Raw genomic sequence first — 47,236 nt, 5'->3', positions numbered from 1 at the left:
GCCGTGTCGAGCGCGTCATCATCAAGGTCGGCGAGGAAGTCGAGATCGTCGGCATCCGCGACACGCAGAAGTCGACGTGCACGGGCGTCGAGATGTTCCGCAAGCTGCTCGACCAGGGCGAGGCGGGCGACAACATCGGCGCGCTGCTGCGCGGTATCGGTCGCGACGACGTCGAGCGTGGCCAGGTGCTGTGCAAGCCGGGTTCGGTCAAGCCGCACAAGAAGTTCAAGGCCGAGGCCTACATCCTGACCAAGGAAGAGGGTGGCCGGCACACGCCGTTCTTCACGAATTACCGTCCGCAGTTCTACTTCCGCACGACCGACGTGACGGGTGTCGTGAACCTGCCAGAAGGCACGGAAATGGTGATGCCGGGCGACAACATCTCGGTCGATGTCGAGCTGATCGTGCCGATCGCCATGGAAGAAGGTCTGCGCTTTGCCATCCGCGAGGGCGGTCGTACCGTCGGCGCGGGCGTGGTGGCCAAGATCATCGAGTAGTGCAAGTCGAGGTCGGGGAGCGTCCTGAAGTGGGCGCTCCCGGCTTTTTGCCGGGACAGGTTGAGAAATGCAGAGCCAGAACATCCGGATCCGCCTCAAGGCGTTCGACCATCGTGTGCTCGATGCCTCGACGAAGGAGATCGTGAACACCGCAAAGCGGACCGGGGCAGAGGTGCGCGGGCCGATCCCGCTGCCGACGCGGATCGAGCGCTACACGGTCAACCGGTCGCCGCACGTGGATAAAAAGAGCCGCGAACAGTTCGAGATGCGCACGCACAAGCGTCTTCTCGACATCGTGGATCCGACGCCGCAGACGGTCGATGCGCTGATGAAGCTCGATCTGGCCGCCGGCGTCGACGTGGAGATCAAGCTCTAGGCCATACGGGCGCGCCTCGGCGTGCGATCGGTGGACCTTCGAGAGGGAATTGGGTGAACGCGATGCGATCGGGCGTGATTGCACAGAAGCTGGGCATGACCCGCGTCTTCACGAAGGAGGGCGAGCAGGTTCCCGTGACCGTCCTCAAGTTGGACGGCTGTCAGGTCATCGCGCAGCGAACGGCCGACAAGCACGGCTACACGGGCCTCCAGCTCGGTGCCGGGCTCGCCAAGGTGAAGAACACCACGAAGGCCGAGCGCGGTCATTTCGCGGTCGCTTCGGTCGAGCCCAAGCGCAAGGTGGTCGAGTTCCGCGTCAGCCCGGAGAACCTCATCGAGGTCGGGGCCGAGCTGACCGCAGACCACTATGTGAAGGGGCAGAAGGTGGACGTCACCGGGACCTCGGTGGGTAAGGGGTTCGCCGGCTCCATGAAGCGCCACAACTTCGGCGGCCTTCGGGCGACGCACGGCGTCTCCATCAGCCACCGCAGCCACGGCGCGACTGGCAACCGCCAGGACCCCGGCAAGGTCTTCAAAGGCAAGAAGATGGCCGGCCACATGGGCTCGGTGCGCGTGACGACGCAGAACCTCGAGATCGTCGCCACCGATGTCGAGCGTGGCCTCATCATGATCCGCGGCGCGGTGCCGGGCTCGAAGGGTGGCTGGGTGCTGGTGCGTGACGCCATCAAGCGTCCGGGCGATCTCGAGCGGGCCAAGCAGGCGCTGATCGATGCCGCGGCCGCGGAAGAGAAGGCCGCCGCCGATCGCGCCGCGGGCGTGACGGCCAAGGGCGCGGGCAAGCCGCCGGCGAAGGGGAAGAAGTGAGATGAAGGCGGATGTCAAAACGCTCGAGGCCGCGAGTGCGGGCACGCTCGAGCTCTCCGACGAGATCTTCGGGCTCGACCCGCGCGCGGACATCCTGCACCGCATGGTGCGCTACCAGCTGGCCAAGCGCCAGGCCGGTACGCACTCGGCAAAGGATCGCAGCCTCGTTGCCGGCTCGCGCAAGAAGATCGTGCGCCAGAAGGGTTCGGGCGGCGCTCGGCACGGCAACCGCCTCGCTCCGCAGTTCCGCAAGGGCGGCAAGGCGTTCGGTCCGGTGCCGCGCAGCCATGCGATCGACCTTCCGAAGAAGGTGCGGGCGCTCGCGCTCAAGCACGCGCTTTCGGCCAAAGCCAAGGCCGGTGAGCTGATCGTGCTGGAGAACGCCAGCATGGCGGAACCCAAGACGGCGGGCCTGCGCAAGCATTTCGAGGGGCTCGGGCTCCAGTCGGCGCTGATCGTGGATGGCGCGGTCGTCGATACGAACTTCGGGCTCGCGGCGCGGAACATCCCGCAGATCGACGTGCTTCCGGTGCAGGGCATCAACGTCTACGACATCCTGCGGCGCGACAAGCTGGTGCTGACGAAGGCGGCGGTCGCGGCGATCGAGACCCGTCTGAGGGGCGAGGTCTGAAGGGATTTGCGACGCGACCCCGCCGGGGCCGCGGTGAACGGGACAAGGCTCCGAGCGGTGCGCCGCGAGGGCGGATAAAGAGATCGAGCGATGGACGAGATCAAGGCCTACGACGTGATCCTCGCGCCGGTGATCACCGAGAAGTCGACGGGTGCGTCGGAGTTCAACCAGGTGGTCTTCAAGGTCGCCGAGGGAGCCAGCAAGCCGGAGATCAAGGCGGCGGTCGAAAAGTTGTTCGGCGTGCGCGTCAAGGCGGTCAACACCATGATCCGCAAGGGCAAACTGAAGCGCTTTCGGGGACGCCTCGGGCGCCAGTCGGACTACAAGAAGGCGATCGTGACGCTCGAGCCCGGGCAGTCGATCGATGTGACGACGGGTCTTTGACCGGCTCGGGCGGGCGCTCAGGCCCGTCGAGCGATGCGAGAGATGGTGACAGGACGGGATTTTCCGTCCGGTCGCGGGAATGGACGAAGCGACGGACAGATAAGCGGGCGCCGGGCGCCCCGGGAAGCGAGTAGCGATGGCTCTCAAGACATTCAATCCGACGACGCCGGGCCAGCGGGCGCTGATCCTCGTCGATCGCTCGCATCTCTCCAAGGAGAAGCCGGTCAAGCAACTCACGGAAGGGCTGCGCAAGTCCGGCGGGCGCAACAATTACGGCCGTGTCACCGCGCGCCGGCGGGGCGGTGGGCACAAGCGCGCCTACCGCATCATCGACTTCAAGCGGCGCAAGTTCGACGTGCCCGCCGTGGTCGAGCGGCTGGAATACGATCCGAACCGGACCGCTTTCATCGCGCTGATCCGCTATGAGGACGGGGAACTCAGCTACATCCTCGCGCCGCAGCGCCTTTCTGTCGGAGACACGGTGGTCTCGGGCCGGCGCGTCGACGTCAAGCCGGGCAACGCCATGCCGATGGCGGCGATGCCGATCGGAACCATCATCCACAACGTGGAGATGAAAGAGGGCAAGGGCGGCCAGATCGCACGCTCGGCGGGCACCTACGCGCTGCTGGCGGGGCGTGACCAGGGCTATGCGATCCTGCGCCTTTCCTCGGGCGAGACGCGCATGGTGCGCGCCGAGTGCATGGCGACGATCGGCGCGGTGTCGAACCCCGACAACGCCAACACGAACCTCGGCAAGGCGGGGCGTAGCCGCTGGATGGGCCGGCGCCCGTCGGTGCGCGGTGTCGCCATGAACCCGATCGACCACCCGCATGGTGGTGGCGAGGGGCGCACCTCCGGCGGCCGGCATCCCGTGACCCCCTGGGGCAAGCCCACCAAGGGTAAGCGGACGAGATCAAACGTGGCGAGCGACAGGTACATCCTGCGCAGCCGCCACCTGAAGAAGAAGTAGAGGCGGAAAGCAAATGGCTCGCTCTGTCTGGAAAGGCCCGTTCGTGGACGGGTATCTGCTGAAAAAGGCGGATGCCGCGCGGGAAGCCGGGCGCAAGGACGTGATCAAGATCTGGTCGCGGCGCTCGACGATCCTACCGCAGTTCGTCGGCCTCACGTTCGGCGTCCACAACGGAAAGAAGCACGTTCCCGTGCTCGTCTCCGAGGACATGATCGGCCACAAGTTCGGCGAGTTCGCTCCGACCCGCACCTACTACGGCCACGCCGCCGACAAGAAGGCGAAGAGGAAGTAACGATGGGCCAGACGAAGAACGAGCGCAGGACACGCGAGAACGAGGCCCAGGCCGTCGCTCGCAACATCCGCGTCAGCCCGCAGAAGCTCAACCTTCTGGCGGCCATGATCCGCGGCGCCAAGGTGGAAAAGGCCATCGCCGACCTCACCTTCTCGCGCAAGCGCATCGCCAAGGACGTCAAGAAGACGCTCGAGAGCGCGATCGCGAATGCCGAGAACAATCACATGCTCGACGTCGACACGCTGGTCGTCGCCGAGGCGCACGTTGGCAAGAACCTGGTCATGAAGCGCTTCAGCCCGCGGGCACGCGGACGGGCCGGGCGGATTTCGAAGCCCTTTTCACAGCTCACGATCGTGCTGCGCGCGGTCGAGGATGCTCAGGCCTGACGCCGGGACGAGGACAGGACATGGGACAGAAAATCAACCCGATCAGCCTCAGGCTCGGCATCAACCGGACCTGGGATTCCCGTTGGTTCGCCAACAAGGGCGAATACGGCAAGCTGCTCCAGGAAGACATGCAGATGCGCGCCTACATCATGAAGATGCAGCGCGCGGCGAGCATTTCCAAGGTGGTGATCGAGCGTCCCCACAAGAAATGCCGCGTCACCGTGCACACCGCGCGGCCGGGCATCCTGATCGGCAAGAAGGGCGCGGACATCGAGAAGCTGCGCAAGGAACTCGCCCGCTTCACCGCGAGCGAGGTGAACCTCAACATCCTCGAGGTCCGCAAGCCGGAGATGGACGCCACGCTGGTTGCCGAGAACATCGCCCAGCAGCTCGAGCGTCGCATCGCCTTCCGGCGGGCCATGAAGCGTGCCGTGCAGTCGGCCATGCGCATGGGGGCCCTCGGCATCCGCATCAACTGCGCCGGCCGGCTCGGCGGCGCCGAGATCGCGCGCACGGAATGGTACCGTGAGGGACGCGTGCCGCTGCATACTCTGCGCGCGGACATCGACTACGGGCAGGCACGTGCTGAAACCGCTTACGGGACGATCGGGCTGAAGGTCTGGATCTTCAAGGGCGAGATCCTCGAGCACGATCCCATGGCGCACGAGAGACGGGCTGTCGAGGGACCGGAAACGCAGCGTCGGCGCGAACCGCGTCCGAGCGCGGCCTGAGGCCTTACGGGGAGTAGATACTCATGCTGCAGCCAAAGCGCACGAAATTCCGCAAGGCCCACAAGGGGCGCATGCGTGGCGTGGCCAAGGGGGGCACGGAGCTCAACTTCGGCTCGTTCGGGCTCAAGGCTCAGGAGCCGGCGCGCGTCACCGCTCGCCAGATCGAGGCCGCGCGCCGCGCGATGACCCGTCACATGAAGCGTGCCGGGCGCGTCTGGATCCGGATCTTCCCGGATCTGCCGGTGTCCAAGAAGCCGACCGAGGTGCGCATGGGCAAAGGCAAGGGCGCGCCGGAGTTCTGGGCCGCGCGGGTCCATCCGGGGCGCATCATGTTCGAGATCGACGGTGTGCCGCTGGCGCTCGCCAACGAGGCACTGACGCTCGCGGCGGCCAAGCTGCCGATCAAGACGCGGGTCGTGGTGCGGCCGGGCGTCGTGAACTGAGCGGCGCGGGACTGGGAATGTCATCGGCCTGCGGGGTCGGGATGGCCTGCGCGAAGGGCGCGCAAGGCGTGAGGAACGAGAGATGAAGTACGAAGACCTCAAAGGCTTCTCGCAGGATCAGCTGCAGGACGAGTTGCGCAAGCTCAAGAAGGAGCAGTTCAACCTGCGCTTCCAGCAGGCGACGGGCCAGCTCGAGAACACCTCGCGGTTCCGCGAGATCCGCCGCGATATCGCGCGGATCAAGACGATGGCTCGCGAGCTGCGCGGTGCTGCGGGCGCTTCGACGAAGTAGCAATCCGGGGGCGGCACCGCCCCCCAGGGAATACATCCAGCCCGGGCGAGCCGGGCAAGGACCGAGGACGACAAGACAATGCCGAAACGCGTGCTCCAGGGCGTGGTGGTCTCCGACAAGAACGACAAGACGATCGTCGTGCGCGTCGAACGCCGCTTCACGCATCCGATGTTGAAGAAGACGGTGCGCAGCTCGAAGAAGTACCACGCCCACGACGAGGAAAACGTCGCGAAGGTGGGCGACCGGGTATCGATCGAGGAATGCCGTCCGATCTCCCGGAACAAGCGATGGACGCTGGTCAAGGACGGCGGCGTCGGCTCGGCCTGACGCCGGCAACGTAATGAGGGGCCGAAGATCGGCCAAGGCGGGAAAACAATCCCGCCGAGTGGACTGCGGAGACGAAGGCCATGATCCAGAACGAGACCAATCTCGACGTCGCCGACAACTCGGGCGCGCGCCGCGTGCGCTGCATCAAGGTGCTCGGAGGATCGAAGCGCAAGTATGCGAGCGTCGGTGACATCATCGTCGTCAGCGTCAAGGACGCCATTCCGCGCGGCCGCGTCAAGAAGGGCCAGGTGATGAAGGCGGTGGTCGTGCGCACCGCCGCGCCGATCCGCCGCAACGACGGCAGCGTCATCCGGTTCGACCGCAACGCGGCCGTTCTCATCAACAACAACAAGGAGCCGATCGGCACCCGTATCTTCGGGCCCGTGACGCGTGAGCTCCGCGCCATGAACATGAAAATCGTCTCGCTCGCTCCGGAGGTCCTCTAGATGGTGGCCAAACTCGACCGCTCGTCCGGGATCGAAGGACGGGCCAAACCGAAGATCCGCAAGGGTGACAAAGTCGTGGTGCTTGCCGGACGTGACAAGGGCAAGCACGGCGAGGTCCTCAAGGTCATCCCGAAGGAGAACCGCGCGGTGGTGCAGGGCGTCAACGTCGTGCGCAAGCACACGCGCCAGACCGCCAGCCAGCAGGGCGGTATCGTCTCCCAGGAGGCGCCGATCCACATGTCGAACCTCGCCATCGAGGATCCCAAGGACGGCATGCCAACGCGGATCGGATTCAAGATCCTCGACGATGGCCGCAAGGTCCGCGTCGCAAAGCGCTCGGGAGAGGTGATCGATGTCTAGTGCTCAGGGCGCGAACGGCTACGTGCCGCGGCTGCGCCGCCACTTCGACGAAGTGGTGCGGGGCAGTCTCAGCGAGAAATTCGGCTACCGCAATCCCATGCAGGTGCCGCGTCTCGAGAAGGTCGTGTTGAACATGGGCGTCGGCGATGCGGTCAACGACCGCAAGAAGGTCGATTCGGCTGCGTCCGATCTCGCGCTCATCGCCGGCCAGAGGCCGGTGGTGACGCGCGCGCGCAAGTCGATCGCGACCTTCAAGTTGCGCGACGGCATGGCGATCGGCGCCAAGGTCACGCTGCGCGGCAACCGGATGTATGAATTCGTCGACCGGCTGGTGACCATCGCGCTGCCGCGCGTCAAGGACTTCCGGGGCCTCAACCCCAAGAGCTTCGACGGGCGCGGCAACTTCGCGATGGGTATCAAGGAGCACATCGTGTTCCCGGAGATCGACTACGACAAGGTCGACCAGATCTGGGGCTTCGATGTGATCGTCTGCACGACGGCGCAGAGTGACGACGAAGCGCGCGAGCTGCTCAGAGGATTCAACTTTCCCTTCCGGACCTAGTACCGGCATTCGGACGACGACGCTTCGGCGGCGAGGAGACGGCGATGGCCAAGACGAGCACGATCAACAACAACGAGCGCCGCAGGGCGCTGGTGGCACGCTATGCCGCCAAGCGCGCCGCGCTCAAAGCGAAAATCAAGGACCCGAAAGCCACCCGCGAGGATCGCTTCCGGGCAACCCTGGCGCTCGCCGAGCTGCCGCGCAACTCCTCCAAGACCCGCGTGCGCAACCGCTGCGCCGCGACGGGCCGGCCGAGGGGATATTATCGCAAGCTCAAGCTGTCGCGCATCGCGATCCGCGACCTGGGCTCGCAAGGGCTCGTTCCGGGCCTCGTGAAGTCGAGCTGGTAAGGAGGAAAACTGAATGCCAGTTTCCGATCCATTGGGCGATATGCTCACCCGGATCCGCAACGCCCAGCTCCGGCGCAAGTCGAAGGTGGCGACGCCGGCCTCACGGATGCGCGAGCGCGTGCTCGAGGTCCTGAAAGAGGAAGGCTACATCCGGGACTTCACGCGGATCGACTATGCCGGCGGGCGCGCGGAACTCGAGATCGAGCTCAAATACCACAACGGAGAGCCGGTGATCCGCGAGATCCGCCGTGTCTCGAAGCCGGGCCGGCGCGTCTATTCGCCGGTGAGCGACCTGCAGCCCGTGGCGAACGGCCTCGGCGTGGCGATCCTCTCGACGCCGAAGGGCGTGATGTCGGATGCGCGCGCGCGCCAGGAGAACGTCGGCGGCGAGGTTCTCTGCAACATCTTCTGAGGCGGCTCCTGCGCCGAGGAACCTATGAAGCGAGGTGGGGATCATGTCCCGTATCGGTAAAAAGCCCGTCGTCATTCCTGCCAAGGCGCAGGTGACCATCGACGGCCAGAAGGTGTCGGCGAAGGGCCCCAAGGGCGAACTCGCCGTGACGCTCGCCGATGACGTGACGGTGGCGATGGCCGACGGCCGGATCAAGGTCGAGCCGCGCGACGACAGCAAGCGGGCGCGGGCCATGTACGGTCTCTCGCGCACGCTCGTGCAGAACATCGTGGTCGGCGTCACCGAGGGCTTCACGCGGACCCTCGAGATCAACGGCGTCGGCTATCGTGCGCAAATGAAGGGGCGGGACGTTCAGCTCTCGCTCGGCTTCAGCCACGAGGTGGTCTACAAGACCCCGGCGGGCATCGATATCGCGACGCCGAAGCTGACCGAGATCGTGGTGTCGGGCGCCGACAAGCAGAAGGTCGGCCAGGTGGCGGCCGAACTGCGCGCCTATCGTCCGCCGGAGCCCTACAAGGGCAAGGGCGTGCGGTACGCTGGAGAGTTCATCTTCCGCAAGGAAGGCAAGAAGAAGTAGCGTGCGCGAGCGCGGCTGGGGCACGGGCGGCCGGCCGCGACAGAGGCACGCATCGAACGAGAGACGACAGACATGGCGAGCGACAGGCAATCCATCGACCGGCGCAAGGTGCGCATCCGGCGCGTGCTCAGCGGGCGCAAGAACGACCGCCCGCGGCTTTCCGTGTTCCGGTCGTCGAAGCATATCTATGCGCAGGTCATCGACGACGTCAGCGGGCGGACACTGGCGGCCGCATCGACGCTCGAGAAGGGACTGCGCGCGAGCCTGAAGACCGGCGCCGACGTCGCGGCCGCCGGTGCGGTGGGCAAGTTGCTGGCCGAGCGGGCCAAGTCCGCCGGGGTGTCGAGCGTGGTCTTCGACCGCGGCTCATACAAGTATCACGGCCGCGTCAAGGCGCTGGCAGACGCCGCGCGCGAGGGCGGCCTCGAGTTCTGACAAGGAAGGATATTGGCTTTGGCACGCAACGAGGGCAGAGGCCGGGATCGTGATCGCGAGCGGGACCGCGAGGAGCGCGACAGCGAGTTCGTCGACAAGCTGGTGCACATCAACCGCGTCGCGAAGGTGGTGAAGGGCGGCCGTCGCTTCGGCTTTGCCGCGCTCGTCGTCGTCGGCGACCAGAAGGGCCGCGTCGGGTTCGGGCACGGCAAGGCGCGCGAGGTGCCGGAGGCGATCCGCAAGGCGACCGAGTCCGCCAAGCGCACCATGATCCGCGTGCCGCTGCGTGAAGGACGCACGCTGCATCACGATGTCGCAGGCCGCCATGGCGCGGGCAAGGTGGTGCTGCGGGCGGCGCCTCCCGGTACGGGCATCATCGCGGGCGGCCCGATGCGCGCGGTGTTCGAGACGCTCGGCGTGCAGGACATCGTGGCCAAGTCACTCGGGACCTCGAACCCGTACAACATGGTCCGTGCGACGTTCGATGCGCTCGTGCACGAGGACAGCCCGCGCAGCGTGGCGGCGCGGCGTGGCAAGAAGGTGAGCGAGATCGTCTCGCGGCGCCGCGATGGCGCCGAGGCGGTCGGCGAGGAGCAGGAAGCCGGCGTCTGACGGTTGGATTGCGGTTGCCGGCGAGTGGCGCGGGCCCTCGGTGGGTGCTTTGCGGCGGTGGACGTCGGGCGCGTTGGACGCGGACCACGCGCTTCGGACGCGTTGAGATCGAAGGAACGGAATGATGGCGAAGGGCAAGGGGACGATCATCGTCGAGCAGATCGGCAGCCCGATCCGCTGTCCCGAGCGGCAGCGGCGCACGCTGGTCGGTCTCGGTCTCGGCAAGATGCATCGCAAGCGCGAACTCGAGGATACGCCCTCGATCCGGGGCATGGTGGCCAAGGTGCCGCATCTCGTGCGGATCGTGGAGACGAAATCCTGAGCCGCGACTTCGGCGATCGCGGATGAACGGATCGGCCGTCGGGGCCAAACCGGGGGATGCCGAAGTGAATAGGACGATCGTGCCGTGCGAGGCACCGGCAACGGTGGCGTAAGGCAGCGAGGAAACGAGAACCGGCGCGGAGCGCGGGTGGAATGGCGAGAGGCGCAAAATGCGTTTGAACGAGCTCAGAGACAATCCGGGCGCCCTGCGCCAGCGCAAGCGCGTCGGACGCGGCATCGGCTCGGGTAAGGGCAAGACCGCCGGGCGCGGCGTCAAGGGCCAGACGTCGCGTTCGGGCGTGGCCATCAAGGGTTTCGAGGGTGGCCAGATGCCGTTGCATCGCCGGCTGCCCAAGCGCGGCTTCACGAATCCGTCGCGCAAGGCGTTCGTCGTCATCAACGTCGGCGACTTGCAGGCGGCAATCGATGCAGGGCGGCTCGCGGCCGGCGTGACGGTTACCGGCGAGGTGCTGGCCGAGGCAGGCATCATCCGGCGTCGGCGTGATGGCGTTCGGGTGCTGGCGCGTGGCGAGATCACGTCGCCGCTGACGCTCGAGGTCGCTGGCGCATCGAAGGCCGCGATTGCCGCGATCGAAAAGGCAGGCGGTTCCGTCAAGGTGCTCGAGCCCGTAACACCGGCGGCCGAGGCCTGAGGCCGGCCAGGCTGGCCGAGGTTCGCGACCGGGGCAGCCACTGCCCGAGTGTGCGCGAACCGGCTGGCAACTCGGGTGAGGGGGTGATGCGCCTTGCATCGCCAGGGGATCGTCGCCACTCTCCCCGCTGATCATTCGAGCCTGCCGCGGACTGGCCGGGGCAGGGCGGACGGACCGGCCGGAGCGCGCGGGCCGTCCGGTTGCGATACTGGGGCTCGCCAACGCGGGGGGCTCGAGAATACCGGGCTGGAGAAAGGACGCGCATGGTCTCCGCAGCCGAGCAACTCGCCGCCAACATCAATTTCGCCGCCTTCGCCAAGGCCGACGAGCTGAAACGGCGGATTCTCTTCACGATCGTGGCGCTGCTCGTCTACCGGCTGGGCACATACATCCCGCTGCCCGGCATCAACCTCGACCAGCTGGCCCAGATCTTCGAGCAGAGCCAGACCGGCATCCTCGGCATGTTCAACATGTTCGCAGGCGGCGCCGTCGGTCGCATGGCGATCTTCGCGCTCAACATCATGCCGTACATCTCGGCATCGATCATCATCCAGCTCCTGACGACCGTCTCGCCGCACCTCGAGCAGCTCAAGAAGGAAGGCGAGCAGGGGCGCAAGCAGATCAACCAGTATACGCGCTATGGCACCGTGGTCCTGGCGACGCTGCAGGCCTACGGCATCGCGATCGGCCTCGAGGGGGCCGGCAACCTGGTGCTTGATCCGGGCTGGTTCTTCCGCATCACCACCGTCATCACGCTGGTTGGCGGCACCATCTTCCTGATGTGGCTCGGCGAGCAGATCACGGCGCGCGGCGTCGGTAACGGCATCTCGCTGATCATCTTCGCGGGCATCGTGGCAGAGCTGCCGGCGGCGCTGGTCGGCGTGCTCGAGCTCGGGCGCACGGGCTCGCTCTCGACCGCCGTGATCATCGGCCTCTTCGTCATGGCGATCATCGTCATCGCCTTCATCGTCTTCATGGAGCGAGCGCAGCGACGGCTGCTGATCCAGTACCCGAAGCGCCAGATGGGCAACCGGATGTTCCAGGGGGATTCCTCCCACCTGCCGCTGAAGCTCAACACCGCTGGCGTCATTCCGCCGATCTTCGCGTCGTCGCTGCTGCTGCTGCCCATCACGGTCGCCCAATTCTCGAGCGGTACGGGTCCGCAATGGCTGACCGATGTCACGGCGTTGCTCGGGCGCGGTCAGCCGCTCTATCTCGGGCTCTATTGCGCGATGATCGCGTTCTTCGCGTTCTTCTATACGGCCATTGTCTTCAATCCGACGGAGACGGCCGACAACCTCAAGAAGTACGGCGGATTCATTCCCGGGATCCGGCCGGGCGAGCGGACGGCGGAATACATCGACTACGTGCTGACCCGCATCACGGTCGTCGGAGCCGGCTATCTGGTCCTCGTCTGCCTTCTGCCGGAACTGTTGATCTCGAACCTCGCCGTGCCCTTCTATTTCGGAGGCACGTCCCTGCTGATCGTCGTCAGCGTCACCATGGATACCGTCGCCCAGGTGCAGAGCCATCTCCTGGCGCACCAGTACGAAGGGCTCATCAAGAAGGCCAAGCTCAGAGGCACCAAGGGGGGCAAACGGTGACCAGCATCATCCTCCTCGGCCCGCCCGGTGCCGGCAAGGGAACCCAGGCCAAACGCCTCGAGGATGCGCGCGGGCTGGTGCAGCTCTCGACCGGCGACATGCTCCGCTCGGCGGTGGCTGCGGGTACACCGATCGGGCTTCGGGCCAAGGCGGTGATGGAGGCTGGACAACTGGTCTCGGACGAGATCGTGATCGGCATCATCTCCGAGCGGCTGGACCAGCCGGACGTGGCGGGTGGTTTCATCCTCGACGGCTTTCCGCGCACGCTGGCGCAGGCCGACGCGCTGGCCACCCTGCTCAACCAGAAGGGCCTCGCGCTCGACGCGGTGATCGAACTCAAGGTCGATGACGAGCAGCTGGTGCGTCGCATCGCAGGTCGCTTCACATGCGGCTCGTGCGGCGAGGGTTATCACGACGAATTCAAGCGCCCGACCCGGGAGGGTGTGTGCGATCGCTGCGGCGGTACCAGCTTCAAGCGGCGGGCGGACGACAACGAGGCGACGCTGCGCTCGCGTCTGCTCGCTTACTACAAGGAAACGGCGCCGCTGATCGGCTATTATCACGCACTCGGGTTGCTTCGATCGCTCGACGGCATGGCGGACATGGACAGTGTCGCGCGCGCCATCGATCGTGAGATCGACGGGTGAACGAATCACACGCGCCAAGGCGGTTGACGGAATGGGCGGGGCTCGGCTATTAGACGCGATCCCCGTGCAAAGGGATTGAGCGACAACCGGCTCGCGCTTCTTGGCGCTCGAGCCTGGGGGTCGCATTTGGCCGTGGCGGCTGGTCGTGGGGAGGTCCCGACGTCAGCATCCGATGGGGCAGGCCCGATCGTGGCGCGCGCAGCGGCGGCGCATGGGCGGACTGGAAGGACGAATTCAGGCGGACGGCATCCAACGAGGGTGCCCTGGTTCTCGAGGAGAGCGACGTGGCACGCATCGCTGGTGTCAACATACCGAGCAACAAGCGCGTGGAAATCGCGCTGACCTACATCCACGGCATCGGGCGCAAGTTCGCCAAGGATATCTGCGCGCAGGTGCATATTCCGAACGAGCGCCGCGTCAACGAACTGACGGACGCCGAGGTCATCCAGATCCGTGAGGTCATCGAGCGCGAGTTCGTGGTCGAGGGCGACCTCAGGCGAGAGGTGGCCATGAACATCAAGCGGCTCATGGATCTGGGCTGCTATCGTGGCCTGCGCCATCGGCGTGGTCTGCCCGTTCGCGGTCAGCGCACCCACACCAACGCGCGCACCCGCAAGGGCCCGGCCAAGGCGATCGCGGGCAAGAAGAAGTAACAGCGCAGCCCGGCAACGGCGCTCCCTCCAGAGGACCGAGACAGCGACATGGCGAAAGACCGCACCCGCATTCGCCGCAAGGAAAAGAAGAACATCTCTTCCGGCGTGGCCCACGTGAATGCGTCCTTCAACAACACGATGATCACCATCACCGATGCCCAGGGCAACGCGATCTCCTGGTCGTCGTCGGGCACGATGGGGTTCAAGGGCTCGCGCAAGTCGACCCCCTACGCCGCGCAGATGGCCGCCGAGGATGCCGGGCGCAAAGCCCAGGAGCACGGCGTGCGCACGCTCGACGTCGAAGTGAGTGGACCTGGCTCGGGACGCGAGTCGGCGCTCAGGGCGCTGCAATCCATCGGGATGCAGATCACGACCATCCGCGACGTGACGCCGATCGCGCACAACGGCTGCCGGCCGCGCAAGAAGCGCCGCGTCTGATCGTTCGGCGGGGCGGGCCGCGCGTCGGCCCCGACCCGCATTTCCCGCTCCGGGCGTGCCGCCGGCCGCCCGTCGAGCCAACTGCCGCAAGGACCTTCGAGGACCCATGAACAGCGCGCTGCAGAGAAACTGGCAGGATCTGATCAAGCCGGAGAAGCTGGAAATCACGTCGGGCCGCGACAATCGTCGAATGGCGACGGCGGTGGCCGAACCGCTCGAGCGCGGTTTCGGCATGACGCTCGGCAATGCGCTGCGGCGCGTTCTGCTCTCGTCGCTGCAGGGCGGCGCGGTGACGAGCGTGCACATCGACGGCGTCCTGCACGAGTTCTCCTCGATCCCGGGCGTGCGCGAGGACGTCACCGACATCGTCATGAACATCAAGGAGATCGCACTCAGGGTGCACTCCGAGGGCACCAAGCGCATGGTGTTGCGCAAGGACGGCCCGGGCGTGGCGCGAGCGGGCGACATCGAGACGAGTTCCGACGTCGACGTGCTCAACCCCGACCTCGTGATCTGCACGCTGGACGAGGGTGCCTCGATCCGCATGGAGTTCACGGCGCAATCCGGCAAGGGCTATGTGCCGGCCGAGCGCAACCGGCCCGACGATGCTCCGATCGGTCTCATTCCGGTCGACAGCATCTTCAGCCCGATGAAGAACGTCTCCTTCAAGGTCGAGGACACCCGCGAGGGCCAGGTTCTCGACTATGACAAGCTGACGCTCTCGGTGGAGACGGACGGCTCGATCAAGGCCGAGGATGCCATCGCGCTCGCCGCGCGCATCCTGCAGGACCAGCTCCAGATCTTCATCAACTTCGAGGAGCCCGAGCGGCACATGGCGGAGGACCGCCAGCCGGAACTCGAGTTCAACGCCGCGCTGCTCAAGAAGGTCGACGAGCTCGAGCTATCGGTGCGCTCGGCGAACTGCCTGAAGAACGACAACATCGTCTACATCGGCGACCTCATCCAGAAGACCGAGGCCGAGATGCTCCGGACGCCGAATTTCGGGCGCAAGTCGCTGAACGAGATCAAAGAGGTTCTGGCGGGCATGGGCCTCCACCTCGGCATGGACGTGCCGAACTGGCCGCCGGAGAACATCGAGGATCTCGCCAAGCGCTTCGAGGACCATTATTAGGAGCACTCGGGCGCGAGCGCTCCGACGCCGTCGGGTCAGGGCCTGACGGCAAGACAACGACCCGGCGCGCGAATGGGCGCGAGAACGTCGGCCGGCAGCGACGCGCGGCCAGTTGAAGAGGATCAGGACCGATGCGTCACGGACACGGCTATCGCAAGCTGGGCAAGACGGCGAGCCATCGCCGCGCGATGTTCGCCAACATGGCGGCGGCGCTCTTTCGCCACGAGCAGATCGTCACCACGCTGCCGAAGGCCAAGGAGCTGCGGCGCGTCGCCGAGCGGCTGATCACGCTCGCCAAGCGGGGTGATCTGCACGCCCGTCGGCTCGTGGCATCGCGGCTCGGCGACGACGAGATCGTCAAGAAGCTGTTCGACGTGGTCGGACCGCGTTACGGCGAGCGCAATGGTGGCTACACGCGTGTTCTCAAGGCCGGCTACCGTTACGGCGACAGCGCGCCGATGGCCGTGATCGAACTGGTCGATCGTGATCCGGCAGCCAAGGGCAAGGACGACCGCGCCCGGCACGAGGCGCGTATGGCAGCCGAAGAGAACCGGGCGCAGGCGGCGGCAGCGGCCTGACGGTGCGAGACGCGGCGCGCGGATCGCACCGCGAGACGACAGGATGTTTCGGGTTTCGATCGGGCGGGGGCAACCTCGCCCGTTCGCGTTGGTGGCGGCCTTCAGCAAGAGAGCGCGCCGATGGAACGATACGATATCGGATGGGTGCGCTAGCGCGCCGACCCGGGTTCGGCTGGAGCGGTCGCCGTCGGGGGCTGCGATCGCTTCTCGCTCGTGCTATGCGGGCGTGGTTCATACAACAGCATGGGTGGGATGATGAGAGGATTGCGGGCGGCCGGCGTTTCGGTCTCGATGGCGATCGTCGCCATGGTGGCGGCGCTCACGGCCGGCGGAGCGTCGGCCCAGGAGCGCGTGGTTCCGGACACCGAGAACCAGTTGCTTCTCTCCTATTCGCCCGTCGTCAAGCGCACGGCCCCGGCCGTCGTCAACGTTTACGTTCGGGCGCGGGTGCGCACGTTCGTCTCCCCCTTCGGTGACGATCCCTTCTTTCGCCAGTTCTTTCGAAACCGGCCCGGCTTCGGCGTACCGCGCGAGCGTGTCGAGAACAGCCTCGGCTCGGGTGTGATCGTTTCGCCGGACGGGCTGGTCGTGACGAACGACCACGTCATCAAGGGCGGCGGGGAGGCGGAGATCAAGGTCTCCCTCGCCGACCGGCGCGAGTTCGATGCCCGTGTCATCCTGCGTGACGAGCAGAGCGATCTCGCCGTGCTCAAGATCGTGGGTGAGGCGGAGGAGCGGTTCCCATTCCTGGCCTTCCACGATTCCGATCAGGTCGAGGTCGGTGATCTCGTGCTCGCTATCGGCAATCCGTTCGGGGTCGGCCAGACGGTGACGAGCGGGATCGTCTCGGCGCTCGCGCGCACCCGCGTCGGCAGCTCCGATAGCCAGTTCTTCATCCAGACCGATGCGGCCATCAATCCCGGCAACTCGGGTGGCGCGCTCGTCGACATGGCCGGAAGGCTGGTCGGAATCAATACGGCGATCTTTTCGCGCTCGGGCGGTTCCATCGGAATCGGCTTTGCGATCCCATCCAACCAGGTTCAGCTCATCGTCAGCACCGCTGTCGATGGCGGCACCGTCAAGCGGCCGTGGTTCGGTGGCGAGCTCGCCCCGGTGACGCGCGATCTCGCCGATGCGCTCGGTCTCGACCGGGTCTCGGGGGCGTTCGTGACGGCGGTGCTGGAGCAGGGGCCGGCGGCGGAAGGTGGACTGAGGGCAGGCGATGTGATCGTCTCGGTGGACGGTCGTCAGGTCGACGATCCGCGCGCCTTCACCTATCGCTTCACGACGCGCGGTGTCGGCGGTTCGGCGCGGGTCGTGATCATTCGCGACGGCAAGCAATTCGAACTCGACGTTCCCTTGCGCGAGGCACCGCCGACAGCCGAAGGCGACGTCGTTCTGCTGCGCGGCGACCATCCGCTCGAGGGGGTGAAGGCCGCCGAGCTGACACCTTACCTGCAGCAGAAATACCGGTTGCGGGCAACGGACGGCGTCGTGATCGTCGACGTCGTTGCCGGCTCGATCGCGGCGAGCTATGGCCTCAAGACCGGCGATCTGATCGAGAACGTCAATCGCAACCCGATCACGGACCTCAGCGAACTCGAGGCCTCGCTCGGCGAACGGGTGGCGCGCTGGCGCATCCTCATCCGGCGCGGCGACAGGCGCATGAGCATGGTGGTGCCGGGCCGGCTGTGACAGCACGACCGCATCGGCCGGCGAAGTGGTGGCGTTCCTGCTAGGATGCCACCTCGTGCGAGGTAAGCGGCATGGGCGATCTCTTCGAGGCGGCCGGGCTCGGCGAGGGAGCGCCCCGACCGCTCGCGGACCGGCTGCGTCCGACGCGGCTCGACGAGATCGTCGGACAGCGCCGGATCGTTGGACCGGATGGCGCTCTCACCCGCATGGTGCGCACGGGACGGCTCACCAGCATGATCCTCTGGGGGCCGCCCGGTAGTGGCAAGACGACGGTCGCACGGCTGCTGGCCGGCGAGACCAACCTCGCGTTCGAGCAGCTCTCGGCGATTTTCTCGGGCGTGCAGGACCTCAGGAAGGTCTTCGAGCGTGCCAAGGCACTGCGGGCGACGGGGCGAGGCACACTGCTCTTCGTCGACGAGATCCACCGCTTCAACCGGGCCCAACAGGACAGCTTCCTGCCGCACATGGAGGACGGCACAATCGTCCTGGTCGGGGCGACGACGGAGAACCCGTCGTTCGAGCTCAACGCGGCCATTCTTTCGCGCGCCAGCGTGCTCGTCTTCGAGAGGCTCGGAGCGGACGATCTCAAGGAACTGGTGGCGCGTGCCGAGCGCCTCACGGGGCGCACCCTGCCAGTCGACGAGGCGGCGCGCGAGGCATTGGTCGCCATGGCCGACGGTGACGGACGCAGCCTGCTCAACATGATCGAGGAGGTGCTGGCCTCGCAGCCGCCCCAGGCGGCGGACCTCGACACGCGCGCGCTCGCCGGGCTCGTGCAGCGCCGGGCGGCGGTCTACGACAAGGGGCAGGATGGGCACTACAACCTGATCTCCGCGCTGCACAAGTCGGTGCGCGGCTCGGACGCGGACGCCGCGCTCTACTGGCTGGCGCGCATGCTCTCGGCGGGCGAGGACCCGATGTTCCTTGCCCGAAGGCTCGTGCGCATGGCGGTCGAGGACATCGGTCTCGCCGATCCGAGCGCCCTCGTGCAGGCGAACGCGGCCAAGGATGCCTATCACCTCCTCGGCAGTCCCAAAGGTGAACTGGCTCTCGCCCAGGCCACGATCTATCTGGCGACCGCGCCGAAGTCGAACGCCGGCTATGTCGCCTACAAGGCGGCGATGCGGTCGGCCGGCCAGTCGGGCTCGCTCGTGCCTCCCAAGCACATCCTCAATGCGCCGACGAAGCTCATGAAATCCGAGGGTTATGGCGCGGGTTATGCCTACGACCACGATGCGCCGGACGGCTTTTCCGGTCAGGATTATTTTCCGTCGGAACTCGGGCGGCAGACCTTCTATGAGCCCCCCGATCGCGGCTTCGAGCGCGAGATCAGGAAGCGGCTGGCCTATTGGGCCAAACTGCGCGGCGAGCGTGGCGGCTGAGCGTGGCCCGGGCAGGGCCGCTGTGGTACGGGTCAAATGCGTGGGTTGAGGAAGCGCCAGGTCATCGTCCCGCAGCCGATCAACACGAAGCCGAGCGCGACGAACACCACCCCGAGATCGAAGAATCCCAGCAGGATCGCATAGATCAACGGCGGCACGAGTTCGCCGAAGTCGAGATAGGTGCGGTAGACCGAGGTCATCTGCGCGCGCTCGTAGGGGTGAACGGCGCGATAGAACGGCACGCTGCCCACGGCATCGAGCGGGACGGAAAAGAAGCTCGCCGCCAGGATCGCGGCGGCTGCAAAGAGGGGCTGCTGCGTACCGAAGTAGCCGGCCACGAAAAGGCAGGCGGCGGTTGCATAGAAGCCGAGCACGGCGGTACGGCGCACGCCCCAACGCTCCGCCAAGCGACCCCAGGCCATGGCGGTGATCAGCAGCGCGTTCGCCGCAAGGATCAGCAGGCCACCCGCCTCCTGTCCGAGGCCGGAGGTGACCATCAGGATCGGCCCGTAGATGAAGAGTGTCGACCAGTAGCTCGAGCGCCCGAAGGCGATGATCCAGGCGAGCCTCAGGCGTGGCTGTGCGGCATAGCGTCGGACGTTCTTCAGCGGATTGGCGGGCGGCTGGCGGGCCGGCTGGATGGCCTTGCTGTCGGTCAGCCGCAGGTACCAGAAGACGCAAACGAGGATGCACGCGAAGGTGAAGCTGAGGCCGTAGGTCGCCCAGGGGCCGTAGTGGACGTAGAGCCAGACGCCCATGTAGGGCGCCAGCGCCCAGCCGATCGTGGAGGTGGTGAGGCGCACGGAATCGTAGCGCACGAACTGCTGCTTGCGGATGTAGTCGAGGACATAGAGGCTGAGCGTGACGTTGAGGCAGGCACTGCCGATGACGCGTGCGAGCATGCCGCCGACCTGGCCGGTGAAGGTGTAGGTGGCGAAGCAAAGGGCTGCCACCATCAGTGTCACCGCGCCGAGGGTGTACGTCCAGCGCCGCGAGAGGCGCACGATGATGAAGGGCAGAATCAACGAGAAGAGAAGCGTTACGAGCGCAATGCCCGTATAGAGCAGGCTGAGGAGCTGGCTGTTCTTAATGATGTCGTAGGCCTGCAGCGGCACCACCGTGGACAGGGTGGCGCGCGCGAAGGTCTCGATGAAGAAGAGCGTGGCAAAGGCGCTGATGCCGGGTGCCGGGGCCGCGGGCAACCATATCGGATGGCGCACATTCATGGCCATCGGTCGGTATCCTCGGTTGTTGGTCGGATGGGCGGGTGCCCCGCAGGCGTCGAGCTTGGCGCTTTTGCACCCGACCTGAAGCCATGCCAAGCCCAAAATGCGCGGCGTCAACGCCTCTTCATTGGACGATGCGCCGGGGTCGCGGCCCGATGTTCGCGTGTGCGCGCGTTGCACGTATGGAATTTCGCCGACATCCGGTGCAGAAATGAGCCCCGAGACCGGTCGTGCTGGCCGGTCGCGGCGCTCTCGAACCTTCCGGGTGGCTCACGAACATGGCGAAGCTAGATTTCGACCGCCTCTGGCGCGTGCATCCGACAAATGTCTCCGATCAGCTGCCCTGCCGGCTGGATAGCGGCTTTCCGACATTCGCCAATCAATGCGCGGTGCGTGTCGGCGTGTGCCTGCGCGAGGGCGGCGTGCTGCCGGGGCAGCTCAGCGGCCTCATCCACTGCGGCGTGCACCCGGTCGAGCAGATGCACTTCATCCGTGCCGAGCAGTTCGCAAATAGGCTGGTCTCGGCCGCCGCCTCGATCGAAGGGTTGGGGCCGGTCGAGAAGATCACCGGACCGGACGCCGCCAACTATGCGAACATCCTGTTCGGGCGGCGCGGGCTCATCTTTCTCAAGGACTACTGGTCACGGGCCGGTGAATCTGCACGCGGCAATGCGACCGGGGATCACATCGACCTCTGGAACGGCTATCGGACCACCGCGAGCTGGCTGATGGAGTATTTCGCCTGGCTCGGCTACTACGGCGGCTACGACAAGTCGCGGGAGGTCTGGTTCTGGCCGATCGACGACTGATCGAAACGCGCGGGCGTCGGGCCGGAGCGGATGCCTCGGGCGGCGCCTCGAGCGGTGCGTTGGAGAGATGGTGCAATGCGGATCTTCCTCGGTATGCTCGGCGCTATGCTCGGGGCGCTTGCCGCCTTCTATTTCATCGGACCATTCGTGGCCTCCTACGTGACGTCGGTCACGGATTTCCAGAGTCCGGATCAGGCTGGGGAGGCGCACGCCTTCACGTTCGCCGGCTCGATCCTCTTCATGCTGGTGATCGGCTGGGCGATCGGCTGGTTCATCGGGCGGCGCATCGATCGCTACGACGACGTCGAGAGCATCTGACGATGGCCCGGCCGGGAGGGGCGACGACATCGCTGGTGAAGCGCACCGTCGTGCACGCAAGCGCTGGGTGGCGGATGACCGGCCGATGAAGTTGATCGCGCTCGTTGCGCTCGGCGGCGCCATCGGGGCAACGGGCCGTTATCTGGTCGGGCTTGCGGCGGCGCGCCTCTTGGGGCTCGGCTTTCCCTGGGGGACGCTCGCGGTCAACGTGGTCGGCTCGGCCGCCATGGGGCTGCTCATCGGCTATTTGACGAGCCGGACCACGCTGGCGAATGAGGAGCTGGAAGCGGTGAGGATTTTCGTTGCCACCGGTGTTCTGGGTGGCTTCACGACGTTTTCGGCGTTCTCGCTCGACGCGGTCAATCTGTTGCAGCGCGGGGAGACGACGGCGGCGATACTCTATGTCGGGTGCTCGGTGCTGTTCTCGATCGGGGCGCTCGTGGCAGGGCTGGCGCTGGCGCGCCAGATGGCCAGCCTATGAGCGGCGTGCGGCAAGTGACGGTGGCGGCTGGCGAGACCGACATGCGTCTCGATCGGTGGTTCAAGGCGCGTTTTCCGGAGTTCACGCACGTGCAGCTCCAGAAGCTCTTGCGCGGCGGTCAGATCCGCGTCGACGGCGGGCGGGTCAAGGCCGACACACGGCTCGCCGCCGGGCAGGTCGTTCGCGTGCCGCCATCGGGCGCCGGCCGGCCGGCTTCGAGCGCGTCCGCGGACGGGGCCGGCGATGACCTGGCGAACGGGACAGACCGAGGGCCACGGGCGCGAGGGGCCGCGCTTCTCAGTGATGCCGACCGCGCCTTCGTTCGCAGTCTCGTCGTCATGCGCGACGCGGAGGTCATCGCGATCGCCAAGCCGGCGGGGCTCGCCGTGCAGGGCGGCTCGGGCACCAAGCGGCATCTCGATGGGCTGCTCGACGGGCTGAAGTTCGATGCACCCGAGCGGCCCCGGCTGGTGCACCGGCTCGACAAGGATACGAGCGGCGTGATGCTGCTCGCGCGTACTCGCGCGGCGGCCAACTGGCTCGGGCGGGCGCTCAAGGAGCGGGCGGCCCGCAAACTCTACTGGGCCCTGGTGATCGGCGTGCCGACGCCTTCGGAAGGGCGCATCGATGCGCCGCTCGTCAAGCGTGGCGGGACGGGCGACGAGCGCGTGCGGATCGCCGAGCCGGGCGAGGACGGGGCACAGCGCGCCGTCACCGAACTCAAGGTCGTCGAACGGGTCGGCCGCTCGCTCTCCTGGTTGGCGCTGTCCCCACTCACCGGTCGCACCCATCAGCTTCGCGCGCATCTTGCGGGCATCGGACATCCGATCGTCGGCGACGGCAAGTATGGGGGCGGCGAGGCACATCCCGGGGGCGAGATCGCGCGAAAGCTGCACCTGCACGCGCGCGCCATCGAGATCGTCAAGCCGGATGGGCGCAAACTGCGGGTCGAGGTGCCGCTGTCGGGGCACATGCTGGAGACCTGGAAATCGCTCGGGCTCGATGCCGGCAGGCCGGCCGAACTGTTGGCGATCGACGAGGGCCGGTGATGACGGGGGGCGGGCGCAACGAGGATCGGGGGGATCGGCTGATCATCTTCGACTGTGACGGTACCCTGATCGACAGCCAGAACGCCATCGTCGCGGCGATGGGGGTGGCATTCGAGGCCGTCGGGCGCGTCGCGCCGGCCCGCGAGCGGGTTCTCTCGATCGTTGGGCTCAGCCTCCAGGAGGCGGTCGGCGCGCTGCTCGTCGGCGAGCAGCGGACGGTGATCGCGACGGTCGCCGAGCACTACAAGCACGCGTTCCATTCCGCGCGCGTCAAGGGCGTGCATGCCGAGCCGATGTTCGAGGGGACCCGCGATCTGCTGCTCTCGCTCGCCGGGCGCCCGGACGTGCGGCTCGGTATCGCGACCGGCAAGTCGGTCCGTGGCGTGAGGGCATTCCTCGCGCGTGAGCGGCTCGCCGGCGTGTTCGCGACGGTGCAAACTGCGGACACCTCGCCATCCAAGCCGCATCCCGATATGATCCATCAGGCAATGCAGGAAACCGGGGCCGTCCGGGCGCGCACGCTGATGATCGGCGATACGACCTACGACGTCGAAATGGCGCAAAACGCGGGCGTCGGGGCGGTCGCCGTCAACTGGGGCTATCACGACGCGGTGACGCTCGCCGGCCAGGAGCCGCACCATCAGGTCGACGATGTGGCGTCGCTCGCGGCGTTGATCGAGGAATTCATCGGGCGCGATTGAGCGGCATCGCGCTCCGAGCCCGGCCGTGCGGCGCAGAGTTTGCAAAGCGGGCGCCGCAACGACCTCCAGGCAAGCGAGACGAATATTGAAACCCGCCAACGACGATAAACCGAACAATCCCCTGGAGGCCGCGAGGCAGGCTCGCCCGAAGCCGCGGCGCTTCTATGAGACGGTGAGCGTTGCAGAGGAAAACGGGGCGTTCGCCGTGCTGCTCGACGGGCGGCCCATGCGCACGCCGATGCGCAACGCACTCGCCCTGCCGAGCCGGGCGATGGCCGAAGCGGTCGCGCGGGAATGGCGCGACCAGGGCGCGGAGATCGACGTCTCGGTCATGGAGGCGACGCGCCTTGCCAACACCGCGCTCGACCGGGTCGCCGGCCGGGAGTTCGAAATTCGCGCCGAAATGGTGTCGTTCGGGGCGAGTGACCTCTTGTGCTATCGCGCCGAGGAACCCGAGGAACTGGTCGAGCGCCAGCGGGCGGCCTGGGATCCGGTGCTCGGCTGGCTGCTGGAGCGCTTCGGCGCAAGGCTCGTGACGACAGGCGGCGTCGCGCACGTCGAGCAGGAAACCAACGCGCTCGATGCGCTCGCCTCCGCGCTCGCCGCCGAGGATGCCTATGTGCTCACCGCGTTGCACAACATGACGACGCTCACCGGCTCGGTGGGGCTGGCGCTCGCCGTGCGGCACGGCTTCCTGACCGCGTCGGCGGCCTGGGAGGTGGCGCACGTGGACGAGCGCTGGCAGCGTGAGCGCTGGGGCAAGGTGGATTTGGCCGTGCAGCGTCACGCGTTCCGAACGGCCGAGTTCGAGGCGGCGGTCCGCTTCCTGGAATTGCTCGATCGCCCGACCCGTATCGACGGGGCGGGGCAGACGAAGGCTCCGGAGCGCTGAGGCCTTCGCGGCGGGGTTGTCCGGCAAGATGCTTGGACGCGGTCGCCGGCTCGCCTAGCATCCAGCTCCAGAACCCGCCCCATGGAGCCCGACCATGCGCAATCTCGAGCCACGCCTCTATTTCGATCCCGCGACCTACGAGGCCGAGCGGCGGAGCATCTTCAAGCGGACATGGCAATTGCTCGGGCCGGCGAATGCGGTGGCCGAGCCGGGGAGCTACGTGGCGGCGACCATCGCGGGTATGGGCGTCGTCGTGCTGCGCGGACGGGACGGGGAGCTGCGCGGCTTCCTCAACGTCTGCCGACATCGCGGAGCCCGGCTCGTCGCCGACGGGGCTGGCCGGTGCGCGGGGCTGCGATGTCCCTATCACCAATGGCTGTTCGACGACCGGGGCCAGTTGGCCAATGCGCCCTGGTTCGGTGACGATCCGGACTTCCGAAAGGAGGATTGGCCGCTGGAGAAGGTTTCGGTCGCCATTTGGCGAGGCCTGCTGTTCGCGGCGATCGATCCGGCCGAAGGCCTCCTCGACCAGCTCGGCGAGGTGGTCGAGGAACTCGCGGACGAGCCGATCGAGAGCTATCTTGCGAGTGCTGCCGAGAGCGTCGTCTTCGATGCCAACTGGAAGATCTACACGGACAATTTCGTCGAGGGCTATCATATCCCCGGCGTTCATCCCGCCTTCTTCAAGGCGATCGACTTCGAGGAATTCCGCACGACCGCGCACCGGGGTTACGTGCGCATGACGGCGCCGCCCCGCGACGGGCTCTTTTATCGCGGCAAGTGGCTCTGGATGTGGCCGAACTGGACGCTCTCGCTCTTCGATGGCGGCATGAACACGAGCCGGATCGACCCGGAAGGCCCCGGGCGGACCTCGCAGCACTACCACTTCTACTTCGCCGACACGTCGGATGCGGGGGCCGAGGCGCGGGCCCGCACCGTCGCGAGCAACCTGGCGGTCGTCCACGAGGACTATGGCGTCTGCCTCGACACCCACCGCAACTACGCCGCCGGTAACTATACGGCCGGCCCGCTTTCGCCGCGCCACGAGCAGGGCGTTGCCTACTTCCAGCGCAAGGTGGCCGAGGCGCTGAACAGCGTGTGAGTTCACCATTGACGGCGGAGCCGGGCGGTTGTGGACTTGGACTGCGCGGTTGGGGGTGTTGGGCACGCAGCACCGGACGGCTGCTCAGTCGCATGGACCGGAGTGCGGAGGAACCGTGATGGATCGATTTCTGCCCTGGATCGACAACCTCCACCTCGCGAGGATTGTGCTGACGGCGTTGGCCTCTGGCTTCCTTTGGATGGTGCTGGCACGCTGGATGGTTCGTCGCTGGCCGGCTACGGTGCGCACCGAACTGGCGCACGCGACGATGGAGGTCATGGGCTGGCGCTACTGGCTCTGGCAGGGCTTGGCGTTCGGGTTCTACATGCTGCTGTTCTTCCTCCTCGTCGAGCTGTCAGACCACTATGGTGCCGGCACCGAGACGGTTGCACTGTTCCTGGCCATTGGACTGACACCCTCGTTCTTGCTGGGACGGATCGTAGCGGCGCAGGCCCGCCTCTTCGAGGGGGCTCGCGCCATGCCCCGCAACGGCGACACCTGAGGCTGCGCCCGCTCATCCGCAAGTTCGCGTGGCCATGCCGCAGCGCCTCGTGCTAAGGCCCGCATCCAGCGGAAGTCCGAGCGTGGAGGGGTCCATGAAGCACATCATCGAGGAGCTCGAGAAGCGGCGCGAGGTTGCACGGCTCGGGGGCGGTCAGCGCCGGATCGATGCCCAGCACGGGCGCGGCAAGCTGACGGCGCGCGAGCGGATCGAATTGCTGCTCGATGAAGGCTCGTTCGAGGAGTTCGACATGTACGTCGAGCACCGCTGCACGGACTTCGGCATGGCGGAAACGAAGTTCCCGGGCGATGGCGTCGTCACCGGCTGGGGTACGATCAACGGGCGAACGGTCTATCTCTTCGCCAAGGACTTCACCGTCTTCGGCGGCTCGCTCTCGGAGGCGCACGCCAGGAAGATCACCAAGATCCAGGACATGGCGTTGATGAACCGGGCGCCGGTGATCGGTCTCTTCGATGCCGGCGGAGCACGCATCCAGGAAGGGGTCGCGGCGCTCGGCGGCTATGGCGAGGTCTTCACGCGCAACGTGCTCGCCTCGGGCGTCATCCCGCAGATCTCCGTCATCATGGGGCCGTGCGCGGGTGGCGACGTCTATTCGCCGGCCATGACGGACTTCATCTTCATGGTCAAGGACACGAGCTACATGTTCGTGACCGGACCTGACGTGGTCAAGACGGTGACGAACGAAACCGTGACGGCCGAAGAACTCGGCGGCGCCTCGGTGCACACGGTCAAATCCTCGGTCGCCGACAACGCCTACGAGAACGACGTCGAGGCGCTCCTGCAGATGCGCCGGCTCATGGATTTCATTCCCTCGAACAATCAGTCCGGCGTTCCGGTGCTGCCGACGCGCGATGCGCCCGACCGGGTCGAGCCCTCGCTCGACACCCTCGTGCCGGACAATCCGAACAAGCCCTACGATATTCGCGAGTTGATCCTCAAGGTTGCAGACGAGGGGGACTTCTTCGAAATCCAGCCCTCGTTCGCGCGCAACATCGTCACCGGTTTCGGGCGCATGGAGGGGCACACGGTCGGGTTCGTTGCGAACCAGCCGATGGTGCTGGCCGGCGTGCTCGATTCGGATGCGAGCCGCAAGGCCGCGCGCTTCGTTCGGTTCTGCGACTGCTTTTCCATCCCGATCGTCACGTTCGTCGACGTGCCGGGCTTCCTGCCGGGTACGGCGCAGGAATACGGCGGGCTCATCAAGCACGGCGCCAAGCTGCTGTTCGCCTACGCCGAGGCGACGGTTCCCAAGGTGACCGTGATCACGCGCAAGGCCTATGGCGGGGCCTACGACGTCATGAGTTCCAAGCACATTCGCGGCGACGTCAACTATGCCTGGCCATCGGCGGAGATCGCGGTGATGGGAGCAAAGGGCGCGGTGGAGATCCTCTATCGCTCCGAACTCGGCGACGAGGAAAAGATCGCGCGGCGGATCAAGGAGTACCAGGACCGCTTCGCCAACCCGTTCGTTGCCGCCGAGCGGGGCTACATCGACGAGGTCATCCTGCCGCGCAACACGCGCCGGCGGATCTGCCGCGCGCTCAACATGCTGCGCGGCAAGACGGTGGAAAACCCCTGGAAGAAGCACGATAATATTCCTCTTTAGTTTGCGCCCGGCGACTCCCCTGCGGGGAGCCGGCCGCCGGGCGCGGGGAGATGGAGGGTGTATTGCTCGGGTCGAGGGGAGTCGGCCGCCGGGCGCGGGAAGATGGGGGGCGCGTTGCTCGGGTCGGGGGGAGGCGAAAGTTGTCAGACGTCATAATCATCGATCACGACATCGATACAAAGAGAATTGCTCGAGCCTTCGACAGTGCTGACGACGTCGGTGCTGTCGTGCGAATGCAATACGAGATTGACAGAGTTTTAGACTAAGGCTTGGCGCAGTGGTTTCCAAAACCAGAAGAGCTTGGGGCAAAATGGGTAGGGCAGAAATTGTCGTTCTTCCGAGCGTTGGGCATCTCTGGCCCTCGCCTAGACCTCCTATTGGAATTCAATAAAATTCGCAATGAGTTCGTTCATCGAGACAAGGAAGAATTTTCTGCAGATGAAATATCGAAGCTTGAAAACATTTGTCGCGAAGCGACTCAGGGTCGTGCACCCAAATCCAGCCTGTTAATCAGGTTGGATAAAATTGAGCACAGTTACGGCGAGCTGTCATTAAGGCAGAAGTTTTGTGTCGTTGGTGCATTTGCAGTGACGTTCACAGCGGCGTGGCCTCGCGAGTTTGAGTTGGCTTGGCGTTCCAACCGCCCGTGATTCGCCTTTGATTGAAAGAGGCTGCGCAATCCAACTTAAAATGGGGCGAGGGGTGTGAGCCCTGATTGCTGGCGCTGGTTGGTTGCTCCGCCGTGTTCACCCCACCAGCTGGTTCTCGACGAGCGAGCCGGCCACGAGGGAGAATTAGCGCACGTTCGCCGTCACGAGGCTTGCGCTACGACGCTGCGCCTCTGCCGAGATGAGCATCTCGCATGTGCCGATCCTAGTGTCGCCGCCAGGTCCTCTCGCCTAGACGATCGGCGGGCCCTCATCGTCCGCCCGTCCAACGCGGCTCGCCAGAATGGCGTAGACGCGCGCCAGTTCCCGGTCTTCATCGCCGTAGGGTGGCGCATAGGGCGCGATGGCGATCCAGCGATCCTTCTGGCTCGCGGCGATGTAGCTCTCGAGATCATCGACGATGAGGCAGCGCGCCGGGTCGGCGCCTTCGATGAAGCGCAGGTCCTTCAGCGGCCCCCGCCAGGCGACGATTTCCGCGCTCGCCAGCGTTGCGGGGGCCGAGCCTTCCGCCACCAGGACCTCGGTGATCGCCCGCACGCGGTGTTCGCTCACCGCCGTAAAGAGCACGACCCGTGCAAAGAGCCGGTCGCAGGCGGAAAGGAAGGCGTGGAGCCTCGGGCGGGCAAAGCAGCTCATGGCATTGGAAATGAGCGTGCCTTCGAGGTCGAGCGCGAGAACGTTCGGAGGTGGTTGCAAGGTCGGTAGGCTCCTTCATCGACCGCCGCACTTGGAACTGTCGGACGCACACTGTCAATCGGTCGGGCCGGACGCCGCGCCGAGCCTCGATGGCACCGGATCGGGTATCGCGCCGCGCGCGCCCAGGCCGTGGCCGGGAGTTGACACACCGCGCGGCGCTCCTCATAAGACAGCCTCCGCACGCCATTGTGATCGCATGGCGGCGCCGTGCCGCCGTCTCGCCATTCCATTGACGGGCGGCGGCATGACGCGAGAAGGCCGGACGCTCGCCTTCTGGGCTCGCGTGCGCGGCCAGTGCCGGTGCCTGGAGGGGTGCCCGAGTGGTTAAAGGGGACGGACTGTAAATCCGTTGGCTCAGCCTACGCTGGTTCGAATCCAGCCCCCTCCACCAGGACCGGTCAGCGAATTGCTCTTTTGCGACAACGCGTTGCTCCGGCGCGGGCGCATTCGCCGCCAAGCGAGCAGCAGCAGCCCGAGTCGCTCCGGCTGTCCGGCCAGGCACACCATCCCAAGCTCATCGACCGAATGGCGCGTGCGGCCCTTCCACTTGACAGTTCGATGGACTAGTGTCCGACCCTGGGGAAGGAAGACATCGATCATAGGACGGCGATTCCCATGCTGACAAACTGCAGATCACTCGCGGTCGCTTGCGCGGCCTTCGCACTGGCTGCCAGCGGGCCCGCTCTCGCGGACAAGCCGGATGAGGCCGAGGCCTACAAGACCCATCTCGAGTTCTCGGGCTACGAGGTGACCGAGACCGATGACCGGCTGTCGGTGAAGCATCCGGTCAAATACAACTTCGGCCTCTACAAGCTGCGCGGTGGTCTGCTCGCCCAGGGCTACATAACTGGCGCCGACAAGATGAAGTCCGATCGCCTCACGTGCCTGGAGGTCGTGAACAAGGTGAATGCGCGCATCACGTCGGTGCGGGCCTATATCGACAAGGATGGCGATCTCGCTCTCGAAGCATGGTATCAGCCGCCGTATGATCGTACCCGGTTCGCTGCTTTCATGGACATGTTCGATGAAGTGCGCCCGATACTGATCGAGGAGGATCGCGATATCGACTGCTTGAAGTAGTCGGTTGTCGGCTGCTCTCGGTCGAGGCGGCCGACAAGAGTGCGATCGATGAGACTTAGCGGCGGCCGGGGTTCCGCTACCCGAAAGGGTGGGCGAGTTCGGTGTGCCGCGATGCAGAAAATGGCACCCCCGCTGCGGACGAACCAGCGGGGGTGCGACCCATCGGTGAGGCGAGCGCCGGACCTCGATGGGCGGGTGTAGCTCAATGGTAGAGCAGAAGCCTTCCAAGCTTACGACGAGGGTTCGATTCCCTTCACCCGCTCCAAGCGCACCGATTGTCGAGGCCGCGTAGCCCCTTCGGCGGTCGCCTCGATCGAACACTCGATTCTTTGCCTGGCGCACACGCGGCAAGCCGGTGTGCTTCGCTTGGCGCACACGCGGCAAGCCGGTGTGCGGCGCGGTTCGATATCCTTCACCCGCTCCGGACCTCCGAGTCCACGATGACTTCCACCAGCCAAAGTGACGATGGCAGTTCCCCTGTCTACATCGAAGCCTGTGACCGGCTCCGCTGGTACGTAGTTGGGCTCCTCAGGTTGGGCCGGAACTCTGGCGCTGAAACAGCCGATAGTGCCGGTTCAGGCACTTTGGTGCAGATCGGGGCCAGCTACTACATCCTCACCGCCGCCCATGTGGCAGCGAAACTGCCTCAGTCGGAGGACGTCGGCATTCTGCGGTTCCCCGGCAACCCAGGGCAGATGCAGGGGCTGAAGCTCAACATGGCCCATGTCGAGCCCACCGTCATCGGAGGAGAGCCGTTCTCCGAAAAGGGACCTGATCTGGCTCTCCTGCGACTGCCTGAAAACTTTGCTTCGACCCTCAAGGCTACCAACAGTTTTTGTAACATGTCCCTGAAGCGCGACGCGGCGCTGGATGGCAAAGTACCGAGCCGCAAATGCTTCGATTGCGTTGCGGGCGTCGTAGCAGAGCGAACCTCGCCGGTAGAAGTTGCGGCGGACGGAAAGTTGGCGAAGCGCCTATTCGAGGCTTCCATCGAGCCTGGTATCCTGGGAGCATTCTCGACCAGCGACGGTTTCGACTTGGCCGAGTTCACGCCTCAAGTGGACGAAGGATATGTTGCTCCCAACAGCTATGGGGGCGTGAGCGGCGCGGCTCTCTGGCGCATCTTCTGCGAGGAAGGCGAGGGTGGCATTCTGACCGTCAAGGAGCCGTGGATGTACGGACTTGCGTTTTGGCAGTCGGACCCACGCCAGGACGGGAGCCGAACGATTCAATGCCATGGACCCAATGGCCTGTATGAGAAGCTGATCACGGCTGTCTCTGGTTCGACGACGTGACCGCATCACCCTGGTCGCTCGTACCAATCTTCCTCATCGCGGTGTGCGCGTGGCGGCACGCCTGCTCGTGCGTCATGTGCTCCAGCTCCATAAGGTGGTCCGCCAGCCACAAGATAGTCGCGTTCCATTTTTTATCCTGTCCAGCATTCGAGGGATGTGGGCAGTGAGGGAGCAGTGTTCGCAGGGCATACAGCCGGTGATCGGGGTGTTGCTGCCCTTGGCGATCTCGTAGAAGCGGCGGCGGCGTTCGCGGCGCTACCGAAGGTTCAAGATGCCGCGCGCGCCGCTCAAGCTGCGGGTCACAAATGCCGAAATGTCCGAGCCGATCGCACTGCCGGCCGGCGCCGTCGCGCTGCTGATGGACATCCTCGAAGCCATGGCCGCCGGCCGGGGCGTCACCATCATTTCAGAGCATGCCGAGCTGACGACCTGACCCTGCCCCCATCGTGTACCCAATCATAACGAGAGTCTCACCGGTTCGCGGCTCGAGCCGCCCGGTTCCGAGGGCCGCCGCAGCCGCGGACGCCGCCCTCGGTGAAACACACTTGATTCACCGATCTGATCAGGCAACCTTGACGTACAGCGACGGTTGACTTGGGGAATGTCGAGTATCGACCGTATCGAACCGGCCGCAGAGGCATGCTGCACTCTGAATTGACAGAACAGTCTCGGTTCGCAAGCGTACGGTGATTTTCCGAACTGGTGGGCGGTAGGGCTGTTCATCCCCGTGCCTGGTGCGCGAGCAAGAGTCCCGTCCAACATTACTGGAGGAATATGCATGCGGATTGCGAGGCTTCTGGGGGGCGCCCTCATCGCGCTATCGGGTTCATTGGCCGGCAGCGGCGCAGCGCTGGCGCGGGTCGATGCAGGGCTGCTCAGCTGCGAGGTCTCCGGCGGTGTCGCGCTGATCATCAGTGAACCGCGCGAGCTGCATTGTGTGTTCCAGAAGGCGAACGGCCAGAGCGAGGCCTACGAGGGAGAGCTCAAGGCATTCGGCATCGACATCGGCGTCTCCGGACGCGGCGTCATGACCTGGGGCGTGATCGCGGCCACGACCGAGCTGCCTCCGGGAACGCTCGCCGGCACCTACGGTGGAGTCGAAGCCGGCGGAGCCGCGGTCGTCGGCGGGCGCGGACAGATCCTCGTCGGCGGAGCGAAACAAACGATCTCGCTTCAACCACTGAGCGTCGAAGGTGAGACCGGTCTCAATATCGCCGTCGGAGTGACGGCGATCGAGCTGAGGCCGCTCCTGCGTGGTCGACCCGCCGATGGAGACGTCAGACTCTCGGCGGTCGGCTTCACGTATGACGAAGTCCCGCACCACCGACAGGAAAGCCATTATGGCTGCGGGTCCTACACGCACCTCCAGCGCGGCCAGACCCTGTTCGGGATCGCCCATGCCTGCGGCGTGACCGTCGAAGCGCTGCTCCTTGCCAATCCACAGATCACGAATGTGCGTCGGATCCCCACAGGGGCCGTCGTCCACGTGCCCAATCACGTCGGTCACCATGGCACGAGTCCGTGCGGTGATCGCGCCATCCTTCAGCCGGGGGAGTCGCTGGACCACCTCGCGTGGCGGTGCGGTGTCACTTTGCATGGCCTCCTGGTCGCCAATCCGGACGCTCGCGATGCGGCCCGGATCGAGGATGGGCTCGTTCTCGTCGTACCGATCCGCGCCGCGCCGGCCCGTGAACTCCCTGTCCTCTATGCAATGACACGCGCCGATCTGGCGAACGATGCAACCGTCGAGGGGACGGATTTCAATGCCACCGGCATGCTCTCCTGTTCACGTGGCGGCGGACGGTCGATGGCGAGCTGTCGCTTCGGAGTGATCAGAAAGGGGAATGGAAACGGGACCATAACCGTCTTCTGGCCCGACGGTGGGAACCGAGTGATCTACTTCGAGGACAATACACCCATGTCTTACGCCGAGTCGCAGGCGGATGGCGGCGCCCGGATGACGGTCGGACGAACCGGCGACGACTTCGACGTCAGGGTCGGGGAGCAGCACTTCGTCATCCCCGACGTCGTCATGACGGGGGACTGAGGACGACGTTCATGGCGCCTAGCCGTGCAAGGCTCGGGTGAAGCGAGAGGAATGCCGAGATGAAGGAGAGTGCCGGCATGGCCAGGAACACCGAACCAGGGCTGGAGGCAAATGCCTTGCGCCATTTCGCGGGACGTCGCGGCTTCCTCGTGGGTTCCGTGGCCGTGCTCGGGGCCCTGCTGACCGCGGGTTGGACCACCTCGCGCCGGCTTTCGAGCGACGACGACCTTGCCGGAATGAAACCCGGAGACTATTTCTGGGATCCGGAGCGTGCCCCGCAGGGTGAAGTCGTGATGATCGTCTCGGTGCCCGACCAGCGGGTGGCGGTCTATCGCGGCGGGGTGCGGATGGCCGTGGCGACCTGCTCCACCGGCCGAAAGGGCCACGCGACCCCGACTGGTGTCTTCACCATTCTTCAGAAGGACGCGGACCACGTCTCCAGCACCTACAAAGGGGCGGCGATGCCCTTCATGGAGCGCCTGACCTGGTCGGGCATCGCACTCCACGCCGGCAATCTGCCCGGTTATCCGGCTTCGCACGGCTGCGTCCGTCTGCCGCTGGAGTTCGCCAAACACCTCTTTTCGATCACCCACCTCGGGGTCGTCGTCATCATCGCCGATGCCGCGAGCGAGCCGATCGACGTCGTGCATCCCGGCATGATGCTCCCCGGCCATGCGCGAGAGGAGGCCGAGCAGGTGGTCCGCGCCGCCGCGAGCAAGACGTTGCCACCCGAACGGCGCGACCACCACGGTGCACGGCCCGCAAAGGTGCTCGTCAGTGTCGCGGACCGTACCGTCACTCTCTTGGAGGACGGCCACGTCGTGGCCAAGGGCCCGGCTTACGTCAGAGATCCACAGCGCCCCGTCGGCAACCATGTCTTCGTTCTTCGGGAGGCGCACGAGGGCGGGGCAGCGTTCGTCTGGATGGCCGTCGCTTATGCCGCTGGAGATGCACGCGCCGTTCTCGAGGCCGAGGTGATCGACCGCATCACGACCGACCAGCCGACGGCCGATGCTCTGCACACCCTCATGCATCCGGGATTGACGATGGTCGTCACGGACCAGCCGGCGCCCGATGTCTCCCGCAGCGATCGCGGCTTCGTCATCGCCACCCACCACGAGCCCGAGGGTTGGCAGACGCGGATCGAGCGCAACTGAAAGGTCTTGCCATCATTCGGCTCGTCAGCGCCCGAACCGGCATTCTCGGAATGTGCGCGAGCGGCCAATCGCATGGTGCCTGATGCTGCCAACGGGCGGCTTGTCGCCCGTTAGAACCGCAATTGGCGGAAGGCGCCCACGGCAGAGGTCTTCCTTTTCGGGTCGGACACGGGTGCAAACGGGGGATGAACAAGGCTCGAGGGCCGGTTCAGCGAAACCGCAGCGCGCGGCCTGTAGCGTTCCGCGCCTCACTGTCTGCTGTCGCGCAGTTGGATGGGTTGCTTGGGAGTGCCGATCCTGCAAGATATCGACGGGACCGTGAACCCTGTCACGAACCACCTGTCAAACGCCGACCGGAATGGCCCTGTGGGGCCGGTCCGTGGGGCCGTGGAGCATCACGTGCTCCTCATTCCGATGCCTCACATCGATTGATCTTGATCACTGCATGCCCTGCGCGATTGCGCGAGCATATAAGCTGGCGGTCGGGTTGTGCGACGCGTCACACATGGCAGCTGCGAAGGTGCGATCAATGGGCAATATCAGAACTCCTTCGATCGGCAGGGGTTTCCTGTTCCGTCGGCATCTCGCTGCACTGGCAGCGGTTTTCGCGTTTGCTCCCAGCCTTTTCGTCATGCCGGCGACGGCCAACGACATGGTCAACGCACTTCTCGGATCCTGGGGAGGGGCGGGCTACTTCCGTCTCGACGACGGCAGTTCGCAGCGCATTCGCTGCACGGGGTATTACACCGGCGGAGGCAACCAGCTTCGCATGGCGATCCTCTGCAACAGCGATTCCAACGAGATCCACATGCGGGGAACCTTCGATTTCAAGGGATCGCAGGTGAGCGGCAGCTGGGAGGAGCGGACCTACAACGCGAATGGCACCGTGACGGGGAGCGTCTCGCCAGGACGGATTCAGCTTTCCATCGGCGGATCGGTGACAGGAACCCTTGCGGTCAGTTTCACCGGCCGACAGCAGCGCGTGCTGATTTCCACCCAGGGGACCGCGCTGCGCGCGGTCGACATCCAGTTGACCCCGCGTTAGGCGGCGTGGCGGGGCCGTCGATGGACCGGTTCGATCATGGCTGACCAGGGCGAGGGACATGAGCCTGTGGTGTTGCCTGTGCTCGATCCGGAGCAGGACCGTGCGGGTCGCACGCTGCTGCACGCGCGCGGTGTCTGGACAGTGCAAACCGCGAGCGCGCTCGAGCGTCTGCTCGAGACGGTCGAGCAAAGCCATCGCGCATCGCCCGAACTGATCGTCGACATGGCGGAGATCGCCGCGATCGACACGTGCGGCGCCTGGCTCCTCGAGCGCTTTCTGCGCAGACGTCGCGAGGCGGGCGGCAGAACCACGAAGGTCACCGGGCTTCCGGCACGTTATCAGCCCTTGTGCGACACGATGTCCGGGCTTTCGGTGCAACCTCCGGCGCCGCGGCAACCCGACAACGTGTTGAGCGCTGGGCTCCACGACACGGGCGTCGCGGCGAGCGAGGCGGGGCGCGATCTGAAGCGGTTCCTGGAGATGCTCGGCGCACTCGGATGGGCACTGGGCGAGAGCGTCAGGGGGGTGTCGTCGTTCCGGCTGACGTCGATGGTCCATCATCTCGACCGCGTCGCATGGCAGGCCGTGCCCATCGTTCTGCTGATCACATTCCTGATCGGCGGTATCATCGCGCAACAGGGATTTTTCCACTTCCGTGAGTTCGGCGCCGAGATCTACGTCGTCGACATGGTCGGCATTCTGGTGCTGCGGGAGATCGGTGTTCTCATCGTCGCGATCATGGTGGCCGGCAGGTCGGGCAGTTCCTATACGGCCGAACTGGGCAGCATGAAGATGCGGGAGGAAATCGACGCGTTGCGGACGATGGGTTTCGACCCTGTCGGCGTCCTGCTGCTGCCACGCACATTGGCGCTGGTCATCGCGCTGCCACTGCTGACGTTCATCGGCTGTATGTCCGCCCTGTTCGGTGGCGGTCTGGTCGCATGGTTCTATGGCGGGATGCACCCGGACATCTACATCGCGCGGCTCTCCGAGGCGCTCTCGACGACGCATTTCAAGGTCGGCATGTACAAGGCGCCGTTCATGGCGCTGGTGATCGGTATCGTTGCGTGCGTGGAGGGATTGCAGGTTCGGGGAAGTGCGGAGTCGCTCGGTCTGCGCACGACCGCGTCCGTCGTGAAGGCGATCTTCTTCGTCATCGTGCTGGACGGACTTTTCGCCGTATATTTTGCGTCCATCGGGATGTAGGCGATGGGAACCGAGCCGGCCATCCGCGTTCGCGATCTGGTCGTCGGCTTCGGTCGCGAGCCGGTATTGCGCGGCCTTTCTCTGGACGTGGCGCGCGGACAGGTGCTGGGCCTCGTCGGCGGTTCGGGAAGCGGGAAGTCGGTTCTCCTGCGCACGATCATCGGCCTCATCAAGCCGCAACAGGGGGTGGTCGAGGTTCTGGGCGTCGACGTCGACCGGATGGATCCCGGCGCGCAACGGGAATTGCGCCGGAAGTGGGGTGTACTGTTCCAGCGCGGTGCACTTTTTTCATCCCTCAGCGTGCAGGAAAATCTCGAATTCGCGATGCGTGAAAGGGTCGAGATCAGCCCTCGGTTGCGAAGCGAGCTCGCCATCGCACGCCTCGAAATGGTGGGCCTCGCTGCGGACGACGCAACGAAGATGCCCTCGGAGCTTTCCGGCGGCATGGTCAAGCGCGTGGCCCTCGCGCGCGCACTGGCGCTCGATCCGGACCTGGTCTTTCTCGATGAGCCGACTTCGGGTCTCGACCCGCTGTCGGCCGCGCGGTTCGACGAGCTGATCCTGGCGCTCCATCAGACACTCGGCTTCACGGTGTTCATGGTCACGCACGACCTCGACAGCCTCAACACCGTCTGCGACCGCATCGCGGCACTCGCCGATGGCCGCGTCGTGGCCATCGGCGGGATGGCGGACATGCAGGCGAGCGAGCACCCGTGGGTGCGTGATTATTTTTCCGGTCCGCGGGCGCGCCGGGCGTTCATGCATCCGGGTGAGCCGGCCGAGACGGCTTGAGGTCCGGGAGGAAAAGCCAATGGAAACACATGCGCGCTATACGATCGTCGGTGCCTTCGTGCTCGCCGTCGTTCTTGCCGGCTTCGCCTTCATCTATTGGCTCTACGGCGTCGGGGGGCTCGAGGCGCGCCGCGTCTATCGTGTCCAGTATCAAGGTTCGGTCGCTGGCCTCCTGAAGGGAGCCGCTGTACTTTTCAACGGCGTACGTGTCGGCGAGGTGCTCTCGCTCGATATCGACCGGCGGCAGCCGAATGTGGTGATGGTTCGGATCGATGTTGCGACCGACACACCGATCCGGGCCGATACCAGAGCGGGCATCGCCTTTCAGGGACTGACGGGAGCGCCCGCCGTCTCGCTCCTCGGTGGAACAGTCGATGCTCCGGCACTCGTCGCGGCGGATGGCACGCCGCCAACGCTCATTGCCGACCCCGACGCCGGTCTCACCATGTCGGAGGCCGCACAGGGCGTTTTGCGCCGGATCGATCGCTTGATCGGGGACAACGAAGAGGACTTCGGGAAAATCGTCGGAGACCTCGCGACCTTCGCCGATACACTGGCACGGAACTCCGAGCGCATCGACACGGTTCTCGCGGGTATCGAGAAGTTCACGGGCGGGAAGGCCGCGCAGGGACAGGTGCCGATCTATGATCTGAGTTCCGTTGCCGTGGAGACCAGCGGCGCACAGCCGATCGCCTCCCGCATCATCGTCGCTGAGCCGCAGACCTTGATCACACTCAACAGCCAGAAGATTTTCGTCCGGGACGCCACGAGCGCCGGAGCCGACGGCGCGGGCTCGGACGCGACGGGTGATCAGGAACGCGGAGCCAAGAGTGTATTCCTCGCCGACGCCCTCTGGATCGATGCGCTCCCACTCCTGGTGCAGTCCCGGATCATCGAGAGCTTCGAGCGCTCCGGTCTCATGAAGTCGGTCGGTCGTCCGTTCGGCGGACTCGATGGAGCCGATCAACTGCTGATCGAGATCCGGCATTTCGAGGTGCTCGAGGGGCGCGAGCCGAGGGCCGCCGTCACCCTGGCAGCACGCATCGTTTCGGATTCGGGGGAGATCAAGGCCGCGGACTCCTTCCACTCCGAGGTGGCGATTGCAGGAAGCGAAACCCCCGATCGGATGGCCGCGCTCGACCGAGCCTTCAGCAACGTGGCGCGCGGCCTCCTGGGTTGGGTGCTGGGCGTCGCAAGGGAGTAGAGGGAGGAGATTCATGCCGTCCGGCCGTGGTCTTCCAACGAGGTCACGGCCTCGAGGCAGGATTCGGATCGGTTCCCTCGCGGGAGGTGTCCCAAAGGGGCTTTCAGTCGCCTTGGCGGGCGTGATCAGCCCGGTGCCCTGCAAAAAAATCCTGAACCGGCGCAGAACCGCTCCAGGATCACGCGAGGCTGTCAGGTCGCGTCCGGACGATCCCGGTGGTCGACAAGGTGGGGTCCTACTGGCGCTGCGGACGGTGCGCGAAGGAATCCCGTCGGAACAGCGTCATGACGTCGGGATCGACCTTGACGTGGATGATCGCCGGACAATCGGCCTTGAGGGCCTCGGCGACGGCGTCCGCGACGCTGCCGGGCTCTTCGCAGAAGTAGCCCTTGGCGCCGTAGAGGCGCGCGAACTCGTCGTAGCGCGGATTGATCGTGTCGCAGCCGATGTAGCGGCCCTGGTAGAACTCGCGCTGATAGGCCTTTTCCGCTCCCCAGCAGCCGTTGTCCATGACGACGGTGACGGTGTTGATCCCGTGCTGCATGGCCGTGGCGAGTTCGACCATCGTCATGCAGAAGCCGCCATCGCCGTGCAGCGAGATCACCGGCCGCTCGGGTTGCGCGCATTTGGCGCCGAGGCCGCATGGGAAGGAAAAGCCGATCAGCCCGTAGTCGAGTGTCGTCATCAGGCTCGGGGGGGCGCCGAGGTATCTGAGCTTGTCCGTGATCTGCAGGCAGAGCGTGCCCGCATCGAGCGTGAACAGAGCCTCGCGGGGCGCGGATTGACGCAACTCCCTGAAGACACGGTCGGGATGCAGCGGCGTCGCGGTGTTCGCGCCCGCCTCGTCGCGGACCCGCCAGAGTGCGTCGACGTCTGCGCAGAACCGGTCGGCGTGCGCCTGCCAGGGAACATCCCCGGGTCCCCATTCGCTCAGCGCCTCGGACAACGCGGTTGCAACCGTGCCGGCATCAGCGACCATGCCGATCTCGATCGGGAAGTGGCGTCCGAGCGCGGACGGCTCGACATCGACCTGGACGATGCGGGCGTCCCGGTTGATATCGTTGAAGGAAAAGAACGTCGTGTTGAACGAGAGCCGGGTGCCGAGCGCCAGGATGACGTCGGCATTGCGCGTGGCGGCGCTTGCCACCTCGTTGCCGCGCGGGCCGACCTGGCCGCCGAAATAGGGATGGTCGCCCGGAACGACGTCGGGATTGCCAGCCGAGGCAACGACAGGCAGGCGCAACTGGTTCGAGAGCCGCACGACGGCATCGGCACCACGCCCCCATTTCACGCCGGCGCCGGCGAGGATGACCGGTGAGCGGGCGCTCCGCAGCAGTTCCGCGGCTCTTGCAACGGCGCGTGGATTGAGCGAGCCCACGATCGAGCCTGCCTCGTAGTCGGGTGCGCGCGGGTCCGAAGGCACCTCGGCGGCGTAGAGATCGCGGGGGATGTTCACGACGACCGGACCGCGCCGGCCGGAATTGGCGATCTCGAGCGCTTCGGTGATCGCCGGGCCGACCCGATCCGGATGGATGACGGTGATGTTCTTCTTGACGACTGGGGCGAACAGGCTGTGCTGGTCGACCTCCTGCATGGTGTCGCGGTGGTAGTGGGCCGAGGTGACGAGGCCGGTGATGGCGACAACCGGAGAATAGGCGAGCTTGGCTTGAATGAGACCCGGGACCATGTTGACCGCGCCGGGGCCGGCCTGGCCGGCGAGGAATACGCCCGGAGTATTGCTCGCACGCCCGAACCCGTCGGCCATGTGCACACCGAAGGCCTCGTGCCGGACGCCGACGTACGCGATCTCGTCCTGCACGTGATAGAGCGCGTCGTAGACCTCCATGGTGGTCGAGCCGAGCAGGCCGAACACGTGGCTCACGCGCGCCTTGCGCAGCGCATCGACAACGGCCGCTCCGCCATACACCTTCGCCATCGTCCCTCACGGTCCCCTACGGCCGCGATCTCACGGCGGGGGCGGTGCACATTGCCAAATCGTATGCGAAATGGAGCATCTGATCGACATGGTGTCAATGAGACGCCTAGCTGGCGCGCCTGATACCGCAATTTTTGCATACAATTTTTGAACGGTCGATGTCATCTCGGAGAATGCCGTGTCTGTTCCAACCTTCGCGATGCGCCCGCCGAGGATGAAAACATCAGCGCGCCCGACGCGTCGATCGGTGGCCGGCCGCACCACACGGTCCGCGATCGCGACGACGGTTTCGCCGAAATCGGCATCGACCCGGAGGATCCTGCCGTGATCGAGGCGGTCCGCTCGCCCGTTCGTCAGGCGGCGCGCCGGGGGCCGCGCGTCGCCACCGGCTGCTGCATCATGAGCTTCAGCACGGCTTCGCGCGCCGCTTCCAGATGGGCCCGACTGGCGGCCCGCACGGCGAGCGGATCGCGATCGATCAGTGCGAGCGTCAAGCGCCGGATGTCCTCGACCGAGGCGGCGCGCCGCTCCGCGTTCGACAGCAGCCGGCTTCGCAGGTAGCTGATCCGGTCGATCACATTGGCCAGGGCTTGGCCGATCTCCTCGTTTCGACACCCGGTGAAGAGGACGTCGTAGTAGCGCTCCTTGGCCGTGCGCATCCGCCTGAGCTCGAAATCGGCGGCGCATCGCTCGATCTCTCGGAAGGCATCGCCGAGTTCGGCCATCTCGTCGTCGCTCGCGCGCTCGGCGAACAATTCCGCGGCCTGCGTCTCCAGGCAGAGGCGCAATTCGAAAATCTCCGTCACCTTTCGAGCACTCAACACCGCGACCCTGAAGCCGCAGTAGGATTCGCGCTCGATGAGCCCGCAGGCTTCCAGGTTGGCCAGTGCCTCCCGCAACACGGATCGGCTGGAGCCCGTGAGTTCACAGAGCTCGCGCTCGATCAGCTTCTGACCCGCATTGAACTGTCCGTCGATGATGGCGTTTCGCACGATCCTCTGCGCCTGTGGCCGAAGGGTCCGATCGTCACTCGAGCCCCCATCCCGAGCGATGGAGGCGTCCTCATCCAGTCTCGCCATCTGCCAACCGCAGTTTGATTTCGGGTCTCGATAATCTGGGCTCTTCCAGCGCGGAAGTCCATCACGCTTTCCCTTGGTGCCGATTGCTCCTCCACTGCCCATTTGGTGAGCAGGCATGGATCCTTGCCAGCGCGGGCGCCGCTCGCGTCCCAGGGCGAGGTGCCGTAGGCGTGGCGGTGGCCGGTGCGACCGTTCGGGTGTGCCTTGGCAAAGGATGCCTCTTCAACCCGAGTTCAACCCGAGTTGTCGATATCCTCTCCGTGTTCGCGCTCGTGGTGCCCGGCGTGCGGGCGTTCATTCTGCCTGTCGGCCACGAAGCTAAGGTCACGTGTCGATAAACGCCCCTGGAAGCCATGCCCCGGCTGTGCGAGGATCGAGCGACCGGTGACATTCTCACAGTGACATTCTGGACGACCCCGATGCTGCGGTGACCGATCCTGCGCCAATCGAACGGAGATGGTCGGAACAACCACGGAATGCCGATGCTGCCAGGCAACCCCAACAGGGAGGAGCGATCCGAGATGACCTCGCACGAAGGGGCGCGTCAGCAGGTTCCACCCTTGGCGCGGATACGTGTTCTCGACCTGACCCGCGTGCGCGCGGGCCCAACGGCGGTCAAGCAGCTTTCCGACTGGGGAGCCGATGCGATCGCTGTCGAGGCACCGGCGGCGATCGACGACGCCGAACCGATCGGCGGACCGCGTGAGGCGCCAGACTTCCAGAACCTCCATCGAAACAAGCGCAGCATAACGCTGAACCTGAAGTCGCCGGCCGGACGTGAGGTGTTCTACCGCCTCGTGAAAACGGCGGATGTGGTCGTCGAGAATTACCGCCCGAGCGTCAAGCATCGATTGGCGATCGACTACGATACCTTGAGGAAAATCAATCCCCGGATTGTCTACGCAAGTATCTCCGGCTTCGGCCAGGACGGTCCCTACGTCGATCGCCCGGGGGTCGATCAGGTCGCGCAAGGCTTGGGCGGCATCATGTCGATCACCGGCGAACCCGGTCGCGGTCCGATGCGGGTGGGCGTGCCGATGGCCGATCTTTGCGCGGGTCTCTTCGGCGCGATGTCGATCCTGGTCGCGCTGGTGGCGCGAGGTGAGAGCGGCGAAGGGCGGTGGGTGCAGACGTCGTTGCTCCAGGCCCAGATCGCGATGCTGGATCTGCGGGCGGTGCACTGGCTCAACAGCGGTGAACTGGCGCGTCAAGCGGGCAATAATCATCCCACGAGCATTCCGACCGGCGTCTATGAAGCGAGCGACGGTCCGATCAACATCGGCGGCTCCGGTGGCGCCATGTTCGCACGGTTCAGTCGTGCGATCGGAATGCCGGAACTGGGGGAGCGACCGGAGTTTTCATCCGAAGCGCTGCGCTATCGCAACCGCGATGAGCTGAACGCCATCATCGGCGGCGAGATCGCCAGGAGAACCCGCGCCGAATGGACCGAGTTGCTCAACGCTGCGGGAGTTCCGGCCGGACCCATCCATACGGTGGAAGAGGTCTTCGTCGACCCCCAGGTGCGACATCTCGATCTTCATGGGTCGGTCCCGAGGCCCGATGGCAGCGCGGTCCATCTCCTGAAGCCCGGCTTCCAGATGACCGGCTGGACGGACGTGCTGCGCAGCGCTGCCCCGGCGCGAGGAGAACACACCGACCTCGTCCTCACCGAGCTGGGTTACACCAGCGCGGAGATCGCCAAGTTCAGATCCGAAGGCGTTCTGTAATGACCCTTCTGTTGGAAAGTGACGACAAGACCCTGCGGGTCGAAAGGCAGGGCCATGTCGCGCATCTGGTTTTCGACAATCCAGCAAAGCACAACGCGGTCACGCTCGATGGCTGGACGAACCTTGGAGAGGCGGCCCGGGTGCTCCATGGCGACGAGCGGATCAGGGTCATAGTCGTCTCCGGCGCGGGGTCGGCTGCATTCGTCTCCGGTTCCGACATCTCCGAATTCGATGCACGGAGATCGGAGATGGCAGCGATCCAGCATTACAATCACATCGCCGATGGGTCGCTCGCGGCGCTGGCGAGCATCGACAAGCCGATGATCGCCAGCGTCCGCGGCTACTGTCTCGGAGGGGGCATGGCGATCATGTTGTGCTGTGACATTCGGCTTGCCGCCGAGGATGCGGTTTTTGCCGTTCCGGCCGCTCGCATCGGACTTGCCTACCGCTATCCGGGCATTGCGCAATTCCTACAAGCGGTCGGCCCGGCGCGCACCAGCGAAATCTTCATGACGGCCCGCCGCTACGATGCGCGCGAAGCGCATGCCATGGGATTGGTGAACCGGGTGGTGGCAAGGGACGAATTGAGCGACGTCACCGCGCAGTATTGTGAACAGATTGCCGAAAACGCGCCGCTCACGATCAGGGCGCTGAAGGCAACGATCCGTGAACTCACCAAACCGACGGGCAACCCGGATACGGTTCTGATGGAGCGCATGGCGGACGCCTGTTTCGCGAGCGAGGATTACAAGGAGGGCCGGGCGGCGTTCGCCGCCAAGCGTCGACCGAAATTCGAAGGCAAATGACGAGCTGATTTCGCGGGCGACCTCTGGCCGCCGCGTTCGTTCCAGGAAAACGGAGTGGAACTTCCATGGACCGCATCGAGGTAAGGGATGGGGTGCGACTGTTCGTCAGCGACCAGGGCCCGAGGGATGCGCCCGCCATCGTCTTCGCGCATGAATTCGGCGGCGATTGGCGAACGTGGGATCGTCAGGTCGCTCGATTCAGCGATCGGTACAGGTGCATCCGCTATTGCGCCCGCGGCTTTCTGCCATCCGACGTCCCGGACCCGGCCGAAGCCTACGGTCAGGTTTCGTCGACCAACGATCTGACGGATGTCATTGAAGCGTTCGATCTGGATGCCGTTCATCTGGTCGGCTGCTCAATGGGCAGTTTTACCTCGATAACCTATGCCATGGAAAATTGGCGGCGCCTAAGAACTCTGACGTTGGTTGGTTGCAGTTCCGGTCCGCGCGACGAAGCGGAGCGTGCGAGGTACCGCAATGACATCACTCGAGAAATCGGGTTGATGGAAAGCCGAGGAAGCCTCGGTGCTGTCGAGTGGTTTGCGAATGATGCCGCCTACCAGCGAGTGAATCAGAAAGCTCCTGCTGCGTGGCGTGAATATCTCGCGAACCTTGGTGGTCAGTCCGTCGACGGCGCCATTCGAACCTTGCGAACGGTGCACTGGAACCGGAAGTCGCTGTTCGATATGGCGCCCGAGCTGGCGAGCGTCGAAACGCCGACGTTGCTGGCGTTCGGAGAGGAGGATCATTATCGCATCGCACCGACCAATGAATTCCTCTCGGCAACCATGCCGAATACTCATGTGCTCCGGATACCGGAAACGGGACATCTCGTTCACGTTGAAGAGGCTGACCGGTTCAATACTGAACTCGAACGACATCTGACACGTTAGGATTCGTTTGGTGGTATGATCGTCGTATCGATCGCCGGTTTGGACATTTCACATCGCGGTTCCGCCATGGCAGGGGTGTTCCACGCCGGAATGGTGAGTTCGAGCTAAGTGTCGTCGAACAGGAAAAAACGAATCGATCGGTATGGTTCGATTCTCTCCCGCGCCCATCGGTCAGGAATCTGGTGGAGTTCGAACGATGAATCCGACGATCGCCCCGCGTCGAGCAAGGCGGGCGATCCGCGAGCGCGATGCCGGGCTGCTGGTGTTCGATCTCTGGCCAGCGATTCAACTCGTTTGCGCGGTGCCGCCAAATCCATACCAGGACCGGCATTCGACCTTGCTTCGCACCATCGGGCTGAGCGAAACGATGAGCAGGCCGATCGAGAACAAGCACCAAACAGCGGGAATTTCGTTGGGGTTGCTCGTCAGCAGGTTTGCCAGAAGCGGCCCTGCCACCGCGTGGAAAAGAACGAAGCGCCACGCGCCGTAGGCGAGCGGCAGGAGGAATACGGTCAGCATGTACGTGGGAAAGCCAGCGTGGATTCCAATGGCATCTTCCAAGGGCAACAGCAGGCCATTGTACGGGATCTGCCAGGCGATATGCCATTCGCCCGGGACAGTGCACAAGGTGCTGCCGCACAGGGACGTGCCAAGCTGGCAAACGCCGGCCCACGCGAAGGGATAGAGCTGGAGAAGCATGACAGCAGCGGACGCCGCACAAGCAAGGTACACCGCAACCTGCATTTGGCTCCTCACGCGTTGGGGCACGAGTTCCAAGGCGAATGCGTTGATGAAGAACGGCTGGAAGACGATGTGCAGCATCGAGAGGAAAGTAATCGTTTGGTTCGCGGGATTGCCGCACTGCCCGACCACCGGATACGCGAGTGACTGGAGCAATTCCATCACGGTGAAATAACCGAGTGCGGCGGGGATTGCGCGCGGCATCCCCCGGGATATCGTCACTGCGGTTGCCGCGGCGCCGATGCCGACCATGGCGACCGAAGTCGCGGCGCTCCAACACATGTGCTCCTCCTCGATTTTCCCCGGTTTCGGCTACAGTGGCAACCGGCGAGCGCGTGTGGCGCGGTCTTCGATCGCCTTTGGCGCGCGCACGATGATTCGTGCGGTTATCCCGGCGCCCGCAGCGGAGGGCGGTCCCCTCCTCCGCTCCAGGTATGGCGCTCGTGACCTGCCATCTCCGAGTTGTCCGGGCAGAACACTAGTCCATGGCAGGCCTCGGTGCCAGTGAGAGTGTGACCTCCGAAGTCCCCTCGACGTCCACGGGTGACCGCGCCGTGGTGCCGGGCACGGACACTCGAGGCGCCGGTTGCCGGCATTCGAGACCTGCCTGTGGTGGCGTTCGCGTCTCTCGGCAGAATGCTGCCGTTCGCATTCATGAAGCGCCTTGATCCATCGCAACTCGAAGCGCTCCTCTCTCGTGCATGCTGCGACGCGGCCGCTGCCGGAAATTCGCAGAGGAAGAGGGGGACACGGGAATAATCCTACTTGTTCGAAGCGCCATGGCCCAACTCACGGCCGCCCTGATCGTTGCAGGACGTCGACTGCGCGGGCCGGGGAATCGTGTTCGCCAATGATCTCGAGCTTGACCATGCCTCGATTGATCCCATTATCGCGGAAACCGATGCCGTGATTCTCCGCGACTGGCCCCTCGAGACCTGCTGCACGCGGAGCGCGCGGGACCTGCGGAACGATATGCATGAGGTCGCGGCGCATCTTCTGGACCCGACGGGGGATGCCGATGCATCAGCCGTGGCCTGCCGGATCGTCCTCGATGGGAGCAGGGGGGGGGGGGGGGGGGCGGGGGGGGGGGGGGTGGCCCGGGCGGTGGGGGGTGTGTGCACCAAGGAGGCCAGGGGGCGCGCCGCCG

General features: G+C 65.4%; 56 protein-coding genes, 2 tRNA genes and 1 pseudogene. 54 read left to right on the top strand and 5 right to left on the bottom strand.

Annotated elements, in window-relative coordinates:
• From tuf to GC150_13215, 30 genes are all read left to right on the top strand, one after another.
• On the top strand, positions 1–497 hold a 497-nt coding region (tuf, locus tag GC150_13360), incomplete at its 5' end, for an elongation factor Tu (GenBank protein ID MBI1385887.1).
• A 67-nt stretch (positions 498–564) separates the two neighbouring features.
• On the top strand, positions 565–873 hold the full coding sequence (gene rpsJ, locus GC150_13355) for a 30S ribosomal protein S10 (GenBank protein ID MBI1385886.1): 309 nt from the start codon (positions 565–567) through the stop codon (positions 871–873).
• Between the two features lie 62 nt (positions 874–935).
• A complete protein-coding gene (locus tag GC150_13350) occupies positions 936–1,697 on the top strand; it encodes a 50S ribosomal protein L3 (GenBank protein MBI1385885.1) in 762 nt (253 codons plus the stop codon).
• A gap of 1 nt (position 1,698) precedes the next feature.
• Positions 1,699–2,328, top strand: coding sequence for a 50S ribosomal protein L4 (gene rplD / locus GC150_13345; protein MBI1385884.1), 630 nt, complete (start codon positions 1,699–1,701; stop codon positions 2,326–2,328).
• A 90-nt stretch (positions 2,329–2,418) separates the two neighbouring features.
• On the top strand, positions 2,419–2,712 hold the full coding sequence (locus GC150_13340; protein ID MBI1385883.1) for a 50S ribosomal protein L23: 294 nt from the start codon (positions 2,419–2,421) through the stop codon (positions 2,710–2,712).
• 136 nt (positions 2,713–2,848) lie between these two features.
• A complete protein-coding gene (gene rplB, locus GC150_13335; protein MBI1385882.1) occupies positions 2,849–3,682 on the top strand; it encodes a 50S ribosomal protein L2 in 834 nt (277 codons plus the stop codon).
• A gap of 13 nt (positions 3,683–3,695) precedes the next feature.
• Complete coding sequence (gene rpsS / locus GC150_13330; GenBank protein ID MBI1385881.1) at positions 3,696–3,974, top strand: 30S ribosomal protein S19; 279 nt, start codon at positions 3,696–3,698, stop codon at positions 3,972–3,974.
• A gap of 2 nt (positions 3,975–3,976) precedes the next feature.
• On the top strand, positions 3,977–4,360 hold the full coding sequence (locus tag GC150_13325) for a 50S ribosomal protein L22 (GenBank protein ID MBI1385880.1): 384 nt from the start codon (positions 3,977–3,979) through the stop codon (positions 4,358–4,360).
• A 20-nt stretch (positions 4,361–4,380) separates the two neighbouring features.
• Positions 4,381–5,091, top strand: a complete 711-nt coding sequence (gene rpsC / locus GC150_13320) for a 30S ribosomal protein S3 (protein ID MBI1385879.1) — start codon at positions 4,381–4,383, stop codon at positions 5,089–5,091.
• Positions 5,092–5,114: 23 nt separating this feature from the next.
• Positions 5,115–5,534, top strand: a complete 420-nt coding sequence (gene rplP / locus GC150_13315) for a 50S ribosomal protein L16 (GenBank protein ID MBI1385878.1) — start codon at positions 5,115–5,117, stop codon at positions 5,532–5,534.
• Between the two features lie 82 nt (positions 5,535–5,616).
• Entirely contained in the window at positions 5,617–5,826 is a 210-nt protein-coding gene (locus tag GC150_13310) for a 50S ribosomal protein L29 (GenBank protein ID MBI1385877.1), read from the top strand.
• Positions 5,827–5,904: 78 nt separating this feature from the next.
• The gene (gene rpsQ, locus GC150_13305; protein ID MBI1385876.1) at positions 5,905–6,153 is read left to right on the top strand and encodes a 30S ribosomal protein S17; all 249 of its coding nucleotides are present in this window, start codon (positions 5,905–5,907) and stop codon (positions 6,151–6,153) included.
• 80 nt (positions 6,154–6,233) lie between these two features.
• Positions 6,234–6,599 (top strand): 50S ribosomal protein L14, encoded by a 366-nt coding sequence (gene rplN, locus GC150_13300; protein MBI1385875.1) that lies wholly within the window; start codon positions 6,234–6,236, stop codon positions 6,597–6,599.
• Positions 6,600–6,959, top strand: coding sequence for a 50S ribosomal protein L24 (locus tag GC150_13295; GenBank protein ID MBI1385874.1), 360 nt, complete (start codon positions 6,600–6,602; stop codon positions 6,957–6,959).
• A complete protein-coding gene (rplE, locus tag GC150_13290; protein MBI1385873.1) occupies positions 6,952–7,521 on the top strand; it encodes a 50S ribosomal protein L5 in 570 nt (189 codons plus the stop codon). Before GC150_13295 ends, rplE begins: the two co-directional genes overlap by 8 nt.
• 44 nt (positions 7,522–7,565) lie before the next feature.
• Entirely contained in the window at positions 7,566–7,871 is a 306-nt protein-coding gene (gene rpsN / locus GC150_13285) for a 30S ribosomal protein S14 (protein MBI1385872.1), read from the top strand.
• Positions 7,872–7,884: 13 nt separating this feature from the next.
• Positions 7,885–8,283 carry a 30S ribosomal protein S8 gene (rpsH, locus tag GC150_13280; GenBank protein ID MBI1385871.1) on the top strand — a complete coding sequence of 133 codons (399 nt, stop codon included), beginning with the start codon at positions 7,885–7,887 and terminating at the stop codon, positions 8,281–8,283.
• Between the two features lie 43 nt (positions 8,284–8,326).
• Complete coding sequence (locus GC150_13275) at positions 8,327–8,860, top strand: 50S ribosomal protein L6 (protein ID MBI1385870.1); 534 nt, start codon at positions 8,327–8,329, stop codon at positions 8,858–8,860.
• 72 nt (positions 8,861–8,932) lie between these two features.
• The gene (locus GC150_13270) at positions 8,933–9,295 is read left to right on the top strand and encodes a 50S ribosomal protein L18 (GenBank protein MBI1385869.1); all 363 of its coding nucleotides are present in this window, start codon (positions 8,933–8,935) and stop codon (positions 9,293–9,295) included.
• Positions 9,296–9,313: 18 nt separating this feature from the next.
• Entirely contained in the window at positions 9,314–9,907 is a 594-nt protein-coding gene (locus tag GC150_13265) for a 30S ribosomal protein S5 (GenBank protein MBI1385868.1), read from the top strand.
• 124 nt (positions 9,908–10,031) lie between these two features.
• Positions 10,032–10,229, top strand: a complete 198-nt coding sequence (gene rpmD / locus GC150_13260; protein MBI1385867.1) for a 50S ribosomal protein L30 — start codon at positions 10,032–10,034, stop codon at positions 10,227–10,229.
• Positions 10,230–10,398: 169 nt separating this feature from the next.
• Positions 10,399–10,881: a 50S ribosomal protein L15 gene (locus tag GC150_13255; GenBank protein ID MBI1385866.1), complete on the top strand. Its 483-nt coding sequence runs from the start codon at positions 10,399–10,401 to the stop codon at positions 10,879–10,881.
• A 263-nt stretch (positions 10,882–11,144) separates the two neighbouring features.
• The gene (gene secY, locus GC150_13250) at positions 11,145–12,485 is read left to right on the top strand and encodes a preprotein translocase subunit SecY (protein ID MBI1385865.1); all 1,341 of its coding nucleotides are present in this window, start codon (positions 11,145–11,147) and stop codon (positions 12,483–12,485) included.
• Positions 12,482–13,132, top strand: coding sequence for an adenylate kinase (locus GC150_13245; GenBank protein ID MBI1385864.1), 651 nt, complete (start codon positions 12,482–12,484; stop codon positions 13,130–13,132). Before secY ends, GC150_13245 begins: the two co-directional genes overlap by 4 nt.
• A gap of 284 nt (positions 13,133–13,416) precedes the next feature.
• A complete protein-coding gene (rpsM, locus tag GC150_13240; protein MBI1385863.1) occupies positions 13,417–13,785 on the top strand; it encodes a 30S ribosomal protein S13 in 369 nt (122 codons plus the stop codon).
• Positions 13,786–13,833: 48 nt separating this feature from the next.
• The gene (rpsK, locus tag GC150_13235; GenBank protein MBI1385862.1) at positions 13,834–14,223 is read left to right on the top strand and encodes a 30S ribosomal protein S11; all 390 of its coding nucleotides are present in this window, start codon (positions 13,834–13,836) and stop codon (positions 14,221–14,223) included.
• 106 nt (positions 14,224–14,329) lie between these two features.
• Entirely contained in the window at positions 14,330–15,355 is a 1,026-nt protein-coding gene (locus tag GC150_13230; GenBank protein ID MBI1385861.1) for a DNA-directed RNA polymerase subunit alpha, read from the top strand.
• 131 nt (positions 15,356–15,486) lie between these two features.
• Positions 15,487–15,933 carry a 50S ribosomal protein L17 gene (locus GC150_13225; GenBank protein MBI1385860.1) on the top strand — a complete coding sequence of 149 codons (447 nt, stop codon included), beginning with the start codon at positions 15,487–15,489 and terminating at the stop codon, positions 15,931–15,933.
• 252 nt (positions 15,934–16,185) lie between these two features.
• Complete coding sequence (locus GC150_13220) at positions 16,186–17,628, top strand: Do family serine endopeptidase (GenBank protein MBI1385859.1); 1,443 nt, start codon at positions 16,186–16,188, stop codon at positions 17,626–17,628.
• Between the two features lie 71 nt (positions 17,629–17,699).
• A complete protein-coding gene (locus tag GC150_13215) occupies positions 17,700–19,010 on the top strand; it encodes an AAA family ATPase (GenBank protein MBI1385858.1) in 1,311 nt (436 codons plus the stop codon).
• A gap of 32 nt (positions 19,011–19,042) precedes the next feature.
• Here GC150_13215 and GC150_13210 read toward each other — a convergent pair whose 3' ends face one another.
• The gene (locus tag GC150_13210; GenBank protein MBI1385857.1) at positions 19,043–20,242 is read right to left on the bottom strand and encodes an MFS transporter; all 1,200 of its coding nucleotides are present in this window, start codon (positions 20,240–20,242) and stop codon (positions 19,043–19,045) included.
• Positions 20,243–20,514: 272 nt separating this feature from the next.
• Here GC150_13210 and GC150_13205 point away from each other — a divergent pair, with 272 nt between their 5' ends.
• The 10 genes from GC150_13205 (at position 20,515) to GC150_13160 (ending at position 28,367) form a co-directional block, all read left to right on the top strand.
• A complete protein-coding gene (locus GC150_13205; GenBank protein MBI1385856.1) occupies positions 20,515–21,045 on the top strand; it encodes a hypothetical protein in 531 nt (176 codons plus the stop codon).
• A gap of 75 nt (positions 21,046–21,120) precedes the next feature.
• Positions 21,121–21,363, top strand: coding sequence for a hypothetical protein (locus GC150_13200; protein MBI1385855.1), 243 nt, complete (start codon positions 21,121–21,123; stop codon positions 21,361–21,363).
• 85 nt (positions 21,364–21,448) lie between these two features.
• Entirely contained in the window at positions 21,449–21,844 is a 396-nt protein-coding gene (gene crcB, locus GC150_13195) for a fluoride efflux transporter CrcB (GenBank protein ID MBI1385854.1), read from the top strand.
• Positions 21,841–22,893 (top strand): RluA family pseudouridine synthase, encoded by a 1,053-nt coding sequence (locus GC150_13190; protein MBI1385853.1) that lies wholly within the window; start codon positions 21,841–21,843, stop codon positions 22,891–22,893. The genes crcB and GC150_13190 overlap by 4 nt, the downstream gene beginning before the upstream one ends.
• Positions 22,893–23,594, top strand: coding sequence for an HAD-IA family hydrolase (locus tag GC150_13185; protein MBI1385852.1), 702 nt, complete (start codon positions 22,893–22,895; stop codon positions 23,592–23,594). The genes GC150_13190 and GC150_13185 overlap by 1 nt, the downstream gene beginning before the upstream one ends.
• Positions 23,595–23,676: 82 nt before the next feature.
• The gene (locus tag GC150_13180) at positions 23,677–24,486 is read left to right on the top strand and encodes an ATPase (GenBank protein MBI1385851.1); all 810 of its coding nucleotides are present in this window, start codon (positions 23,677–23,679) and stop codon (positions 24,484–24,486) included.
• A gap of 94 nt (positions 24,487–24,580) precedes the next feature.
• A complete protein-coding gene (locus GC150_13175; GenBank protein ID MBI1385850.1) occupies positions 24,581–25,588 on the top strand; it encodes a Rieske 2Fe-2S domain-containing protein in 1,008 nt (335 codons plus the stop codon).
• A gap of 118 nt (positions 25,589–25,706) precedes the next feature.
• A complete protein-coding gene (locus GC150_13170; GenBank protein MBI1385849.1) occupies positions 25,707–26,090 on the top strand; it encodes a hypothetical protein in 384 nt (127 codons plus the stop codon).
• A 94-nt stretch (positions 26,091–26,184) separates the two neighbouring features.
• Complete coding sequence (locus GC150_13165) at positions 26,185–27,717, top strand: methylmalonyl-CoA carboxyltransferase (protein ID MBI1385848.1); 1,533 nt, start codon at positions 26,185–26,187, stop codon at positions 27,715–27,717.
• A gap of 269 nt (positions 27,718–27,986) precedes the next feature.
• On the top strand, positions 27,987–28,367 hold the full coding sequence (locus tag GC150_13160; GenBank protein ID MBI1385847.1) for a hypothetical protein: 381 nt from the start codon (positions 27,987–27,989) through the stop codon (positions 28,365–28,367).
• A 249-nt stretch (positions 28,368–28,616) separates the two neighbouring features.
• On the opposite strand, the gene GC150_13155 is transcribed toward GC150_13160, so the two are convergent.
• Positions 28,617–29,081, bottom strand: coding sequence for a hypothetical protein (locus tag GC150_13155; GenBank protein MBI1385846.1), 465 nt, complete (start codon positions 29,079–29,081; stop codon positions 28,617–28,619).
• Positions 29,082–29,387: 306 nt separating this feature from the next.
• On the opposite strand from GC150_13155, the gene GC150_13150 reads away from it, so the two are divergent.
• The 11 genes and pseudogenes from GC150_13150 to GC150_13100 all read left to right on the top strand — a co-directional run bounded on the left by GC150_13150 (position 29,388) and on the right by GC150_13100 (position 38,907).
• Positions 29,388–29,472: transfer RNA gene (locus GC150_13150), tRNA-Tyr, on the top strand.
• A gap of 224 nt (positions 29,473–29,696) precedes the next feature.
• Positions 29,697–30,161 carry a DNA mismatch repair protein gene (locus GC150_13145; GenBank protein MBI1385845.1) on the top strand — a complete coding sequence of 155 codons (465 nt, stop codon included), beginning with the start codon at positions 29,697–29,699 and terminating at the stop codon, positions 30,159–30,161.
• A gap of 191 nt (positions 30,162–30,352) precedes the next feature.
• Positions 30,353–30,426 (top strand) — tRNA-Gly (locus GC150_13140).
• Positions 30,427–30,601: 175 nt separating this feature from the next.
• A complete protein-coding gene (locus tag GC150_13135) occupies positions 30,602–31,456 on the top strand; it encodes a hypothetical protein (protein MBI1385844.1) in 855 nt (284 codons plus the stop codon).
• 313 nt (positions 31,457–31,769) lie between these two features.
• A pseudogene (locus GC150_13130) lies at positions 31,770–31,886 on the top strand (DNA-binding protein).
• A gap of 348 nt (positions 31,887–32,234) precedes the next feature.
• Entirely contained in the window at positions 32,235–33,503 is a 1,269-nt protein-coding gene (locus GC150_13125; GenBank protein MBI1385843.1) for a DUF992 domain-containing protein, read from the top strand.
• Between the two features lie 59 nt (positions 33,504–33,562).
• Complete coding sequence (locus GC150_13120) at positions 33,563–34,660, top strand: L,D-transpeptidase family protein (GenBank protein MBI1385842.1); 1,098 nt, start codon at positions 33,563–33,565, stop codon at positions 34,658–34,660.
• A gap of 529 nt (positions 34,661–35,189) precedes the next feature.
• Positions 35,190–35,705 carry a hypothetical protein gene (locus GC150_13115; GenBank protein MBI1385841.1) on the top strand — a complete coding sequence of 172 codons (516 nt, stop codon included), beginning with the start codon at positions 35,190–35,192 and terminating at the stop codon, positions 35,703–35,705.
• Between the two features lie 36 nt (positions 35,706–35,741).
• A complete protein-coding gene (locus tag GC150_13110; protein MBI1385840.1) occupies positions 35,742–36,911 on the top strand; it encodes an MlaE family lipid ABC transporter permease subunit in 1,170 nt (389 codons plus the stop codon).
• A 3-nt stretch (positions 36,912–36,914) separates the two neighbouring features.
• Positions 36,915–37,703 (top strand): ATP-binding cassette domain-containing protein, encoded by a 789-nt coding sequence (locus GC150_13105; protein ID MBI1385839.1) that lies wholly within the window; start codon positions 36,915–36,917, stop codon positions 37,701–37,703.
• Positions 37,570–38,907, top strand: coding sequence for an MCE family protein (locus GC150_13100; protein ID MBI1385838.1), 1,338 nt, complete (start codon positions 37,570–37,572; stop codon positions 38,905–38,907). The genes GC150_13105 and GC150_13100 overlap by 134 nt, the downstream gene beginning before the upstream one ends.
• Positions 38,908–39,142: 235 nt before the next feature.
• Here the strand turns inward: GC150_13100 and GC150_13095 are convergent, their stop codons facing one another.
• A complete protein-coding gene (locus tag GC150_13095; protein MBI1385837.1) occupies positions 39,143–40,843 on the bottom strand; it encodes a thiamine pyrophosphate-binding protein in 1,701 nt (566 codons plus the stop codon).
• A 353-nt stretch (positions 40,844–41,196) separates the two neighbouring features.
• The gene (locus tag GC150_13090; GenBank protein ID MBI1385836.1) at positions 41,197–42,039 is read right to left on the bottom strand and encodes an FCD domain-containing protein; all 843 of its coding nucleotides are present in this window, start codon (positions 42,037–42,039) and stop codon (positions 41,197–41,199) included.
• A 404-nt stretch (positions 42,040–42,443) separates the two neighbouring features.
• On the opposite strand from GC150_13090, the gene GC150_13085 reads away from it, so the two are divergent.
• From GC150_13085 to GC150_13075, 3 genes are all read left to right on the top strand, one after another.
• A complete protein-coding gene (locus GC150_13085) occupies positions 42,444–43,649 on the top strand; it encodes a CoA transferase (protein MBI1385835.1) in 1,206 nt (401 codons plus the stop codon).
• Complete coding sequence (locus GC150_13080; GenBank protein ID MBI1385834.1) at positions 43,649–44,455, top strand: enoyl-CoA hydratase; 807 nt, start codon at positions 43,649–43,651, stop codon at positions 44,453–44,455. Before GC150_13085 ends, GC150_13080 begins: the two co-directional genes overlap by 1 nt.
• A 65-nt stretch (positions 44,456–44,520) precedes the next feature.
• Positions 44,521–45,348 (top strand): alpha/beta fold hydrolase, encoded by an 828-nt coding sequence (locus tag GC150_13075; GenBank protein ID MBI1385833.1) that lies wholly within the window; start codon positions 44,521–44,523, stop codon positions 45,346–45,348.
• Positions 45,349–45,633: 285 nt separating this feature from the next.
• Here GC150_13075 and GC150_13070 read toward each other — a convergent pair whose 3' ends face one another.
• Positions 45,634–46,371, bottom strand: a complete 738-nt coding sequence (locus GC150_13070) for a hypothetical protein (GenBank protein MBI1385832.1) — start codon at positions 46,369–46,371, stop codon at positions 45,634–45,636.
• Between the last annotated feature and the right edge of the window lie 865 nt (positions 46,372–47,236).

It is taken from the genome of Hyphomicrobiales bacterium (assembly GCA_016125495.1).
Lineage (GTDB): Bacteria > Pseudomonadota > Alphaproteobacteria > Rhizobiales > RI-29 > RI-29.
Note: the sequence above shows the minus strand (reverse complement) of the source record. Positions and strands in the feature narration are given on the sequence as shown.

What these genes read in the sequence shown, in the direction of transcription:
- rpsJ (MBI1385886.1), top strand. Translation starts at nt 565, where the DNA reads ATGCAGAGCCAGAACATCCGGATCCGCCTCAAGGCGTTCGACCATCGT.
- GC150_13350 (MBI1385885.1), top strand. Translation starts at nt 936, where the DNA reads ATGCGATCGGGCGTGATTGCACAGAAGCTGGGCATGACCCGCGTCTTC.
- rplD (MBI1385884.1), top strand. Translation starts at nt 1,699, where the DNA reads ATGAAGGCGGATGTCAAAACGCTCGAGGCCGCGAGTGCGGGCACGCTC.
- GC150_13340 (MBI1385883.1), top strand. Translation starts at nt 2,419, where the DNA reads ATGGACGAGATCAAGGCCTACGACGTGATCCTCGCGCCGGTGATCACC.
- rplB (MBI1385882.1), top strand. Translation starts at nt 2,849, where the DNA reads ATGGCTCTCAAGACATTCAATCCGACGACGCCGGGCCAGCGGGCGCTG.
- rpsS (MBI1385881.1), top strand. Translation starts at nt 3,696, where the DNA reads ATGGCTCGCTCTGTCTGGAAAGGCCCGTTCGTGGACGGGTATCTGCTG.
- GC150_13325 (MBI1385880.1), top strand. Translation starts at nt 3,977, where the DNA reads ATGGGCCAGACGAAGAACGAGCGCAGGACACGCGAGAACGAGGCCCAG.
- rpsC (MBI1385879.1), top strand. Translation starts at nt 4,381, where the DNA reads ATGGGACAGAAAATCAACCCGATCAGCCTCAGGCTCGGCATCAACCGG.
- rplP (MBI1385878.1), top strand. Translation starts at nt 5,115, where the DNA reads ATGCTGCAGCCAAAGCGCACGAAATTCCGCAAGGCCCACAAGGGGCGC.
- GC150_13310 (MBI1385877.1), top strand. Translation starts at nt 5,617, where the DNA reads ATGAAGTACGAAGACCTCAAAGGCTTCTCGCAGGATCAGCTGCAGGAC.
- rpsQ (MBI1385876.1), top strand. Translation starts at nt 5,905, where the DNA reads ATGCCGAAACGCGTGCTCCAGGGCGTGGTGGTCTCCGACAAGAACGAC.
- rplN (MBI1385875.1), top strand. Translation starts at nt 6,234, where the DNA reads ATGATCCAGAACGAGACCAATCTCGACGTCGCCGACAACTCGGGCGCG.
- GC150_13295 (MBI1385874.1), top strand. Translation starts at nt 6,600, where the DNA reads ATGGTGGCCAAACTCGACCGCTCGTCCGGGATCGAAGGACGGGCCAAA.
- rplE (MBI1385873.1), top strand. Translation starts at nt 6,952, where the DNA reads ATGTCTAGTGCTCAGGGCGCGAACGGCTACGTGCCGCGGCTGCGCCGC.
- rpsN (MBI1385872.1), top strand. Translation starts at nt 7,566, where the DNA reads ATGGCCAAGACGAGCACGATCAACAACAACGAGCGCCGCAGGGCGCTG.
- rpsH (MBI1385871.1), top strand. Translation starts at nt 7,885, where the DNA reads ATGCCAGTTTCCGATCCATTGGGCGATATGCTCACCCGGATCCGCAAC.
- GC150_13275 (MBI1385870.1), top strand. Translation starts at nt 8,327, where the DNA reads ATGTCCCGTATCGGTAAAAAGCCCGTCGTCATTCCTGCCAAGGCGCAG.
- GC150_13270 (MBI1385869.1), top strand. Translation starts at nt 8,933, where the DNA reads ATGGCGAGCGACAGGCAATCCATCGACCGGCGCAAGGTGCGCATCCGG.
- rpmD (MBI1385867.1), top strand. Translation starts at nt 10,032, where the DNA reads ATGGCGAAGGGCAAGGGGACGATCATCGTCGAGCAGATCGGCAGCCCG.
- GC150_13255 (MBI1385866.1), top strand. Translation starts at nt 10,399, where the DNA reads ATGCGTTTGAACGAGCTCAGAGACAATCCGGGCGCCCTGCGCCAGCGC.
- secY (MBI1385865.1), top strand. Translation starts at nt 11,145, where the DNA reads ATGGTCTCCGCAGCCGAGCAACTCGCCGCCAACATCAATTTCGCCGCC.
- rpsK (MBI1385862.1), top strand. Translation starts at nt 13,834, where the DNA reads ATGGCGAAAGACCGCACCCGCATTCGCCGCAAGGAAAAGAAGAACATC.
- GC150_13230 (MBI1385861.1), top strand. Translation starts at nt 14,330, where the DNA reads ATGAACAGCGCGCTGCAGAGAAACTGGCAGGATCTGATCAAGCCGGAG.
- GC150_13225 (MBI1385860.1), top strand. Translation starts at nt 15,487, where the DNA reads ATGCGTCACGGACACGGCTATCGCAAGCTGGGCAAGACGGCGAGCCAT.
- GC150_13220 (MBI1385859.1), top strand. Translation starts at nt 16,186, where the DNA reads ATGATGAGAGGATTGCGGGCGGCCGGCGTTTCGGTCTCGATGGCGATC.
- GC150_13215 (MBI1385858.1), top strand. Translation starts at nt 17,700, where the DNA reads ATGGGCGATCTCTTCGAGGCGGCCGGGCTCGGCGAGGGAGCGCCCCGA.
- GC150_13210 (MBI1385857.1), bottom strand. Translation starts at nt 20,242, where the DNA reads ATGGCCATGAATGTGCGCCATCCGATATGGTTGCCCGCGGCCCCGGCA.
- GC150_13205 (MBI1385856.1), top strand. Translation starts at nt 20,515, where the DNA reads ATGGCGAAGCTAGATTTCGACCGCCTCTGGCGCGTGCATCCGACAAAT.
- GC150_13200 (MBI1385855.1), top strand. Translation starts at nt 21,121, where the DNA reads ATGCGGATCTTCCTCGGTATGCTCGGCGCTATGCTCGGGGCGCTTGCC.
- crcB (MBI1385854.1), top strand. Translation starts at nt 21,449, where the DNA reads ATGAAGTTGATCGCGCTCGTTGCGCTCGGCGGCGCCATCGGGGCAACG.
- GC150_13190 (MBI1385853.1), top strand. Translation starts at nt 21,841, where the DNA reads ATGAGCGGCGTGCGGCAAGTGACGGTGGCGGCTGGCGAGACCGACATG.
- GC150_13185 (MBI1385852.1), top strand. Translation starts at nt 22,893, where the DNA reads ATGACGGGGGGCGGGCGCAACGAGGATCGGGGGGATCGGCTGATCATC.
- GC150_13175 (MBI1385850.1), top strand. Translation starts at nt 24,581, where the DNA reads ATGCGCAATCTCGAGCCACGCCTCTATTTCGATCCCGCGACCTACGAG.
- GC150_13170 (MBI1385849.1), top strand. Translation starts at nt 25,707, where the DNA reads ATGGATCGATTTCTGCCCTGGATCGACAACCTCCACCTCGCGAGGATT.
- GC150_13165 (MBI1385848.1), top strand. Translation starts at nt 26,185, where the DNA reads ATGAAGCACATCATCGAGGAGCTCGAGAAGCGGCGCGAGGTTGCACGG.
- GC150_13145 (MBI1385845.1), top strand. Translation starts at nt 29,697, where the DNA reads ATGCTGACAAACTGCAGATCACTCGCGGTCGCTTGCGCGGCCTTCGCA.
- GC150_13135 (MBI1385844.1), top strand. Translation starts at nt 30,602, where the DNA reads ATGACTTCCACCAGCCAAAGTGACGATGGCAGTTCCCCTGTCTACATC.
- GC150_13125 (MBI1385843.1), top strand. Translation starts at nt 32,235, where the DNA reads ATGCGGATTGCGAGGCTTCTGGGGGGCGCCCTCATCGCGCTATCGGGT.
- GC150_13120 (MBI1385842.1), top strand. Translation starts at nt 33,563, where the DNA reads ATGAAGGAGAGTGCCGGCATGGCCAGGAACACCGAACCAGGGCTGGAG.
- GC150_13115 (MBI1385841.1), top strand. Translation starts at nt 35,190, where the DNA reads ATGGGCAATATCAGAACTCCTTCGATCGGCAGGGGTTTCCTGTTCCGT.
- GC150_13110 (MBI1385840.1), top strand. Translation starts at nt 35,742, where the DNA reads ATGGCTGACCAGGGCGAGGGACATGAGCCTGTGGTGTTGCCTGTGCTC.
- GC150_13105 (MBI1385839.1), top strand. Translation starts at nt 36,915, where the DNA reads ATGGGAACCGAGCCGGCCATCCGCGTTCGCGATCTGGTCGTCGGCTTC.
- GC150_13100 (MBI1385838.1), top strand. Translation starts at nt 37,570, where the DNA reads ATGGCCGCGTCGTGGCCATCGGCGGGATGGCGGACATGCAGGCGAGCG.
- GC150_13095 (MBI1385837.1), bottom strand. Translation starts at nt 40,843, where the DNA reads ATGGCGAAGGTGTATGGCGGAGCGGCCGTTGTCGATGCGCTGCGCAAG.
- GC150_13090 (MBI1385836.1), bottom strand. Translation starts at nt 42,039, where the DNA reads ATGCCTGCTCACCAAATGGGCAGTGGAGGAGCAATCGGCACCAAGGGA.
- GC150_13085 (MBI1385835.1), top strand. Translation starts at nt 42,444, where the DNA reads ATGACCTCGCACGAAGGGGCGCGTCAGCAGGTTCCACCCTTGGCGCGG.
- GC150_13080 (MBI1385834.1), top strand. Translation starts at nt 43,649, where the DNA reads ATGACCCTTCTGTTGGAAAGTGACGACAAGACCCTGCGGGTCGAAAGG.
- GC150_13075 (MBI1385833.1), top strand. Translation starts at nt 44,521, where the DNA reads ATGGACCGCATCGAGGTAAGGGATGGGGTGCGACTGTTCGTCAGCGAC.
- GC150_13070 (MBI1385832.1), bottom strand. Translation starts at nt 46,371, where the DNA reads ATGTGTTGGAGCGCCGCGACTTCGGTCGCCATGGTCGGCATCGGCGCC.